39 protein-coding genes are annotated in these 42,548 nt (G+C 60.0%); 9 read left to right on the top strand and 30 right to left on the bottom strand.

What is annotated here, in order from left to right:
* Nucleotides 1-171: 171 nt before the first annotated feature.
* From DDD64_RS05960 to DDD64_RS05950, 3 genes are read right to left on the bottom strand one after another with little or no spacing between them, the layout of a single operon-like run.
* A complete protein-coding gene (locus DDD64_RS05960) occupies nucleotides 172-1,266 on the bottom strand; it encodes a phosphotriesterase family protein (protein WP_126135482.1) in 1,095 nt (364 codons plus the stop codon).
* A gap of 24 nt (nucleotides 1,267-1,290) precedes the next feature.
* On the bottom strand, nucleotides 1,291-2,376 hold the full coding sequence (locus tag DDD64_RS05955; protein WP_241227461.1) for a DMT family transporter: 1,086 nt from the start codon (nucleotides 2,374-2,376) through the stop codon (nucleotides 1,291-1,293).
* Nucleotides 2,377-2,379: 3 nt separating this feature from the next.
* Entirely contained in the window at nucleotides 2,380-3,126 is a 747-nt protein-coding gene (locus DDD64_RS05950) for a glutamine amidotransferase (protein ID WP_126135481.1), read from the bottom strand.
* A gap of 174 nt (nucleotides 3,127-3,300) precedes the next feature.
* Here DDD64_RS05950 and DDD64_RS05945 point away from each other — a divergent pair, with 174 nt between their 5' ends.
* Nucleotides 3,301-4,338, top strand: coding sequence for a LacI family DNA-binding transcriptional regulator (locus DDD64_RS05945; RefSeq protein WP_126135480.1), 1,038 nt, complete (start codon nucleotides 3,301-3,303; stop codon nucleotides 4,336-4,338).
* Between the two features lie 33 nt (nucleotides 4,339-4,371).
* Complete coding sequence (locus DDD64_RS05940; RefSeq protein ID WP_126135479.1) at nucleotides 4,372-4,710, top strand: nucleotidyltransferase family protein; 339 nt, start codon at nucleotides 4,372-4,374, stop codon at nucleotides 4,708-4,710.
* A gap of 204 nt (nucleotides 4,711-4,914) precedes the next feature.
* On the opposite strand, the gene DDD64_RS05935 is transcribed toward DDD64_RS05940, so the two are convergent.
* The 12 genes from DDD64_RS05935 to DDD64_RS05880 all read right to left on the bottom strand — a co-directional run bounded on the left by DDD64_RS05935 (nucleotide 4,915) and on the right by DDD64_RS05880 (nucleotide 17,958).
* A complete protein-coding gene (locus DDD64_RS05935; RefSeq protein WP_126135478.1) occupies nucleotides 4,915-5,658 on the bottom strand; it encodes a triose-phosphate isomerase in 744 nt (247 codons plus the stop codon).
* On the bottom strand, nucleotides 5,658-6,122 hold the full coding sequence (locus tag DDD64_RS05930) for a ribose-5-phosphate isomerase (RefSeq protein WP_126135477.1): 465 nt from the start codon (nucleotides 6,120-6,122) through the stop codon (nucleotides 5,658-5,660). Before DDD64_RS05930 ends, DDD64_RS05935 begins: the two co-directional genes overlap by 1 nt.
* A 180-nt stretch (nucleotides 6,123-6,302) precedes the next feature.
* Nucleotides 6,303-8,015 (bottom strand): dihydroxyacetone kinase family protein, encoded by a 1,713-nt coding sequence (locus DDD64_RS05925; RefSeq protein WP_126135476.1) that lies wholly within the window; start codon nucleotides 8,013-8,015, stop codon nucleotides 6,303-6,305.
* Nucleotides 8,016-8,017: 2 nt separating this feature from the next.
* Entirely contained in the window at nucleotides 8,018-9,337 is a 1,320-nt protein-coding gene (locus DDD64_RS05920) for an MFS transporter (RefSeq protein WP_126135475.1), read from the bottom strand.
* Nucleotides 9,338-10,045, bottom strand: a complete 708-nt coding sequence (locus tag DDD64_RS05915; protein WP_126135474.1) for a cyclase family protein — start codon at nucleotides 10,043-10,045, stop codon at nucleotides 9,338-9,340.
* A gap of 10 nt (nucleotides 10,046-10,055) precedes the next feature.
* Entirely contained in the window at nucleotides 10,056-11,024 is a 969-nt protein-coding gene (locus tag DDD64_RS05910) for an amidohydrolase family protein (RefSeq protein ID WP_126135473.1), read from the bottom strand.
* 95 nt (nucleotides 11,025-11,119) lie between these two features.
* Nucleotides 11,120-12,454 (bottom strand): MFS transporter, encoded by a 1,335-nt coding sequence (locus DDD64_RS05905; RefSeq protein WP_126135472.1) that lies wholly within the window; start codon nucleotides 12,452-12,454, stop codon nucleotides 11,120-11,122.
* 14 nt (nucleotides 12,455-12,468) lie between these two features.
* Complete coding sequence (locus DDD64_RS05900; RefSeq protein WP_126135471.1) at nucleotides 12,469-13,461, bottom strand: 4-hydroxythreonine-4-phosphate dehydrogenase PdxA; 993 nt, start codon at nucleotides 13,459-13,461, stop codon at nucleotides 12,469-12,471.
* Between the two features lie 74 nt (nucleotides 13,462-13,535).
* A complete protein-coding gene (locus tag DDD64_RS05895) occupies nucleotides 13,536-14,543 on the bottom strand; it encodes a sugar phosphate isomerase/epimerase family protein (protein ID WP_126135470.1) in 1,008 nt (335 codons plus the stop codon).
* 65 nt (nucleotides 14,544-14,608) lie between these two features.
* Entirely contained in the window at nucleotides 14,609-15,592 is a 984-nt protein-coding gene (locus DDD64_RS05890; protein WP_126135469.1) for a tripartite tricarboxylate transporter substrate binding protein, read from the bottom strand.
* Between the two features lie 2 nt (nucleotides 15,593-15,594).
* On the bottom strand, nucleotides 15,595-17,289 hold the full coding sequence (locus DDD64_RS05885) for a tripartite tricarboxylate transporter permease (protein ID WP_126135468.1): 1,695 nt from the start codon (nucleotides 17,287-17,289) through the stop codon (nucleotides 15,595-15,597).
* 18 nt (nucleotides 17,290-17,307) lie between these two features.
* A complete protein-coding gene (locus DDD64_RS05880; protein ID WP_126135467.1) occupies nucleotides 17,308-17,958 on the bottom strand; it encodes a tripartite tricarboxylate transporter TctB family protein in 651 nt (216 codons plus the stop codon).
* A 210-nt stretch (nucleotides 17,959-18,168) separates the two neighbouring features.
* On the opposite strand from DDD64_RS05880, the gene DDD64_RS05875 reads away from it, so the two are divergent.
* The gene (locus tag DDD64_RS05875) at nucleotides 18,169-18,408 is read left to right on the top strand and encodes a hypothetical protein (RefSeq protein WP_126135466.1); all 240 of its coding nucleotides are present in this window, start codon (nucleotides 18,169-18,171) and stop codon (nucleotides 18,406-18,408) included.
* Between the two features lie 8 nt (nucleotides 18,409-18,416).
* Here the strand turns inward: DDD64_RS05875 and DDD64_RS05870 are convergent, their stop codons facing one another.
* The 10 genes from DDD64_RS05870 to DDD64_RS05825 all read right to left on the bottom strand — a co-directional run bounded on the left by DDD64_RS05870 (nucleotide 18,417) and on the right by DDD64_RS05825 (nucleotide 30,199).
* The gene (locus tag DDD64_RS05870; RefSeq protein WP_241227459.1) at nucleotides 18,417-19,112 is read right to left on the bottom strand and encodes a GntR family transcriptional regulator; all 696 of its coding nucleotides are present in this window, start codon (nucleotides 19,110-19,112) and stop codon (nucleotides 18,417-18,419) included.
* Nucleotides 19,113-19,440: 328 nt separating this feature from the next.
* Nucleotides 19,441-20,304 carry an HAD family hydrolase gene (locus DDD64_RS05865; RefSeq protein ID WP_126135465.1) on the bottom strand — a complete coding sequence of 288 codons (864 nt, stop codon included), beginning with the start codon at nucleotides 20,302-20,304 and terminating at the stop codon, nucleotides 19,441-19,443.
* Between the two features lie 86 nt (nucleotides 20,305-20,390).
* On the bottom strand, nucleotides 20,391-20,894 hold the full coding sequence (locus DDD64_RS05860) for a hypothetical protein (RefSeq protein ID WP_126135464.1): 504 nt from the start codon (nucleotides 20,892-20,894) through the stop codon (nucleotides 20,391-20,393).
* Nucleotides 20,895-20,943: 49 nt separating this feature from the next.
* The gene (locus DDD64_RS05855; RefSeq protein WP_206435393.1) at nucleotides 20,944-22,473 is read right to left on the bottom strand and encodes a hypothetical protein; all 1,530 of its coding nucleotides are present in this window, start codon (nucleotides 22,471-22,473) and stop codon (nucleotides 20,944-20,946) included.
* Nucleotides 22,474-22,534: 61 nt separating this feature from the next.
* On the bottom strand, nucleotides 22,535-23,257 hold the full coding sequence (locus tag DDD64_RS05850) for a sugar O-acetyltransferase (RefSeq protein ID WP_206435392.1): 723 nt from the start codon (nucleotides 23,255-23,257) through the stop codon (nucleotides 22,535-22,537).
* A gap of 117 nt (nucleotides 23,258-23,374) precedes the next feature.
* Entirely contained in the window at nucleotides 23,375-24,724 is a 1,350-nt protein-coding gene (gene mmsB, locus DDD64_RS05845; protein WP_241227457.1) for a multiple monosaccharide ABC transporter permease, read from the bottom strand.
* The gene (gene mmsA / locus DDD64_RS05840; RefSeq protein ID WP_126135463.1) at nucleotides 24,721-26,274 is read right to left on the bottom strand and encodes a multiple monosaccharide ABC transporter ATP-binding protein; all 1,554 of its coding nucleotides are present in this window, start codon (nucleotides 26,272-26,274) and stop codon (nucleotides 24,721-24,723) included. The genes mmsB and mmsA overlap by 4 nt, the downstream gene beginning before the upstream one ends.
* Nucleotides 26,275-26,283: 9 nt before the next feature.
* Nucleotides 26,284-27,402, bottom strand: a complete 1,119-nt coding sequence (chvE, locus tag DDD64_RS05835) for a multiple monosaccharide ABC transporter substrate-binding protein (protein WP_241227450.1) — start codon at nucleotides 27,400-27,402, stop codon at nucleotides 26,284-26,286.
* Nucleotides 27,403-27,679: 277 nt separating this feature from the next.
* A complete protein-coding gene (gene xylA, locus DDD64_RS05830) occupies nucleotides 27,680-28,843 on the bottom strand; it encodes a xylose isomerase (protein WP_126135462.1) in 1,164 nt (387 codons plus the stop codon).
* Nucleotides 28,844-29,059: 216 nt separating this feature from the next.
* Nucleotides 29,060-30,199 (bottom strand): ROK family transcriptional regulator, encoded by a 1,140-nt coding sequence (locus DDD64_RS05825; protein ID WP_164545934.1) that lies wholly within the window; start codon nucleotides 30,197-30,199, stop codon nucleotides 29,060-29,062.
* Nucleotides 30,200-30,516: 317 nt separating this feature from the next.
* On the opposite strand from DDD64_RS05825, the gene xylB reads away from it, so the two are divergent.
* The 4 genes from xylB (at nucleotide 30,517) to DDD64_RS05805 (ending at nucleotide 34,790) form a co-directional block, all read left to right on the top strand.
* On the top strand, nucleotides 30,517-31,962 hold the full coding sequence (gene xylB, locus DDD64_RS05820) for a xylulokinase (protein WP_126135460.1): 1,446 nt from the start codon (nucleotides 30,517-30,519) through the stop codon (nucleotides 31,960-31,962).
* 56 nt (nucleotides 31,963-32,018) lie between these two features.
* Complete coding sequence (locus DDD64_RS05815; RefSeq protein WP_126135459.1) at nucleotides 32,019-33,026, top strand: aldose 1-epimerase; 1,008 nt, start codon at nucleotides 32,019-32,021, stop codon at nucleotides 33,024-33,026.
* Nucleotides 33,027-33,150: 124 nt separating this feature from the next.
* A complete protein-coding gene (locus tag DDD64_RS05810) occupies nucleotides 33,151-33,798 on the top strand; it encodes a DUF6318 family protein (protein WP_126135458.1) in 648 nt (215 codons plus the stop codon).
* Nucleotides 33,798-34,790, top strand: coding sequence for a hypothetical protein (locus tag DDD64_RS05805; RefSeq protein ID WP_206435391.1), 993 nt, complete (start codon nucleotides 33,798-33,800; stop codon nucleotides 34,788-34,790). Before DDD64_RS05810 ends, DDD64_RS05805 begins: the two co-directional genes overlap by 1 nt.
* A 116-nt stretch (nucleotides 34,791-34,906) precedes the next feature.
* On the opposite strand, the gene DDD64_RS05800 is transcribed toward DDD64_RS05805, so the two are convergent.
* From DDD64_RS05800 to DDD64_RS05780, 5 genes are all read right to left on the bottom strand, one after another.
* Entirely contained in the window at nucleotides 34,907-37,510 is a 2,604-nt protein-coding gene (locus DDD64_RS05800) for an ATP-dependent Clp protease ATP-binding subunit (protein ID WP_126135456.1), read from the bottom strand.
* A gap of 210 nt (nucleotides 37,511-37,720) precedes the next feature.
* Nucleotides 37,721-38,188, bottom strand: coding sequence for a D-aminoacyl-tRNA deacylase (gene dtd / locus DDD64_RS05795; RefSeq protein WP_126135455.1), 468 nt, complete (start codon nucleotides 38,186-38,188; stop codon nucleotides 37,721-37,723).
* A 62-nt stretch (nucleotides 38,189-38,250) separates the two neighbouring features.
* Nucleotides 38,251-38,592, bottom strand: coding sequence for a DUF2516 family protein (locus DDD64_RS05790; RefSeq protein WP_126135454.1), 342 nt, complete (start codon nucleotides 38,590-38,592; stop codon nucleotides 38,251-38,253).
* Between the two features lie 41 nt (nucleotides 38,593-38,633).
* Nucleotides 38,634-39,605, bottom strand: a complete 972-nt coding sequence (locus DDD64_RS05785; RefSeq protein WP_126135453.1) for a hypothetical protein — start codon at nucleotides 39,603-39,605, stop codon at nucleotides 38,634-38,636.
* A complete protein-coding gene (locus DDD64_RS05780; protein WP_126135452.1) occupies nucleotides 39,602-40,249 on the bottom strand; it encodes a heme-binding beta-barrel domain-containing protein in 648 nt (215 codons plus the stop codon). The genes DDD64_RS05785 and DDD64_RS05780 overlap by 4 nt, the downstream gene beginning before the upstream one ends.
* A 419-nt stretch (nucleotides 40,250-40,668) precedes the next feature.
* On the opposite strand from DDD64_RS05780, the gene DDD64_RS05775 reads away from it, so the two are divergent.
* The gene (locus tag DDD64_RS05775) at nucleotides 40,669-41,295 is read left to right on the top strand and encodes a DUF47 domain-containing protein (protein WP_016442266.1); all 627 of its coding nucleotides are present in this window, start codon (nucleotides 40,669-40,671) and stop codon (nucleotides 41,293-41,295) included.
* Between the two features lie 2 nt (nucleotides 41,296-41,297).
* Nucleotides 41,298-42,308 carry an inorganic phosphate transporter gene (locus DDD64_RS05770; protein ID WP_126135450.1) on the top strand — a complete coding sequence of 337 codons (1,011 nt, stop codon included), beginning with the start codon at nucleotides 41,298-41,300 and terminating at the stop codon, nucleotides 42,306-42,308.
* Nucleotides 42,309-42,548: the final 240 nt, after the last annotated feature.

The following is a 42,548-nucleotide window of genomic DNA, read 5'->3' as shown; positions in this document are numbered from 1 at the left end:
ATGTGGATATCCCGGTGTTTGTCAAGTATGCAAGGCTATTGAGGCCGGAAAGCTCAACGACCCGGACTTTGTGTTGGTATAGCGAGGGAAAGTCTGGGTATTAGCAACCATTTCTGTCTATTTACCCCCCCCGTCTCTATTTTCTGCGGCTATTGCCTAGCCGGTACCCGCCTAGGCGGTCAATACCTTGGCCGGATTCTCGTACAGCAACTTGTGCAGATCACTTTCACTTACACCTTCCTGGCGCAGCAGATCAATAACGACCGTGGGAACGAAAGCAAATCCATTGCCACCATTCTGGGTCCACATTTGCTTGAGGAAGAGATCGTGGCTGAGGATAATCTGATCCGCATACCCATCCGCGATGAGGTCAGCAAGAACGCTCACGGTTTCGTTAACGGACGGAGATACGCCTTCCTTCGGGAAGGTGATGTCCAGGCCGATCATGTCAAATTCGAGCCACACTCCCCTATCGAGGAGCCGCCGCTGGTAGTCCTTATCAGCGCCGGAAGGATCCGAGTGGGCGAGGGAAACTTTATGCGGCGCCACGCCCTGCGCGAAGACCAGATCGAGAACCTCATCTCCACGCCGCTGCCATCCAGGTATATGAATATTGAGGGCTACGCTCGGATTATTTGTTTGCGCGAGGGCTCCTGCTAGCAAGGATGCATGCTCCCCCTCCGTAAAGAAAGGAGATACCCCGATCTCGCCGATCATGCCAGCTTTAATCTTCGGGTCGCCAACCTCTGACTTTTCCGCTGCGCTTCCTGGAGCGGTATCAATCGCCGGAATACCCTCATTGATATCGGCATCGATTTCTTCTGCAATGGCATCAACGCCGCGCGCGGTAATGCGTTCACCTTCGAACTTTTCCAGATACGGCCCGGCGGACATAACAACGTTGAGTCCGGTTGCTTCCGCAACTTTTAGTAAGCGCGCCGGGTTGCGGCCGATGCTCACAGTTCCGGTTGCGTCAACAATGGTCTGCCCGCCAAGCTCGGCGAATTTACGGACTTCCAGAATGACATCCTGAGCCGGCTTATCCGCCATATTATCTGCGTTGCAATACGGATCTTGACGCAGACCGTACATAAGATCTGGCGTGACTTTCTTGCCGACCAGTTCCTTGGAGAACTCGTAATAGGGCTCATCCACAACGGAGGATAGGTCATTGAAAAGGTGTTCGTGGGGAAGTGTCATCCCCATATCTTGAGCCTTGATGATTCCGCGAACTGTTTGTAGTTCGCCGCTCTTGAGTTGAGACATTGCAGCTGTCCTTTCTTCGCTGCCCTAGTGAGCTTCTTCAGTTTTATGTTCGGTACCCGCCCCGAGCTTACGAGATGGAACCATGGCGATTCCGGCGGCGACCAGTGCTACCGCAGCACCCGCAACCGTAACGGCGTAAATGACGTGCCCTTCTTGCGGGAGGATGAGGTCAATAAGAATCGATCCGATGAGCTGACCTGCGGTCGAAGCGAGGGCGAGGAGCAGCAAACCGAGCTTGCGAACCAGCAGCGCCATGAGCGCGATAGAGAGCAGGCCCAAAGGACCGCCTAGGTACATCCACCACTGAGACGGAAGGTGGAAGGTGGCAGCGCCCATGGCCAATCGGATAATAAAAGCAAGAGCGAGCGCGGAGAATCCAATGATGAAATTCCAGGTGATGGACACCAGCATGGAATCCGCGAGATATCCAATCTTGGAGTTACCTGCCGGTTGCCATCCGGCAAGGAGACCGCCGCAGAACGGCAGAATTGCCAGAGCAATCATGTGGGGAGCAGTGAAATTCGGCGACACCACCAGCACGGTTGCCGCGATCGCGAGGAGAGCACCCAAAATACGGGGAATATTCAGAGCTTGCTTGAACTCAACCCCGATACCGAAACGGTCACAAATGATTCCCGAAATGACCATGCCGGCAATCAATGAGGTCTGGAAAGTAGCTACCCCGAGCGCCCCGACGGAAACTCCTTCGGAAAGAACGATAACCGCTCCGCATAGGCCCGCGAAGAAGTACGGCCACGGCAAAGTTCCACGCCGCAGATGCCCCGGAATCGAAATCAGCGCTTTCCGCAACCTGCGCTGCGGCAGCACGATAATAAACATGACGACGAGTCCGGAGAAGAATGAGATGCACGCAGCCAGATGTCCGTCATCGACCGCAACACCGAGCCGCCCGTTGACGGAACTTTGCATAGGACCGAGCATGCCCGCAAGAACGGTGAGGAAGGTGAACAGCACAATGGCGGTTCCCTGTGCGGCACTCCCGTGTGCACGCACGCGTTTTTCCGCCGCGTGATTTTCCGTTTGCTGAGAATTAGTCACTGCGCCGCCAGGTTCCACGACGCTCGAATTAGATTTTAGTGAAGACATCATTGCCTACTTTCCCGAGAGCCAGGTGACGATATTGTCGAAAAGGGTGGAATATCCGGGCCACTCCATGAACTCCTGCGGAGCCCAATGCGGGGAGATATCCGAGGCGAAAGCTACGGACCGCCCTTGCCCATATTCATGGGCAACCAAGAGTGGCTTATGTGCAGCAGTTGCCAGAATGCTCGCGTCTGCTTTCGCTACGAGATCTTGGAACCCGAGCAGGTACGGCCAGGTTGTATCGATTCCTTGAGTAATGGGATGGTTGATATCCGTGAGCTCTCCTCGGATGCCTTCGGGAGCTTCGATACGGTCGTCATAGCGGTGGATAGTTACCGGGAGCGCTTCCTCAACCGGAGTGCCCGCGTAGTTAGCCATCGCTTGGAATCCCTGGAAGCTGAGATAGCCCCCCGCCATCATCAATCCACCCCCGTTCTTCACCCAGTTACGAATGAGAGTGAGCCGATTCGGGACACGCTTTCCCTCTTCAAAAACTTGCGGAGGGAGAAGAAGAGTATTAGCTCCAACATCCGACAAGATGAGGACGTCATACTCATTGAGTTCCTCCTCCGTGAAGGGAAACTCGACCGCTACATCGTGCGATCGCATATGCGTCACTTCATGCCCAGCTTTGCGCAAGCTTTCGAGAAGCTTTGCGCAACCGATATGCACTTGAGTGTGCGGGAATTGGTCGAAGCCTTTATGGTCAACAATATCGCTGATCCAAGACTCACCCGCAAGCAGAACTTTCACCATCCCAGTCTCCTTCGACTACCAATTATGCTTCGCTCAAGGTAGCGACAGAGCCGTCGGAAACGACTTTCATCACCACACCCATCACTGTCATTGCGCAACGTTACGCAACGCTTGGTTGTTATGTTATAGGCTTGAGGTGTTTCACACAAGACCCTCGTCCATATCAGGAGTCCCATGGCAGCTTCTCTCAGCGAAATAGCGCGAATCGCTGGCGTTTCACCGTCGACGGTCTCCCGGTTCGTGCGCGGAGAACTCAATGTCCGAGGTGAAACCGCAGAGAAAATCCAAGAGGCGATGTCTCAGGTAGGTTGGCAAGCCCCTACCCTAACGAACACTTCGTTGCGCACAATCGCTCTGATCATCCCCAACCTCACCAATCCATTTTTCGCGAAGCTTGGGGCCGAAGTTATCTCCGCGGGTGATGCCGCACAGAAAACAGTGGCGGTCTTCGTTTCGGGAGGGCGAATCGATAACGAGGTAGAACTCATCGAAGAAGCTCTCACAAATCCCACAGTTGATGCGATCATTCTGGTTGGAAATAACTCTCTTGATGACGATATCAATTCCGCTAGTCTCACCAAGCCCTTCGTCATGCTTGACGAGATGGTTCTCAATGTGGACGCATCCCTCGAAAATTCAGCCTTGGGTTACACCAATATTCGCCCGAGCCCTATTCCCTACGTTGTAGCGGACAATGCCAATGGCGCCTACCAGGCAACGAATCATCTTCTTGCCTTTGGGCATCGACGCGTGGCGTTCATTGGTGGACCTGATGGACTTCTCTCCGCGCATCAGCGAGAACTCGGCTACCGGAAAGCCATAACATTCCACGGACTTGAGGTAGATGAGCGATACATTTTCCATGGCCCTTACTCCGAGGCTTTCGGAGCGTCTACACTTCCGCGGCTTTTGACAGCTCCGGATCCGGTCACTGCGGTTTTCGCAAGTTCGGATGTGGTTGCCATTGGCCTCATTCGTGCCGCGGAACAATGTGGCCTGTATATCCCCGATGATCTGTCCGTCATCGGATTCGACAATATTAGTCTGTGCGATTGGATTCATCCTGGGCTAAGCTCAGTACAGCAGCCCATTACAGATATGGCACAAGCAGCCTTGCGTGCGATTGTCGACACCGCCGCCGGTCACGCACCCAGCGGACATATTTTCCCCATGCATGTGGTGACGCGCGCGTCGGTGAAACGGGTTGGTTAACTTTGGACACAGTAATAAAAGTCGGGTGAATACATGACTACCCCCGATTCGCTTGATTTGACACAGCCTCCATCACTGGCGCAGCTTCTGGCTGCCGAAGGCGCAATTCGCGATGCGATCAAAGCACATTGCGGCACCGGTCGCTTCTGGGTCTTCGGTTCGGTAGCCCGTTGCGAGGCAACCACCGAATCCGATTACGACCTCCTGGTGGAGTTCCTGCCCGATGCCAGCTACTTCGATCTCATCGCATTAGAAATCAAATTAAGCGAACTGCTTGGGAAACCGGTTGACATCATGTCGAGCAATTCAAGGGGCTACGTTGCTGATTACGCACGTTCCGAAGCGATAGCGGTGGAGTCTCCTGAAGCGTGAAAGATACCGACGGGCCAACTATTCGAATTTTTCGAGTAGTTCGATATGAGGCACCCTGCAGCTCACGCTACCAACCCAGCACACTCAGCCAGGTGCGGCAGCTCCGCCGTCGTACTAAATACGCGGAACTGCCGCTACCTGTAGCAAAGCTCAGCCACCGGAAAACGCTCGGTCCACCGAATACCCGGCCCCGGATAAAATCCGCTACCCCCGCATCGCTTCCGCGGCGAGCTCGAGGTTGCGAATATATCCTTCCGCGGTCCACGCCGACCGCCCGATAAAGAGACCGCCCATGCCCGGGATTCCCAGAATGTCCTGGTTGTTCTCATGATTGACAGAACCACCGTAAAGAATAGCCTCCACGCGGTTCCCGTAACGCTCCGCAAGCGCGGCGAAAGTGCGGACCAAGTCCTCGCGTCGCGGCGGGCGGCCGTGTTCCCCGATCGCCCAGATCGGCTCGTAAGCGAGGAGAATCCGGGAAGTATCCTTCACTCCCTCCAGAGCTGCGTCGATCTGCGCGGTAATGAAAGGAAGGGTCTCCCCCGCCTCAAATACCTCGGCCGGTTCGCCGAAGCACACCAACGGGATAACCCCGTGGCGCAGCGCGGCTTTGATCTTGAGATTCACGGTCCGGTCCGTTTCCCCGAAGTATTCACGGCGCTCAGAATGCCCCATTTCGATTATGGTGGCACCGGCATCCATCGCCTGCGGGATTGATACTTCGCCAGTCCACGCCCCGGCGTCCTCCCAGGCCGCGTTTTGCGCACCCACCAGGATTCCGGTTCCCTCAAGCTCGCTCGCCGCCACATCGATGGCGGTAAACGAAGGGATAATAAAAGGCTGGATGTCACCGAGGCCGGCAACGTCCACACCAGCAAGGGTGCGGGCATAATCCCGCGCGAAAGCGCGAGTGCCGTTCATTTTCCAGCTGGTTCCAACCCAGAGCATTATTCCTCCAGCGAGCCGTCATATGCGCAGATCGCATCCACATTGGCCTTGGAATGCGAGCTCGGATCGAATTCATAATTGAAGAATTCTTTGGCGAGCCGGCGCGCTAGTTCCGCACCGATAACCCGCTGCCCCAGGCACAGCACCTGCGCATTATTGGAGAGCACCAGGCGTTCCACCGAGTAGGAATCGTGCGCGGTGGAGGCGCGAATCCCCTTGACCTTATTGGCGGACATCGCCACACCCATCCCGGTCCCGCATACGAAAATGCCGCGATCAGCTTCGCCGCGCGCGATCATTTCCGCGCCCGCGGTGGCGAGATTGGGATAAAGCGCGGATTCACCTTCCTTGAGGCCCAGGTCGATCACTTCGTCGATGCGCTCGTCCTTTTCCAGGTCAGCCTTGATGAGGTCCTTATATCCGTACCCGGCCGAATCACCGAGCACCACCACACGAAATCCCATGTTTTCTCCTTTGTTTTCTGTTCTAGACATGTATACGGGTTGGTACATTCTTGCGAAGCCACGCGACAGTGAAGTGGTACGCTCATCGCTATTCCACCACACAAACCGCGCAAAAAGCCATATTTTGGCGTATTTTCACCGTTTTATTTCATATTCTTGCGCGGTTCGTGCAGATTAGTCTCAGAGCGCCTCCGCCGCGGCGGCCATGAGCAGGGCGAAAGACACCGCGCCCGGATCCGGGTGCCCGAGTGACGCATCGCCGTGGGTCTTGGCCCGCCCCTTGCGTGCGGCTAGTTCCGCGGTAGCTTCGGCGGCCTGACGGGCTACTTCGGCCGCGCGCGTCCAGGCATCCTTGAGTCCCACGCCTTCGGCAAGCTCCTTTTCCAGCGCATCGGCAAAGGGTTCGGTTGCGTCCACCATCGTTTTATCTCCGACGACGGCACCACCGTCGCGCGCCACATTTCGCGCCGCATCAACGACGGCCGCGCCCAATATTTCGGCCGAAACCGCAGCGTCATCGTCAAGGTGGGTAGCGGCTTGGCAGATGGCATCTCCCCAGAGCGCGCCCGAGGTCCCGCCCGCACCTTCAGACCACGCCTTACCGGCCGCGTCTACCAGGCTGGCTGCTCCGGCTTTCGCGGAAAGCGCCCGGCGCACCGCATCACGTGCAGCTACCGAGCCGAGGGTCATACCCTGGCCGTGGTCACCATCCCCAGCGATGGAATCCAGCTTGCCCAGATCTGCTTCCGCCGCGATAGCAGCATCGGCAAAAGCGGTGAAAACGGTAGCGATGCGTTCCGCCTGCGCTGCCGATTCTGGTGCGCCGGCGCTGAGTTCCACCGCGTGTGCTTCCGCAACGGGGCGTTCCCGGCGCTGCTGGTTCTCCACATTTCCGGTACGGAAAGCGGGGGTATCCGCTCCGGCCAGCCAGAACTTCTCCAGCTCCTCATCGAGGAAAGCCACTGTGAGGGAAACCCCGGCCATGTCAAGTGAGGTCACCTGTTCGCCCACCACCGGCGCCACAATTTCCAGGCCGCGTTCGGCCAGGAGGGTGGAAACGGCGTGGTAGAGCACGAACATTTCTTCGTACTTCACTCCGCCCAGCCCGTTAACGATCACCGTCACGCGCCCGTTGTAGCCGCCTTCGCGGCGCTCGGGTTCTTCGGCAAGAACACCGTCAACCAGAAGGGTTGCCAGTTCATCCGCGGTGGCATGTTCGTGTTCGGAGATCCCGGGTTCACCGTGGATCCCGAGCCCGAGAGCGAATTTTCCATCAGGCACGGTGAAGAGCGGATCGCCCGATCCCGGGAGGGTGCAGCCGGTGAAAGCGACCCCGAGGGTGCGGGTGGAGTCATTGGCGTGCCAGCCGATGCGTTCGGCTTCGTCCAGGTTGTACCCGGCAGCGATTGCCCCGCCGGTTACTTTCACGACGAAAAGGTCACCCGCAATACCCCGGCGCTCACGGTGTTTTTCCGGGATCCCCGATGCAACGTCGTCAGAAATCTGTACTTCGCGCACGTCCAGGCCGTCTGCACGCATAATGCTGGCGGCTTTCCCAAAGTGGAGAACGTCCCCGGCGTAATTGCCGTACATGAGGAGCACACCACCGCCGTTATCAGCAGCTTGAGATACCGCGGTTACTTGGGACTGCGAGGGGGAAGCGAAAATGTTCCCACATACGCAACCGTGCGCCATGCCTGGGCCGACCCAGCCAGGGAAGGCCGGGTAGTGCCCCGAACCACCCCCAATGACCAGCGCCACTTCGCCCTCCGGGGAGGTAGTAGACCGTACGACGCCGCCGTGCACCGCCTCCACGTACCGCTCATTAGCGGCGATGAAACCCGCGAGGGCTTCAGCGGGGAATTGTTTAGGATCGTTGTAGATAAACGTCATTGTTACTCCGTTGGTTGATCTTTGAGGATTGCACTCTGGCGGGCGCGATCCTCAGCGATTTTTGCTCGTACCGCACCGGATAGGCCGAAAGCCATAATTCCGGCAACGGCGACCGATACCCCGAAGAACACCGTGGTAGCGAACATATTTCCGTTCGTGAGGTCTTGCAGCCATCCGCCGAGGTACGGGCCGAGCATGCCGCCGAGGTTCCCGATACCGTTAATGATACCGAAGCCGGCACCCACCGCCGCCGGGGGTAGCAGCAGGGAGTTGATCGTCCAGTACGGAGCGAAGAAGGAGAGCTGGCAGGCGGTTGCCGCCGCGAGGGCGATCACCACCAGCCATCGCTGGTCCGCCGTCACGAAAGAGGAAAGCGCCAGGATAATGCCGCCAAGGATGAGCGGAATGCCCACGCGGGTGCAGTAGCGCTGGTCGCGGTCCGCGCCCTTGCCGTTGAACCAGATGGCGATCCCGGCGCAGACGGGCGGGATCGCGGAAACCAATCCTACCGTGAGCGAGCCGTGGAAGGACTGCTTGAGGAGGGTGGGCAGCCAAATCTGGAGCCCGTAGAAGCCCAGCCACACAAACATCCCCAGGAAGGCCAGGTACCAGGTGAAGGGATTACGCACCGCGAGGCGCCAATCCGATTCCACCGGCTTTTCGTTGCCATCGATGATTTGCAGGGCGCGGATCTCGTCTTTTTCATCCTGGTCAATCCACCGGGCGGTATCCGGATTATCGGCCGCGAAATACCACCACAGCCCCACGCCGATGACCAGCGGCAGCGCACCCTGAATAATGAAGAGTTCGCGCCAGTTCCCGTACATGAGGATAAGGCCGGCGAAGGGGCCCGTGATGATCGTGGCGATGGGATTGTGCATGATGAACAGCGAGAAGGCCCGCCCGCGTTCCGCCTTGGAGAACCACCTCGAAATGAGAACCATGAGTGCTGGCTGCACCCCGCCCTCAAATACCCCGAGCATGAAACGAGCGATAAGTAGCTGCGTATACGAGTGGACGAAACCAGCGAGAATCGCGCAGACTCCCCACCCGATCATGAGCACAAAGACAACTTTCCGGGCACTCCACTTCTGCGCTAGGTAGCCGCCCGGGACCTGGAGTACGAGGTACCCTATGAAGAAGATTCCCGCGGCAAATCCGGCCTGGGAAGCATCCATATTGAGACTTTCTCGGATGCCTTCCATGCCGAAGCCAATATTGACACGGTCAATATACGCGATGATGTAGATCGTGATAATAACGGGAATGAGAATTTTCCAGCGGCGCCGCGCTGACGTGGGAACGTGGATCGGGGTTGTCATTTATGCCTCCTCGGCGATTGCTTCGAGCGCATAAACGCGTGCGGGACCACCATCCGCGCCTTTGATTTTCAAGGGTGCAGCAAAGAAGAGGAAGCGTTCCTGGCTCAGTTTCTCCAGCCCGGCCAAGTATTCGATTTGTAGAATCCCTTTGGGCAGCAGCACGGTATGGCAGGCCCAGTCTTCAATGGGTTCATGGTGCTCGAAATCCGTGAGGTACGGTTCGCGGATCGCGCGGTCCTGCGGGAAATCAAAAGCAATTGCCTTGGCCTCAAGCTCGAGGAGGTATTCCGCACCGGACTTCGTGATCCACGGGGACCTGGTCCAGAATTCTGGCACGGTTGTGGGGTGGCGCAGTGCCTGGTTGCTGCGGATAAGTACGACGTCGCCGGCGCGTACCGCGCCCGCCCGCGCCTCAAGAACTTCACGGGAAAGTGCAGCGTTATCACCCAAATCTGCGACGTCAATAAGACTTGCTTCCCCGCAGAAACGCTCGATGGGGAGCATCTCGATGGTTTCGAGGGCTCGATCAACGTGCTGTGGCGCATCGCAATGGGAGAAATTATGGGCACCGTAATCTTTAAGAACAGTGGAACGGAAGGTAAATTCCGGTTTCGGGAGTTCCTTGAAAGCGAACTCCGGAGCAAAACGCCAATGCGGCTCAATAAGCATCGACAGGTCGACGACGCGGTAGTGATCGAAAAATCCCATAGTAGTTGTCCTATTTTTCGGCGTGCGCGGCCATGCGCACGGCTTCCGATGTTGTGTTGAGCAGGTCCTGCGGGAGGCGGTAGATCCGCACCGCGTTCTCTGCGTAGGCGGCTCGTTGTTCCGCCTGGGACCATCCGCTCGTGATCTCGCGGAAGCCATTCCAGATGTCTGCGAAGCTTCCGGCAACGGAATCGACCGGGAAATTCGAGGCGAACATAATGCGTTCGGTTCCGAAAATCTCGGTGATTCTTTCCACGATGGGACGGTTATTTTCCACGGTCCAGGGCTGGTCTTTCAACCCGATCCCGGAAATCTTGATGGAGACCTGCGGATATTGCGCCATGAAATCCAGTGCGCGCGCCCAGCCGGCGATCATATCCGGGTGGCGATCCGCGGGCAGCCCGGAGTGGTTAATGATGAGGGGAATATCCGGGTTCTGCTCCAGAACGGTTTTCGCCTCGGTCATATGCCACCAGGCCACCTGCAGGTCGAAACTAAATCCGACGGCGCGCAACGCTGCGTAACCCTTCTGCCACTGCGGATCGGTGAGCAGGCTCGGGTTGCTTTCTGCACTAACCGGAGAATCTGACTGCCCGGGCTTATTACGAACCCCGCGCACAATAGGAATCTCAGCTAGTTCTTCAAGGGTTCCCTGCACCTGCGGATCTTTGAGAATCGCATGCCCTACCCCGGCGTTGGGGAGGCCGAAGCGATCCGCGATATTTTGGGTGTAGCGCATTTCGCCAACCGGATCATCGAGTTCCCATTCGGTTTCCATCGTTACCGAACCGACGAGGTTGAGATTAATACTCGCGGCTAAATCGGTGAGATCCGCCGGCAAGAAATCAACTTTGATTGGATCGTAATTTCCGTAGCGGAAGGGGATATGCGCATCGGGGCGCAACCAGGGCTGGTAACCCAGATGCGGCTCCCAAAAGTGATGATGCGCGTCAATAACTGGACCTGTGTATAACTCCATTGTTTCCTCCTTGGTCCGGGTGCGGTGGTGCCATTGCGGTGGCACATGCCGCAATGGCACCACCGCACCCAAAAATTCGTCGCTACGAGACGCGCTTAGGCGATAAGCCGCCGCTGCGCCAAGGGACGATTGAAATTAATGAGGGCGGAACCGATCATGTACAGTCCTGCCGCGCAGGCGAGGAATACGAACGCTCCAGTAAAGGATCCCCCGGCTGCCTTGATCGCGTAGCCCATGATGATGGGAGCAAGCGCACCGCCCAGGGATGAGGCCATGTTCATGACAGAACCAACCGTTCCCACCTGACTCTTCGGGGCGAGCCAAGCCGGAATAGCCCAGTACAGCCCACCGAAGTTCGTGAAGAACACCGCGCCAGAGAGCAGGAAAAGTGCGCTCATTCCGGATGGTGCGAAGGGAATTGCCGCCACGCATACCGCCATGCCGAGGGCGGAACCGACCAGTAATGCCTTCATGACCTTGTTGTAATCATTGAAGGTGCGCCGGCCCCAGTCCGCGAGCCACCCGGCTACCAGCTGGCCCACCACGCCCATCATGAACATGAAGAAGGTGCCCCGGCCTAGGCCGGCTAAATCGAAATCGCGGGCACGCGAGAGATAGGACGGGGTCCAGGAAATGAGGCCCCACCATACTGTGGCCCAGCCAAGACGCCCGAACCAGAAGGCCCACCAGGAGGTGGAACGTGCATAGTCAACGATGCGCGGGAGCTTGGCCTTTTCTTCTGCGGTGAGTTCGGCACCTTCCTGACCTACCTCACCTTCGCGGATGTGTTCGAGTTCTTCCGCGCTCACCCGTGGGTGTTCTTCCGGAGTGTCACGCACCCAGATGTAGTAGATAATCGCAACGATCACCGTGATCCCGCCGGTGATATAGAAGGCCCACCGCCAAGATCCGAAGAATCCAATTATCGCGGTGACCATAATGCCACCCACGGCAGAGCCGAAGGCCCCGGCCATATCCACGAACGTGGCACCGCGGGCACGTTCCCCGGAAGGCAACCAAGAAGAGTTGAGCTTGGAACCCGAGGGCGCACACGGCGCTTCCAATGCACCGAGGAGCAAACGGGACACCCCGAAACCCAAGCCGGTGTGGATGAAACCGATAACCATCTGAGTTCCGCCCCAAAGGGCTCCGGCCGCACCGATAACGCGGCGTGGCCCAAATTTATCGAGGAGCCAGCCACCGGGAACCTGGAAGATGAGGTAGGTCCAGAAGAAGGTGGAGAGAATCCATCCCTGCATATCCTCATCGATGCCCAGTTCCTTATCGATAAAGGGCAGGGCGATGGACAGGGTGGTGCGGTCAATGTAGTTGAGCAGAATAATGAGCCACAAAATCATGAAGACTTCGATGCGAATCTTCGATTTTTTACCCTTCTTCGGGTGGCGCACTGCGTGCTTATTAACGGACATGGTGAACCGGCTTTCTATGCCTGGGCCGCTTCTGCGGTCTTGACCCCGAGGGAAGTAGCAATATCGAAGGCTCGCTGGGAGGGACCGATGGAGGCAATACCCTGGCCCACGATTTCGTAGGCGGTGCCGTGGGCCGGGGTGGCCAACGGAACGGGCAAACCTCCCTGAACCGTCACACCCTTATCGAAGCCAATGGTCTTGAGCGCAATCTGGCCCTGATCGTGGTACATCGTGACAACGCCGTCGAAATTCCCCTTCTGGGCACGCATGAAGGTAGTGTCCGGCGGGAAGGGACCCTGCACATTAACACCATCAAACTGGGCGAGTTCCACACCCGGGGCGATATGGTCAATTTCTTCCCGGCCGAACTGCCCGGATTCTCCACCGTGCGGGTTGAGCGCGCATACCGCGATACGCGGTTCTTCTACCCCGATGCCCTTAATAACATCGTTGAGAAGGTTAATGGCATCGCGAACCGCTCGGGCGTTAATACGGGCGGCTACTTGCGAGATTCCACAATGGGACGTGACGCGCGAGGTAGTGAGCCCGGGAATGAAATTGAGTTCGGAAGTGAAGCCGTCGTAATTGAGTTCCTTGGCGAACCAACGCAGCTCGTCCTCTTCATGCATGCCGGCTTCGTGGAGCGCGGCTTTGTTGAGGGGGAGGAAAATAATCGCATCCGCTTTGCCGTCCTTGTACATGCCGATAGCCTTGAGGAGATCGGATTTCACACGCCGACCGCCTTCCACGGAATGCTCCCCGCGTTTAACGGGCTGATCTTGGAGCTCGGATCCCACGATCTGCACTTCACCGGGCTTCGCTTCTTCCGAATAGGGGAAACTCAGAGAAAGCTCCGCGCAGTATTTCTCTACTTCGGAAGCCGATGCAAGCAGCTTAATATTGGCCTTCTGACGGTTCTCCTCATCGGCGCATAACTTCATCGCCAATTCGGGGCCGATGCCTGATGGATCACCGATAGTCATAGCAAGATTGGGAACGATAGTCATTGTTTTCTCCTTTGTAGCTGTGGTCGCTCGTGCGGCCAGTGACGGACGGATAACTGGGTAAATAGGTTCGGGGATTAGTACGACGGCGCGGGGGCCGACTCACGAGTAATCTGTCCAATGGCATCCTGGCCCGTGGCGGAAAGATTCGCGTTGAAAGGATCAATGGTGCGCAGTGCGGAGCGCAGTACCTGGCGGATATAGCGGGCATTTGTTGCTCCCACTCCCAGCCAGTCCGAGCCGTAGTGTTCCACCATGAATGCTCCGGTAAAGCCACCCCGCAAAGCTTGCCGAATCACGGCGCGGTAGTTAATAAGTCCGCTTTCCAGGGGAACCGGCGCGGACATATAGGTGCCAGTTTCCGGGTCCTCATCGCGAATATAGTTCTTGATATGCCAGTAATTGGCGTAGGGAAGAACCGCATCGAACATGTCCTGGTAGCTGGGCATGGGCCGGTGCAGGCGAATGAGGTTGCCAATATCCGGATTGAGCCCCACGTTGTCACGGTCAATATCACGCACGAAACTCACCGCGCCGTCGTGGGTTCCCACGTAGGTGTCTTCGTACATTTCCAGGCTGATGTGCATTCCGAGCTGGCCGGCGTGCCGGGCTAGTTCCCTCACCCGTTCCACCGCGAGCGGACGCAATTGCGGATCGCATACGTGCCCGGGTGCTAACCAGAACCACAGCGCTTTTTTCTGCGCCGGGGTGAGGGCCTCCATAAAGCCGATATTGATGACCTGTGCCCCGAGCTCATGCCCGCGATCAATGAGGTCATGTACGAAGGCAAGATTAGTATCTCCGTTGCGAACATCGACGACGGAACGCCTACCTACGGAAATAGCGGGAATGCTGAGGTCGAGATCGCGGCACATATCCCGGAAAGACGCGAAGCGTTCCTCGGATATCTCAACAAGGGGAACCCAATCATCCATCGGATCAATGGCACCGAAACCAAGCTCCTTGACTTGGAGAAGCTGGTCTTCCCATACGCTTACCGGTGCGGTTCCTATATCCTCCCCTGTTTCTGTGCGGGATCCGAAATTCATCTTGGCCGCAATTGGCCAGTTATCCGCCGTATACACCTCATCACTCCTTTCGCCGGCCCCGGTTCCGGGGCCGGCGCTTATCTGCCTATTGCTAGCGAGCCTTAGCTCTGCCCGAGTCCCTTCTTGAGATCTGCTTCGTACCCTTCGAGGTACTTGACGAAATCATCGCCGAAGAGAGGATCGATCTGCATGAAATTGGTTTCCATGTAATTGGTGAAGTCCTTGCTTTCGCTGTACTTCTTTGCTGCATCGATCCAGTACTCGCGGGCTTCTTCGCTGATCCCACCTGTCGCGATAAGGCCGCGGAACTGGGAGAAGGTCACGTTAATGCCTTCCTCCACGGTGGTGGGGATATCCTTGAGCGCATCGTAGCTATAGCGATCTTCGGAGATCACGCACAGGGGAACAAGATCGCCGGCTTCCAGCTGGCCCATCACTTCGCTGGGATTACCCAGGGCGACATCAACGTGTCCGCCGAGCAACGCAGTCACGGCTTCACCGCCGGATTCGTAGGGCACACGTTGGAACTGCACACCCTGATCCTTTTCGATGAGTCCGAATTGGATAGCGTCGTTACCGGTAACACCACCGGAGATGGAGACCTTAACAGGGCCCGCCTTCGCCGCATCCACCACAGCACGGCAGGAATTGTAAGGAGAGCCCTTCTTTACAACCATGATCGTCGAGTCCTGACCCACCTTCATGATCGGGGTGAAACTACGCCACGTGAAGGGCACATTTTCGGTGAGAGGAAGGTTTATGAGGGCGGTTTCGGTGGCGAGGAGCTTGGAACTATCACCTTCTTCGCCCAGGAACGCAGCATAGCCGACGGCGCCGCCGGCACCCTGGCGATTCTCCACCGAGATGGACTTACCTGTGACGTTCTCCAGGCCGGAGGCGATGGCACGGCCTGACATATCGGAACCACCACCGGGGGCCATAGGTACCACCATGGTGATACGGGCGCCGGGATCGAAATCGCTTCCTCCCGCGGAGGAACCCCCGCCCTTATCCTGACAGCCGGAGAGGGCAAGGAGCGCGCAGCTAACAGCGGCGATACCGCTCATGAGTCGTGATATTTTCATTGTTATTCCTTAGAGTTGATCGTCGTTGATCCGGATTGGGGGATGTTACCGCCTAGCGCAAGACCCGGCGGTGGGGTGGTTGTCGTGTCGAGAGCGCGGGTTCCGCGCGCGGCAGAGCCGGCGCACTCCCCCACGGCAGCAGGTTGCGCAGCATCCACGGACGGCACAGGCTCAATCGCGGAAGTCGCTTCTGCGGGATCTTCGGCCGCCGCGGATTTGCGGCTGGATTTACGTGAAAAACGCTTGAGGAGGCCCGGGACCACCATGATGGCAAGGGTGATGCCAAGGATGGTCAAGGCCAGGGGCTGACGGAATACGATGGTGAGATCGCCCTGACTGAAAGCAGAGGTCTGCACCAGATAACGTTCCACCATGGGCCCAAGCACCATGCCCAAGATGAGCGGCGCCGTCGGATAGTTATATTTCTTGATGAAGAAGCCGGCCAAACCAGCAACGAAAAGAACTGTGAGTGCAAAAACACCATTCTCTACCGCAAATGCCCCAAACATCGAGAAGAAGATAATGAGGGGATAGAGATAGGAGTAAGGCAGGCGCAGAACTTGGGCAAAGACGGGTGCCATGGGCAGGTTGAGGACGAGTAGGATAACGTTCCCGATGAAGAAGGACGTTAGTAAACCCCACACCAACGTAGGTTGGTTCTCAAAGAGGAGGGGCCCCGGCTGGATCCCGTACATGACGAATGCGCCGAGAAGAACTGCCGTCGTCGTACCACCGGGAACGCCCAACGCGAGAGTCGGAACGAAATTCGCATTGGCCGCGGCGTTATTCGCGGATTCGGAGGCTGCTACGCCTTCAATAGCGCCCTTACCGAAATTGCGGGAGTTCTTGGAGACCTGCTTTTCCGCGCCGTAGGCGACCAGGGAGGCGAGGGTGGATCCCGCACCGGGCAGGCAGCCGAGTACAAATCCAAGTCCGGTACCACGAGTAATGGCCGGGAAAGCCTGCTTAATATCGGAGGGCTTAATGACCATGTCACGCATGCGGGCACGAATCGGTTTCGCGGTGCCCGCACCGATCTGGGACACCACTTCACCGATGGCGAATACTCCGATCATAACGACGACGAAATCAATTCCGCCCAGCAAACTCACGCTTCCAAAGGTGAAGCGCGAAGCCGCGAAGGCCGAGGACATTCCCACGGTGGAGAGCACTAAACCGATACCGGCCATCATGAGGCCCTTGGCAAGGTTATCGCCGGAGAAGGAGATAATAGTGAGCAGGCCCATGATCATAATGGCGAGCATTTCAGCCGGGCCGAAACGCAGTGCAAATTGAGCGATAGGAGCTGCCACCAAGCAGAGCAGAATGAGGGAAACGATGGCGGCGAAGAAGGAGCCGATGGCAGCAATCGCGAGCGCCTTACCAGCTTTTCCTTTTCGAGCCAGAGAGTAGCCGTCTATAACTGTTGCGACGGCGCTCGCATCTCCCGGAGTGGCAATGAGGACCGCGGCAATCGTGCCGCCGTACTGGCACCCGTAGTAAATACCCGCGAGCATAATGAGCGCGGTGACCGGCTCCATCGTGAGGGTAAGAGGCAGCAGAATTGCCACGCCCGTGGTGGCCCCCAGTCCGGGGAGCATCCCGATAACGGTACCGAGAAGTACCCCGATGAAACACCAGAGCAGGTTGTCTGGAGTGAGAGATGTTTGGAAACCGAGTAGAAGATTCTCAATCATGATATGTTCGTTCCTCCCTTACACCAGGTCAAGCATCCCGGTAGGAAGCGGCACTTGGAGAAGCACAGAGAAAACCACGTAGCCGAAGAGGAAGGTGAGAATAGCAGCGAGGAGCCCCTGCCACCATTTGCGCCGTTCCACGAAAACAACGAGGACAAAGACCATGAGCGTGACGGAAAACAGCAGGCCGATCACGCGGGTGAGGATAATTGCGCCAAGCATTGCGAGGAAGACGTAGACTACCGCGAGCTGACGCTGGCGTTCGGTGCGTTCACCTTCCGCGGGCGTTTCTTCTGCCGCGTACTGTTCCATCAGCTGGACGGATTCGTCATCTTCTGAGTCAGTTTCCGGCGCGGGCTTCGTGATGTTGGAGCGAATGAGATCCCAAATCGAGGCGAGGACAATAACGCAACCGGCGACGAAAGGCATGAGCCCGGCACCAACTTCGCCATTGGTTTCTGATAGTCCGTAATTCCATCCCGACACGATGACGTAGATGCCGATACCTAAAATAACGAGGCGGAAAGCCAGTGCGCCGATATCCCGATTTCCGCCCTGGCGTTGGGCTTGTGCCGGCGCGCTTGTGGTGGCACCCGTGGTGTTCGGAGAAACCGCGCCGGGTGGGTGCATCCCAGGGTCTCCATCGGTCTTCACCGTTGTACTCCTCATCGAGCAACCTTTCCTTCTGGTAGTGCACTTCTGTGGTAGGGATGACGTTTCTGCTTTGAAATCGACATCGACAGTGACGCGCGCTACTAAGTTTCCAATATCCTATATCGTATAGGATTCTGTGACAAGGGTCGCGCGGTACTATGACATGCCGAAGCTACACAAAAACGAAACGTTCTCAGCCGTCACACCGATGCCGAAGGAGGAGCGATGGGGCAGATTCTCATCACGGTCGGGGTTGTTATCTACCTAGGTGTCGCGGTGCTCTGGGCTATTAACTTGGTCCGCGGATTGCGCCGCACAGCAAAGGATCCCCACTCGCAGCTGGATCGGGGCGCACGGCGAACCACCTACTTCGCCTTAGCTACTTGCTGGGCTTGGCCTGCGTGGATCTTTATCAGCCTCGCGCTTGCCGCGCGGCGCATTCGCCAAGCCGGCCGTGGATGCTAATAAACGATTTATTCCGCGTCAGAAATTGATCGGCGCAGCACCCCGTTGAGATGGGCTTCCATCGCAGCTAGTGCATCCTCGCGCGCACCCGAGGCAAAAGCCTCCAAAATAGCATGATGCTCCGCAGTGGCCTGCGCACCGTCAGAACTCCCTTCCCCAACGGTTTGGCGAATGCGGTGAGCCTGGAAAGCGAGGTTATCCACCGCCGATTCCAGGTATGAATTATCGGCGTAGCGAATAATAACGCGATGGAAGTTCCAATCGGCATCGAAATAGTGGCGGATATGGGCAAGGTCAAGGTGCCCTTTTTCGTGTTCAAGATTCTGCCACGCATCTTCGTGTTCGGCGTGGGCCCGGCGCAATTCTGGAAGAAGTCGCTTGGCATGCGGATAAGCCCAGTCAACCGCCTGAAGTTCCAGAAGCTTACGGACATCAATGAGTTTGCGAATTTGCTCCGTAGAGATAGGGGGCGCCACCCGGTAGCCGCGCCGAGCTAGACGCTCCACCAAGCCAGTATGCTCCATTTCCACCATGGCTTCGCGTACCGGGGTAGGAGAGACATCGAGATCACGAGCCAGGCCGTCAATGCTCAAAGATTCTTCCGGCTGGAACACGCCGCCCAGCAGCATATCGAGTATGGTGGAATACACATCGTCACGCAAAGCAGCACGACGACGCTTAAGCAGAGAACCGGTGACGGCCACGGCGACTCCTCGAAATCCAATGAACACACTCTTCGCCCACCGTCTCGCGCCGTTAGCACGCAAAGAATCGCGTCACAGAGGCGGGGGTATGGGCATAGTATACCGAGGGCGCTGGGCCAGCTCCGGGACTTGAGTCAAGGTCACTTAAACAAAGGAACGCCGCTGCGATTACCGCGGGCGGCTTGAGTGCACTCATCAAGCCGCCCGCACTTTATTAGCTTTTTCGGGAGGTCCGTAGGCTTGCTGATCAGCGCCCCTCCGTGCCTTTCGCGCGCCTCCCGCAGCGAACCTCGCGCGTACCTCCGTTAGCGCGACTCCCGCGCCTCCGTCAGCGCACCTCCCGCGCCTCCGCGATCCGATTGCACAGCGCAGCCACGGCATCCTCGTCATTGGAGCCGATCTCATAGGCGGAAATGTCCTTGACCGCCGCTACCGAATTCGACGGGCAGATCGCCACACCCACTTCGCGCAGCCAGGGCAAGTCATTCGCGGAATCGCCGATGCCGGCGGTGCGAGCAACCGGGGCGCCGAGCCCCTCGAGGATGGTGCGCAGCGCCACCCATTTATCGGTCGCCGGGCTGGTCACCTCAATGGTGCCGTCATAGGAGCGCGCCGCGTTGGGGAATTCCGCCGCAAGATCAGCGCGGATACGCTCGTACTCGGCGTCGTTGGCAAAAAGCGCGGCCTTGAGGCGGTCTTCGCGCGGCAGCTCCTCCAGATCCGCCACGATGGGCTGCTCGCCTTCGTTGCGTTCGGCGAGCACCCGCACCGCTTCGCCGTCCTCCTTGGCGAAAAGGTGGTCGCGTCCAAAAATAACCAGCTGGAGGGCATGCTTGCGGCAAAAGTCGAGGATGCGCGCGTAGAGTTCATCATCCATAGGTTCGTACGACGCCGCGCCTACCTCACCATGCGCATAATCCCGCACGGAGGCCACCGCCATAGCGCCACTAGCCGCGATCAGCGGGCCGTCAATATTGGCACGCTCGTAAATCCCCACGGTAGCCGGGTATACCCGGCCGGTCGCTACGATAATCGCGACGCCGGTGGCATGCAGCCGGGCCAGTGCCGTGATCGTGGCATCGGAAACGTGTTTGTCATTGCGCGCCAGGGTGCCGTCCAAATCAAGGGCCAGCGCGTCAATGGCGAGAAGGTCTGCGGGAAGCTCTGCTTCCAGGTCCAGATGAATAGCCATATCTCCACGGTACGCTACTCGCGCGCGCTCCGGGTGGGCCGCGCGGCCGGCATCACCGCAGCCACACCCGCCGCCGACACCGCCCGCTACCGGTGGCTCACCGTTTCTTTCCCGTGAATTTCCACCAGCTGCGCGGTGGCGGACTGGCCATCCTTGGCGATCTCCGTGATATCAATCGTCAGGGCCAGCTCACCCCAGGCCGGATCCGGGCTGGCCGGCTTGGGAGTTTCACCCGGGCGCGTCACCACCGCCGGATCCACGGTTTGCAAGCCGAGCCGCTGGGGCGAATAGCTTTCCAGGCCGGCGATAGTCACCCGCGCTCCCCCACATTGGGGCGGGTAGCTCAACATAAACACCTCACACATGGTGGCCACCCCGCCGCTAATAATCACCCCGCCGCGCACTTTCACTTCCCCGGTCCCGTGCGCAATAGCCGCAGCGGGGCCGGATTCGGTATCCCCGGGGCCGCCGGGGAGGGGCGTGGCCGGTGGCGGCGTCGTCGTATCACCACTGCAGCCGCCCAGGCCCGCCACGCCGCAAAGCGCAGCCACCACGCCCGCGGCAACCGCCATCATGTTCTTGCTCCGCATGTCACGCCTTTCGTTTCCGGACCCGTGCCCCGCGCGGATTCGACCGCGCTTACTGGTAGCTCACAAAAGCCGGGGTCGGCTCCACCTGGGTGTAGGTTTCCTCCGGCGTGAGCATGGGGGTGTCCTCATCGTAAAAGTTCTTCCAGCCCCACGCCACACCCGCGGGCGCGTAGCTGTGCAGGGTGCGCCAGGTGTCCTGCTTGGCGGCCTGGCTACCCTGGCCGTCGGCGTGGATCACCAGCGCAACTTCGGCGCGGGACCGGTCGAGCTGATCTACGTCGCGCAGCATCTGCACCTGGAACTGGTGCAGAATCACGACTTTCTGGGGTAGCTGATTCTCCCGCACAAAATCAGCGAGCCAATTAATGGTTTCGTTGACTTCGCTGATCTCCACGTGGCCGATGCGCTCGAGCGGGAAATCATCCGGGCCCAGGCGCCATTCCGGATCCAAGGCGATACCCACATTCGGGTAGCGCAACAGCTTCTCGTAGCGTTTGACCTGCTCCGGGAAGCTGGAACGCCCGGGCTGGAAATCGAGGACCACGTACTGGCCGTGCCGCGCGGCCTGCTCAATATAGGGGATGAAAATATCCGGATCCCATTCGTGCGAATAATTACCATCGTCACCGGCCTGTCCGGCTGCCACCGTCACGATGAGTTCCAACGCGGGAATAACGGCGTCCTCCGTGAGTGCGCGATAGGGCTGGGCATGCGCTGCGGCCCGCGCCACGGTTTCCTCTACACCCTGCTCGCCGAGCACCCCCAGCGCGGCCGTGACCGGCGAACCGTAAAGCGCCACGTAGCGCTTGCCGTCCAGCACCAACTGCCCGCCGCCGGGCAGTTCCGTTCCGGTGCGCGCCGCCGCTAATTGCCAAGAAAGATTCGGAAGGTCGACGCCGAAGCTGGCCACCGCCGCCTCGCTTCCCGCGAGCGCGCGGATAGTTGCACTGCTTGCGCGCGGATCGGGCCCAGATTCGACGACGGCGCCACCTGCCGCGCGCACCGTGGCCAGAGTAGCGGAATTCGCACCGTCGGTAATGACGGGGAATGGCGCGGTGGTGGTGGCCGGCAGGTAGTGAAAATCGGCCGGGGTGAGCGGGTACCGATACTCCTCGACCGTGCCGCTAAACCAGGCCGGGGCCGCGGTTCCAACCAGGAGAGTATGCGTGACTCCGAGCCGCTCAAATTCCGCGGCGAGGGCGCTCTCGGCAATCGGGGCTTCGGGCTGCGCCCCTCCTTGAGGCGCGAGAGGCGCGACGTGCGCTTGCGCATTCCCCACCGAGAAAACCGGCACCCCGAGAGATTCGGCCAGCTCACCGGCCTGTTCCACGGAGTCCGGGCCGCTCACTACCGCGAGCCGGGCGCTGGCAAAAAGCGCGGCGGAGGCGGCAAGGGCACCTTCCCTATCCGCGACGGGGAGCACCAGATCCGCCGTTGGAGCGCGGTGCACGGCAATGGGACCGCGTTCTTGGGCGCTCGGGGCACTGCTGCATGAGCTGAGACCGAGAGCTAGAAAGAGGGCCAGGACGGCGAGCAGGGTGAGCGATGCCAGGTGCGGTCGACGGTGACGATGCGGCACAAAACTTCCTTCCTTCGGCGCCTTTCCAGGGTAGCGATAATGCGCCGCCCGCGCATCTTGGCTACTGCGAAAGAGGCTCCTCGCTTACGTCCGCTTGGTAGTCAGCGAGGAGTGCTGCCGCGAAGGCGGCGTCGTCGGAATTAATGGAACGGAGCACGCGGGCCGGAACTCCACCCACAACGCTCCCCGGCGGGACGTCGCGCAGCACCACGGCGCCGGCGCCCACCACGGAATTTTCACCGATGGTCACGCCGCCCGCGATGGAGGCACCCATGCCGATCCAAACGTTATTTTCGATGGTGATGGGGCGACCGTATTCGAGGCGGGTGGCGCGCAGAGCCGGGTCGATGGGGTGCGAGGCGCAGGACATGGTGACGTGCGGGGCAATGAGGACCCCGGCGCCGATGCGCACCGGGCACAGGTCGAGGATCACCGCTCCGGTATTAATGAAGGAACCCTCCCCCAAGCTGATATTCACGCCGTAATCGCAGGTGAAGGGGCGCACAATCTGGGAGCCGGCCCCGATTTCACCGAGTAGTTCGCCCAGGATTTCGGTGGCACGCGGGCTACCCCAAGCGGCCTCGGCGTTGAATTCTTCCAGCAGCGCGATGGCGCGTTCGCGCACCCGGGCTTGCGTTGGCCCCCAGCGGTAGAGCCGGCCTTCCACCATGCGCCGCCACTGCACGTCCGCGGGTTCACCCGGAATCGGACAGCGGCTGCGTTCGGGCAGCTCACCAACGTGCGGGCGGGCCACACGGCGCGGGTCGAGAGGCTTTTCAGGCATTTTTCTTCCTTAGGTTGAGGGGCGGGGCAAGATGGAAAGGCGGTACGACGACGCCCGTGCGGGGCGAGTAGTGACCTACCCGCCCCGCACGACCCCGGAGGAGTGCAATTCCGGAGATTATTTCTTGCGATTAGCAACCATATCGAAAGCGACGGCAAGAATAACCACGAGGCCCTTAATGGACTGCTGCCAGGCGGAATCGACGTTGAGGATCGACAGGCCCATATTGAGCACGCCCATAATAAAGGCACCGATAATAGCTCCGGAGAGCCGCCCGCGCCCACCGGTTACCGCTACCCCACCGATGAAGGCCGCGGCGATAGCATCCAGTTCGTAGCCGTTTCCGGCCGTTGCCACGGCCGCACCCGCGCGCGACGTCGTCACAATGCCCGCGAGCGCGGAAAGCACGCCCATATTGACGAAGACGAGGAAGTCCACCCGCTTGGTGTTGACACCGGAGAGCTTCGCGGCTTCCAGGTTGCCGCCCACGGCGTAGACGTGCCGGCCGAAAACGGTGCGGTTCATGACGAAGGCGTAGATCATGACGAGTACACCGATAATGACGAGCACAATCGGGGTGCCGCCGGCCGATAGCGAGAGCACGTAAGACACCGCCATAATGCCGACCGCGAGGATGACGTTGCGGATCCAGAAGCTCGCCGCGGATTCGAGTAGCGCTCCGCCGCGGGCCCGGGCCCGACGCTTGCGCAGCGCGCTGACCAGCATGCCCACCACGGCCAGCAGGCCGATGAGGAGGGTGAGCACGTCGCAATCGCGGAGGAAGGACGGGGTGAAGAAACCGAGCCAATTGGGGAGCGATCCGTTAGCAATGGAAACGAAGCCACCGGGCAGGCCGGAAATAGTACGTTCCACTAGCACAATGGCCAGGCCGCGGAAAATAAGCATGCCGCCCAGCGTCACGATGAAAGCGGGAATACCCACGTATGCGACCCAGAAGCCCTGCCAGCAGCCGATAAGCGCGCCGATGATAAGTCCGGCCACCACCGCGACCGGCCAGGACCAACCCATGGAATCCATCATGAGTGCCACAACGCCGCCCACGAAAGCCACCACCGAGCCGACCGAGAGGTCGATATGCCGGGCAATAATGACGATCGTCATGCCGATAGTCAAAATAAGCACGTAGGCGTTCTGCTGGATTAGGGAAGCTACGTTATTCGGGGCGAGGAGCAGGCCCTTCGTGAGGACCTGGAAAAGCAGAATAATAATGACGAGGGCCAGCAAAATTCCGTACTGGCGCAGGTTAATGCCGCCCAGTTTCATGCTGCCGCGATGCGCGGTGGCCGGGTCCTCGGATTTCTTGGGGGCGCGTACCGCGGGAACAGCGCGTGCCGCGGTGCTTTCGGTGCTGGCGGCAGTTTCGGTGCCGGCGGCAGTTTCGGTGCCGGCGGCCCGCGTGCCGCTTGCACCGGCCGCGCCCGTGGTTACCTCAGGTTTCTCGCTCATGCTGCCTGTCCTTCCATACGATCACCGGCCATGTAGCTCATGAGCTTTTCCTGACTCGCGTCTTCGCGCGCGAAGCAGCCCGTGACTTTTCCGGCGTTGAGTGTGTAAATGCGGTCGCAGATTCCCAGCAATTCGGGAAGCTCGGAGGAAATCACCAGAACACCCTTGCCCTGGTCCGCTAGTTCGTTAATGATTTGGTAGATTTCGTATTTCGCACCGACGTCAATACCGCGCGTCGGTTCGTCCAAAATGAGGAGCTCCGGATCGGTGTACATCCACTTGGAGAGCACCACCTTCTGCTGGTTTCCACCCGAAAGTGAGGAGACCAGCGCCCGGTTCGAGGAGGTTTTAATCCGCATCGATTTTCGGTAGCCATCCACCACCCGGCTCTCTTCATGCTCATCGATCACGCCGCCCCGCACGAGTTTGCGCAGCGCAGCGGAGGTGACATTGAGCTGCACATCCTGGATGAGGTTGAGCCCTAAGCTCTTGCGGTCTTCGGGAACGTAGGCGATGCCCGCCTTGATTGCCCTGCCCACGGTGGAGGTGTCAACTTCCTGGCCGTGCATGCGCACAGTACCGGAGATCTTGGTTCCGTAGGAATGCCCGAAGAGGCTCATAGCTAGTTCGGTGCGCCCGGCTCCCATGAGCCCGGCAATGCCCACAATCTCCCCGGCCCGCACGTTAATCGCGGCGCCGTCCACCACTTTCCGCCCGGTGTCGAGAGGGTGGTAGGCGGTCCAGTCCTCCACTTCCAGAAGCATCTCCCCCACGTTCGGGGTGTGCTCCGGATAGCGGTTGGTCAGCTCGCGGCCCACCATATGGCGAATAATATCCGCTTCGCTAATAGCGCCCTCGCCCTTCATGGGCCAGGTGCCCACCGCGTGCCCGTCGCGAATAATCGTGACGTTATCGGCAATGTCCGCGATCTCGTTGAGCTTATGGGAAATGATGATCTGGGAAACGCCCTGCGCTTGGAGCTGGCGCATGAGGTTGAGCAGGTGTTCGGAATCGTCATCATTGAGAGCCGCGGTGGGCTCGTCAAGGATGAGCAGCTTGACGTTCTTCGACAGCGCTTTAGCGATTTCGACCAGCTGTTGTTTACCTACGCCCAGGTCCACCACTTCGGTAGTGGGGTCGACGTCGAGGCCCACTTTGGCCAGCAGGATCGCGGCGCGATCATTCGTCTTATTCCAGTCAATGGCCCCGAAACGGGTAATTTCGGAACCGAGGAAAATATTTTCCGCCACCGAGAGGAAGGGCGATAGCGCCAGCTCCTGGTGGATAATCACGATTCCGGAACGCTCCGAATCCTTAATGGTGGAGAACTTGACCGGCTCGTGATCGTAAATAATCTCCCCCTCGTAGGTGCCGTGCGGCCACACACCGGAGAGTACCTTCATGAGGGTGGATTTCCCCGCGCCGTTCTCCCCGCAAATCGCGTGGATTTCCCCGCGTTTCACGTTGAGTGTTACGTCGTCGAGAGCGCGCACACCGGAAAAATCCTTGACGATCCCGCGCATCTCCAAAATATTCTCGTCTGAATACATGGCGTCCTCCTACTCGAGGCCGATCTCGGCAGCCGAGTAGTATCCGGAATCCACCAGTTTCTCACGGGCGTTCTCCGCGTTAATAACCACCGGTTCGAGCAGGAAGGTGGGAACAACCATCATGCCGTTCTCATAGGTTTCGGTGTCATTAACTGTCACCTCTTCACCCTTGACGATCTGATCCACCATGAGGGCTGCCTGGTCGGCGAGCTTGCGGGTATCCTTCCACACCGTCATGGACTGGCGGCCCTTGACGATATTGGTGACATTGGCCTGATCCGCGTCCTGCCCGGTAAGGACCGGCCAGGTATCCTGCGTATAACCATCCGCGTCGAGGGCCTGGGTGATACCCAGCGCCAGTGCATCATTGGGGGCAAGCACCGCATCCACCCGCGTGCCGCCACGGTAGAAGGAGTTAAGGCGCGTTTCCATTTCGGCCTGTGCGGTGGGCGCCATCCACGCCTGAATACCGATGGACTGCCAATCGGCTACATTCGCGGGTGCTTTACCCGAGGGTACCTTGAGCTGCCCCTTATCCAGGTAAGGCTTGAGCTGGTCCCAGGCGCCTTCGAAGAAGTAACGCGCGTTATTATCGTCCGGGGAACCGGAGAAAGGCTCGAAATTGAAGGGGCCTTTGCCCTGATCCAAGCCGAGTTCCTTGACGATATATTCGCCCTGCATCTGCCCCACGCGGTAATTATCGAAAGTCACGTAGTAGGAAACCGCATCGGTATCACGGATGAGGCGGTCATACGCGATGACCTTAATACCAGCCTGCTTTGCCTGGGCAAGCACCGGAGCGAGGGCCGAACCGTCAATCGAAGCCACAATAATGACCGCGGGGCCTTCGTTAATCATATTTTGGATCTGGGAGATCTGCTGTTCCACCTTGTTATCGGCGTACTGCATCGAGGTTTTGTATCCCATATCCTGCAATTGCTTCTGGAGGTAGTCACCGTCACGCGACCAGCGTTCCAGGGATTTGGAGGGCATGGAAATGCCGATGGTGCCACCACCACTGCGACCGTAGTACTCATCGCTTCGCGTGGCGGAGCACCCGGCCGCGGTGGCAAGCACGAGGAACATCCCCGTGATCATCGCAGCTATTTTCTTCAGGGAAATCTTCACCGGAGCCTCCTTGCTCTGTGTGAGAAGTAGTGGGGAACGACGGCGCAGCTCGCGCTATCGTCAATGCGGCGCGCCTGTATATATGTCCGCGGTGGATTCAGGCGCGGGCGGCGTGCGAGCCCGGCAGGGCATGGCACGCCGGGGTAGCGTGGTCAATCTGCGCGGTGAGCCCGGCGCGCGGTGGGGGTGAGGTGCGGCTGCATCTCACCCCCACCAACCGGGGCACAGTGATAGCCAGGGGTAGGCCGGTATAGGGCCGACCTACTCCCCGCGGTTCTTAGCCAATAAGGTGGCGCATGGCCTGCTGGTAGAGCTCAACGTAGTGGTATTCGCGCGCGGCCAGCGCGGCGACGTCGAACTTCTCCGCCCGCACATCGTCCAGGTTCTCACCTTCCGCCACGGTCGGTTCGGTCAGTTCGGGAATCGAGGCAGCTTCCATGATTTCCTGGGTGCGCGGGTCGGCGCGGAAGGCCTTCGCCTTCTCCGCGAGCATGAGGTACATTTCCATATTCGCGGCCGCGGATTCCCACACACCTTCCATACCTTCGGTGCGCGAGGGCTTGTAATCGAAGTGGATGGGGCCTTCGTAGCGCGGACCGCCGTTGGAGAAGCCGTTGACCAGCAGATCCACCGTGAAGAAAGCAGAGGCGAGATCGCCGTGGCCGAAGCACTTGTCCTGGTCGTAGCGGGGGCCGGCCTGACCGTTGAGGTCGATATGGAAGAGCTTGCCGGCATTGAGTGCCTGGGCCAGCCCGTGGGTGTAATTAAGACCGGCCATCTGCTCGTGCCCGGTTTCCGGGTTGAGGCCCACGATATCTCCATTATCTAGTTCGGCAATAATGCCCAGAGCGTGACCGATGGTGGGCAGGAAGATATCACCGCGCGGTTCGTTCGGCTTGGGTTCCAGGCCGATCTTGAGATCGTAGCCCTTCTCCTTGATGTAGCCGGCTACCGTGTCCAGGCCTTCCTTGTAGCGTTCGAAAGCGGCATTGAGATCCTTGGAGGAATCGTATTCGGTTCCTTCGCGCCCGCCCCACATCACGAAGGTGGTGGCGCCGACTTCTGCGGCTAGATCCACATTGCGCAGAATTTTCTGGAGGCCGAAGCGCCGGATCGAGCGGTCGTTATTGGTGAAGCCACCGTCCTTGAAGATGGGATGGGAGAAGGTGTTCGTGGTGACCATTTCGATGGTCAAGCCGTTGGCATCGGCTGCTTCCTTGACTTTGCCCACCCGCTCGGCACGCTCAGCATCGCTGGCGTCAAAAGCGAAAACGTCATTGTCGTGGAAAGTAATGCCCCAGGCACCCAGCTCGGCAAGCTTTTCCGTGTAGACCCACGGATCGAGGGCCGGGCGGGAATCTCCGCCGAAGGGATCGGTTCCGGTCCACCCCACAGTCCACAGACCGAAGGAGAACTTATCTTCTTTTGTAGGCTTTCTCATCGTATGCACTCCTTTATGCTGATGAACAACTACTTTGTTCATTTACAAAACTAAGTCGAGAAGTGCACGCTGTCAATACCTATAAGGTAAATCTCACCCAGAAGTTTTTATTGCGCGTTTTATTGCCCGGTTTGTTTTAGGCACAAACAAACCGGCGTACCCTGCCGCGAAGGAGCTCTTGCGGCGAGCACGGCCCCTCAGGTAGGCGCGGAATCTTTAGGCGAGAACCGGATCCAGCCACGAATTGGGATCACCGAGGAAGATGTCAAAATGCTGAAGGCAGACCCCGATAGCCGCGGCGGTATTCCCGCGTTCATCAACGAGCAATTCAATATCCTTCCAGCGCGATGCCAGCACCCGGTATTTAAGTTCGGAGCGCAGGATCATCTCCAGGCGAGGGTAGAGAAGAGCGAAGTTACCTCCGAAGACCACCGTGTCTAGGTCGAGAAGATTGAGGGCGTTCGCGAGGGCCGATCCAAGGGATACCGCAGCCAGATCAACAGCATCTCTCACGCCAGTATCCCCGGCGTCGAACCTTTCTATAAGTCCATTCACGCCCACCTCCCGCGGCAATCCGGCATTCCGCAAGAGCGCGTCTTGACCCACGTACTGTTCCAAGCATCCGTTAGAGCCGCATCCGCAGCGCGGCCCGGAGCGTTCCACGCACATATGGCCAAATTCCCCGGCCCACCCATGCGTCCCTTCAAATACCGCTCCCCCGGCAATAACGGCGGCGCCGATGCCTACCTCACCGGAAACGTAAATAAAATCTCGGGTGGCGGAAAGGGCTCCGGGACGCTGGTAGAGCACCCCGTGCGCGGCAGCATCCGCTTCGTTGACAACGATCACCCGGCCGAGATCTCCGATTGCGGCGCTCAGCTGAGTCGCCATATCAACATCCGCCCAGCCAAGATTCGGGGCGGTCACCACAATTCCGCGGCTGCGGTCCACCAAGCCAGGAACGCACAAGCCCGTGCCCAGAACGGTGGTGCTACGCGGGCGAGCCCAGCGCCCCAGCATCTCGCCAAGCATCTCGCAGATCAGCTGCGGGGATGCCTGGCGGGAATCGCGCTGATCCACCGCGGTAAAAAGGATATTGCCAGCCAGATCCATGACCACCACGGAAAGATAGGCGAGGTTCACCTCCATACCGATCATCACCATGGTCTGCCCCTTCGCAACCAGGGGATTAGCGGGCCGCCCCACGTGGGGACGTACCGGAGGCAACTCCTCAATGAGATTGGCCTCCAGGAGGTAATCGACCAGGCGGGAGACGGTGGCGCGGGTGAGGCCAGTGCGGGTGGCGAGCTGAGCGCGCGAGGGCGGTTCCGGACTGTCCAAAACTGACGCCAGCACCGTTTTGGTGTTCTCCGCCCTCAAGCTCTGCGGTGTTTTCCCGGTTTTGGCCACGCTCTCGACCTCTCTACCTGCTCGACCTCTGTTTGCTCGCCCCTCGCGCATCTCAATTATCATAATGGAGCCACGCCGCTGATTGCGGGCCAGAGCATAGCGGGAACCCTTGACACTCCCCCACTCCCACATTAGTTTTATTTAAGAACAAATACACGGAGTGGTGCACGCCGGGAAGGTTATTCGGCGCTATCTCACCCCTTTCCTCCGTGCCGGCCCGCGGCGCGACACCGCTGTCACGCCGCTCACTACTAGGAGAGAATATGCCACTCGTTGCCGGAGTCGATAGCTCCACCCAATCCACCAAGGTCCTCATTATCGATACCGAGACCACGCAGATCGTACGGCAGGGCAAGGCCCCTCACCCGAACGGAACCGAGGTTGACCCACATGCCTGGCTTGACGCGCTGCGCAGCGCGATCAGCTCGGCTGGCGGGCTCGATGATATTTCCGGCATCGCCGTGGGCGGCCAGCAGCACGGCCTGGTAGCCCTTGACGAGCACGGGGAGGTCATCCGTCCTGCGCTGTTATGGAACGACACCAAGTCCGCTCCCGCAGCCGCAGCGCTCACCGCCGAATTCGGGCGGGAATTTTGGGCGCGGGCAACGGGATCCGTCCCGGTTGCCTCCCTCACCGTCACAAAATTGCGTTATCTGGCCGACGCGGAACCCGAGAATGCCGCGCGGATTCGAGCTATCTGCCTCCCTCACGATTGGCTCACGTGGAAGCTTTCCGGCTCCACCGATCTGCGCGATCTTGCCACTGATCGTTCGGATGCCTCGGGCACCGGGTACGTGGATTGCACCACCGACGAATACCGTTACGACATCCTCGCCGCGGCATTGCGAATCCCCGAATCCGCCGCGCGGGAGATTATTCTGCCGCGCATCGGAGCACCTTTCGAGGCGGTGGGGAATCTTGATGCGCGGTGGCTGAGCGAGGCGAGCCCTGCCCGCCAGATTCCCATCGGTCCCGGCGCCGGCGATAATGCGGGTGCCGCGCTCGGCCTGGGCCTGCGCGGCGGGCAGGCATCGCTCTCCATCGGGACCTCCGGGGTGATTGCCACGGTATCCGACCATCCGGTTCAAGATGCCAGCTCGGGCGTCACCGGCTTTTCCGACGCAAACGGGCAATGGCTCCCGCTGGCTTGCACTCTCAACGGTTCCCTCATCCAGGACTATTTCCGCAGCATTCTTGATGTTTCTTTCGAGGAGCTCGGCGAGCTGGCCGCATCCGCCGCACCGGGCGCGGGCGGAATTACTCTTATTCCCTATTTCCTGGGTGAACGCACCCCGAATCTGCCCGGCGCCCGCGCGCATCTGGGCGGTTTGACAGCAGCGAATTTCACCCGCGCGAATCTGGCCCGCGCGGCCTACGAAGGCTTGGCCTGCCTCATGCGCGGCGCGCTCGAAGCGCTGCGGGCCGGGGGCATCACCATCGATAACGCCATGCTCATCGGCGGTGGTGCACAATCGCGAGTGCTCGTGCAGATTCTCGCGGACGTGCTCGAGATTCCCCTCGCGCTGCCCGAACCGGGCGAATACGTGGCTAAGGGTGCGGCCTACCAGGCCGCACGGGTGGCGAACTGCGACTGCCCGGCCGAAGCCTGGGCCCCGCGCATCACCGCCCGTTTCACGCCGCGCCCCGGCAACCCGGCCTGGCCCGCCTACCGGGCCTTGGCGGGTACCCTGGAGAACGTGGGAAGCTAAAGGAGGCGTCCGCGGCTGCGGCGCCGTCGTACCTGGGACTACGAGGAAGAAGGACCATGATCGTCACCACTGAACGCGAGTGCGCGGGCCGAACCGTTACACTACGCGCGGCCACCCGCGGCGCCACCCTGCTTAACTACCGCCTCGGCGATACCGAGATTATCGACGGCTACCGCGACCCCGCTGAGCTGCGCGAACTCAACGGTTTCCGCAGCGCTGTGCTGGTGCCGTGGTCCAATCGTATCCGCGAGGGGCGCTACCCGGCCGCGCTCTACCACGGCGAAAACCCGGCCGTGCAGGCTCAACTCCACGCCGATATTCCGGTAAGCGGCGTTCACAGCGTGCCGGCACCAATTCCCGAGGCTGAAGCCGGCCTGCACGGCCTGGTCACTACCCAAGAATTCAAGGTGATACGCGCGGAGAACGGCGTTCTCGAATTCGGTACCCGGCTAGACGCAAACACTGTTTACCCCTTCGAGCTGTCTGTAAACATTGTTTACAGTATTGGGGCCGAGGGGTCCTTACACGTACGCTTACGCGCCGAGAACCTCAGCGAGGTAGCTGCGCCGGTCGCTCTCGGCTGGCATCCGTATTTCCGACTCGCCGGCCCGCTGGCGGAGGCGCGCCTGAACCTGGACTGCCGCGCGCGTATCGCCACCGATACCACTCTTATTCCGCACGACGGCGCCGGCGCTTTCGCGCCGTGCGAGCCGCTTGCCGACTCCCCCATCGACCCGGCCACGGATTGGGCCTACGCACAGCTTGCCGATTGCGCCGGGCCGGATGCGGACGATGCCGGAGCTAGCTGGAATGTGGCGCGCCTGCGCACCGGAACTCGCGAAGTGGCCCTGTGGGCGCGCCTGGGTAGTTGGCCTTCCAAGAACTTCCATATTTTCGCGGGCTCCGAACTCGCGCGTGATGCTGGGCGAGCGGTGGCCATGGAGCCGTGCCAGGCGCTGCCCAATACTTTCAACCGAGCCGAAGGCCGCGACATGTTGCTGGAGCCGGGCGCATGCCGCGAGCTCGAAGCGCGGGTTGTGGTGACGGAAGCGGCTACTGCGTAGGCGCGCCGGCGCATAAGTGTACTGGCGCGTAGCCGAGCCGGCGCACGCTGTGGACAACACACCGATGCGGGCCTTCCTGTGGATAAACCCGGGGTGGGTGAGGCGGGGCTGTTAACGTGGCGCCATGAACGTACTCATGACCGGGCGCCGTGCCGGAATTCTTGCCGTCCTTTGTTTCCTTCTCAGCAGCTGCGGGGCCGGGGCAGGTGCGCCTCCCCCGGGGCTCTCCCCCGGTGGAGTTTCCGGAATGCCAGCCCCCAGCCCTGCTTCGCAGACGGCTAGTTCTGCGTCACCCGCAGATTCTCCATCTGCTCCGCCCACCTGGCCGGTGCAGATTCCGGTGCCCTCCCCACCCGCCCAGATGGCCGAGGATTCCGTGGAAGGAGCCATCGCTGCCGGGCAGCATCTTTTCACCCTCCTCGATTACGCAACGATCACCGGCGATATCGCACCTCTATCCCCGCTGGCCGGGGAACAATGCGATTGGTGCCAACACCAAATCGCGAAACGTGAAGAAACTGATTTCCGGCCCCGGCAAGCCACCGTATTTAGTTTTAGCGAGGCGCGGGGGCGCTGGAATGATCCCATCGCCGCCTATACCGTGCAGTTTTCCGTCTCGCATCCGCCCAATCCGGTGGTGAACCGCAAGGGCGCCGAAAAGGTAGATCGTGCCGAAGAATTCTTTGTGACCATGCGGATCGTCCGCTCAGGTGATAACTGGATCGTGGATGCGGTAGGGATGAACGACGACATTCTGGATGGAGGTGTGTGATGAGACGTGACACCAACCCCGCTTTGAGGCCGCGCTGGTTCCTGCGCGCCCTCATCATCGGTATAGCCACGGTGGCATTTCTTGGTTCGTGCACGGTAAGCGCTCCGGCCCTCGCCCGCGAATACGAGGATAACGAAGAGCGGGTATATACCGCTCACACCGATGGTGGCGGTGTAACCGTGGAGGGTCAGTCTCGTTACACCCGGCGTTTACCCGCTGGGGCCGCCGGCGCTCTATCGGGCTCAGACGCCACCACCGGCAGCGACGGCGGGGACAGCGGATATTCCGGCGGCGGGCCGGAAGATAGCATGACCACTACGGCAACCGGTTCGGGCACCGGCCCCGCCACCGGAGCGTATGGACTGCCGTGGTCTCGCGGTGCACTAGTAGCCGCTGTTCGGGATACGTCTCTGCCAGGCCATGTGCGCGGCGCGGCCGGAATCCTCAGTTGGATATTGGGTCATGGCACTCCTCCGGCTAGTTCTCAAGCGGCAGCACTGCCCAGCGCCGCGCAGTTGGAAACGATTATTCACACGGAGAGTATCCGAATTGCGGCAGCGAACGCTGCGGCGTGGATGGAACCGGCGCGCGGCTGGGTGGCTATCAACTACCCGGTCCACCTCCATTATTCCGCACCGGCGCAGCGGCACACGGTCACGTTGCTCGGTGCGGAGGTTGTTATTGATCTGGTTCCCGTGCGGGCAAGCTGGGAGGTTCCCGGTGCGAGAAGCGTGACCGCGGGGAAGGCTGGGAACACCACGCCCAGCGGTTCGCTACCCGGTCACTCAGCGCAGCCCATCCCAGCCCGCCAGCCCTATACGGAAGTGATCTACCACCGCGCTAACGAGGAGGTGAAAGCCACGCTCGTTGTGGAGTGGGAGGTTCGCTACACCGTTGCTGGGCAGAGCCGCACGGTGCCGCAGCTACTCACCACTCGCTCCGAAACAGCCCCGGTGATAACGCGAGAGCTCGAAGCCCACCTTATCGGTTAGCTTCGAGCTCTCGGGTATTAGTTATTCCTTGCTCGCGACCCTAGCGTCGGCACCTGAGCTTGGTGCTCCTTGTTGGGAGCCTTAAGCTCGCGCCCCTACACCGGGCTTCAGCGAATCTAGTTAGCCGCGGCTAGGCCACCCCCGGAGGTCGGTGCACCAGCCCCGGCCGCCGGCCCGCCACTCGGGCGAGTATTCACCCCGGAGGCCAGGCCTTCCATCTGCGCCGGTTCTTCCGCTTCGATCACGCCCTCCGGGAGCGGCTGATCGGGCGACTGGCCGGTAAACGTGAAGGACATGGGAATATTGTCCTTATCCACATCCACCACGATGATGTCACCCTTAGCGAATTCGCCGTAGAGCAGCTTCTCGGAAAGCACATCTTCCACGTCACGCTGGATGGCGCGGCGCAGCGGGCGCGCCCCGAGCACCGGATCGTAACCACGATCAGCAAGTAGTTCTTTCGCGTCCTTCGTCAGTGCGATGGACAGGTTCTGATCCCGCAGGCGCTTATCCAGCTTGCCAATCATAAGATCCACAATCTGGAGGATTTCCGGGCGGCCCAGCTGCGGGAAGACGATAATGTCATCCACGCGGTTGAGGAACTCGGGCCGGAAGTTGTTCTTGAGTTCTTCCGCTACCTTCGTCTTCATACGCTCGTAGGAGGACGTGGTATCGGCGTCGAACTGGAAACCAGTTTGCACGCCCTTCGCAATATCCTTCGTGCCCAAATTGGTGGTCATAATAATGATGGTGTTCTTGAAATCCACCACCCGGCCCTGGGCATCCGTGAGGCGCCCTTCTTCCAGGATCTGGAGGAGGGAATTGAAGAGATCCGCATGGGCCTTCTCAATTTCGTCGAAGAGCACCACGGAGAAAGGCTTGCGCCGCACCTTCTCGGTAAGCTGGCCACCTTCTTCATAACCCACATATCCCGGAGGGGCACCGAAAAGCCGCGACACGGTGTGCTTCTCCGAATATTCGGACATATCCAAGGTGATCAGCGCAGATTCATCCCCGAAGAGGAATTCCGCGAGCGCCTTAGCGAGCTCGGTTTTACCCACACCGGTAGGCCCGGCGAAAATAAAGGAACCACCGGGACGGTTCGGATCCTTGAGCCCCGCGCGAGTACGGCGAATCGCCTGAGAAAGTGCGGTCACGGCTTCATGCTGGCCGATAACCCGCTTATGCAGCTCATCTTCCATACGCAGCAGCTTCGCGGACTCCGCTTCGGTGAGCTTGAAGACCGGGATGCCGGTGGACATGGAGAGCACTTCGGTGATGAGATCTTCATCCACCACCGAGACGACGTCCATATCCCCGTCTTTCCAGGCCTGCTCGCGGGCATCGCGTTCTTCACCGAGCTTCTGCTCTTCATCACGCAGCCCGGCGGCCTTCTCGAAATCCTGGGCGTCAATAGCCGCTTCCTTGGCACGGCGCGTGGAGGCGATCTTATCGTCTAGCTCGCGCAGCTCCGGCGGCGCGGTCATCTTACGAATGGCCAGGCGCGCGCCCGCTTCGTCGATGAGGTCAATGGCCTTATCGGGAAGGAAACGATCATTAATGTAACGATCCGCCAGGGTGGCGGCCGCCTCGAGGGCGTCGTCGGTAATAGTCACCCGATGGTAGGACTCATACCGGTCCCGCAAACCACGCAGAATATCGATGGTTTGTTCCACGGTGGGCTGTTCCACCTGGATGGGCTGGAAGCGGCGCTCCAGCGCGGCATCTTTCTCGATGTACTTGCGGTACTCATCGAGGGTAGTTGCCCCGATGACCTGGAGTTCCCCGCGGGCCAGCATCGGCTTGAGCAGCGAGGCCGCATCCAGGGCACCTTCCGCGGCACCCGCGCCCACCAAGGTGTGGATTTCGTCGATGAAAAGAATGATATCCCCGCGGGTATTGACTTCCTTGAGGATCTTCTTCATGCGTTCCTCGAAGTCACCACGGTAGCGCGAGCCGGCCACCAGGGAACCCATATCGAGGGAATACAGCTGCTTATCCTTGAGGGTTTCCGGCACGTTACCGGCGGCAATGGACTGGGCCAAGCCCTCCACAACCGCGGTTTTACCCACGCCGGGTTCCCCAATCAGGACCGGGTTGTTCTTGGTGCGCCGCGAGAGCACCTGCATAACCCGCTCGGTTTCGGTATGCCGGCCAATCACGGGATCGAGCTTGTGGTCACGCGCGGCGGCGGTGAGGTTACGCCCGTACTGATCCAGGATCGTAGAGCCGGCCTTCGTGCCTTCACGCGGGCCTCCGCCCACCCCCACGGCTTCCTTACCTTGGAAACCGGAGATGAGTTGGCTGACCTGGTTACGCACGGTGGGCATATCCGCACCGAGCTTGATCAGCACCTGCGCGGCAACGCCATCCGCTTCGCGAGTGAGCCCGAGGAGGAGATGTTCGGTTCCAATATAGGAGTGGCCCATCTGCAGCCCCTCGCGCATCGCGAACTCAATAACCTTCTTGGCGCGCGGCGTGAAGGGAATATGACCCGAGGGCGGCTCCTGGCCTTCACCGATAATGTCGATGACCTGCGTCCGGACGGACTCAAGCGTTACCCCCAGGGCTTCCAACGCCTTTGCGGCCACCCCTTCGCCCTCGCGAATGAGGCCGAGCAAGATATGTTCGGTCCCCAGGTAGTTGTGCTTGAGGTTCCGTGCCTCTTCCTGCGCGAGCACGATGACTCGCCGGGCGCGGTCAGTGAACCTTTCGAACATAACTCTCCTTGCACTTGCAATCTTCTAAAAGAGTAACGGCCCTCAGCCCAGGAGCCGTCCCCTGTTCGCCAGTGGCATGAGTGTGTGGCTCACATTTTGCTGAGGGAAAAAGCCGAATTAGCGCGGAAAGTGCTGTTCTCGATGATATTTCTGAGCTTATTTCACTACCCCTAGGCCCTTGGGCCCACGAAAGCGAGGTTGTGCGGCGAGTTAGGCGCCGGCCGGTTCCACCTCAACGAGGAGCGTGAAGGGCCCGTCATTGACCAGCTCCACATCCATCATGGCTCCAAACTGACCGGTGGCTACTTCCAGTCCGTACGTATCCCGCAATTCGCGCACCACCGCTTCGTAGAGCGGGTCGGCAACTTCCCCGGGCGCGGCCTTGGACCACGAGGGCTTGCGCCCCTTGCGCACATCCGCGTACAGGGTGAATTGCGAAACAAGCAGCACGGGAGCCTGCGCTTCTTCCGCGCTACGCCGACTATTGGGATCATCGCTACCATCCGCGGCGCGCAGCACTTTCAGCTGTGCGATTTTCCGCGCAACTTTCTCCACTTCCGGGGCGCCATCCCCGTGGGTGACGCCCAGGAGCACGCACAGCCCCGTGCCGATCTGCGAAATCACGCTGCCGTCCACCGTGACGGATGCGCGCGTGACGCGCTGAATAACTGCTCGCATTCTTCCTCCTTCGTGGTGCGTGTAGTACGACGACGCAGCTCAGGCCCTGCGCTTACCCCGCTTTACCAGGACCCTTTCCCGCGCCCGCGTGAACTACGCCGCGGCCCCATCCGTTGTTCTTCAGGACCCAGGTAGTAGAGCGCCCCGTATGCCGCCCCGAGCATGAGGAACGGCTGGAAAGGCAGCCGAATAGGAGTGAACAACACAATCCCCGTTACGAGAGCGCAGCCCAGCAGCACCCCGCTCCAGAACTTCTTATCCTTGCGGGCATAGCGAAAATCCGCATCCGGGCGGCGCAGGCAAGCCACGAGCGCCCACACCATAAACGCGAGAATCGCCAGCTGTATCACAAAAAATATCCCGTTGCAGATATCTGTGACGAGCCGCAAGGTTGTTAGGTTCATGGTTCTCCGTCCTCGTGGTGAGCGTGGTGCTCGCACCCATTCTAGTCACGGCCTACGACACTTTTTTCGCCGCTTTCACGAATAGTCACCGCAACGGGCACGTGAGTTGGTAGTGAAATAGGTTCGACGCCGCAGCGGAATTCCCCTACCAGCACCGCGCCCAGCGCCGCTGGCTGCCTCAGCAGCGCGAGGGCAAGCGGGCCTTCTTCCCAATGCCGCACCGCCGAGGTTACCCGGCCGATAACTGCCCCATCGCCCCGCTCCGCGACTACCGGATCGCCGGGTTCGGGCAGGTCCGCCGCGTCCGGGCCTTCCAAATACAGGCAGGCAAGGCTCCGCGCGGCTCCCCCGAGCCGGGCGGTGCCCGCTACCCGGGATTCGCGAGCGCCTGCTACTCCGGGCCCGTATATCTCAGCCAGGCGCACCCCAGCGCGCGCCGCCCGGAACGGATCCGGGCGGCGCGCCGCGGCCCGATAAGCATCCCAGGCGAATAAACCTACCGGGGCCATACCTGCGGCCTGCCCGACCCGGGCGAGTTCCTCAATATTGCCAACCAGGAGGATCACCCTATCGCTATCCGGCCACCAGTCTTCCCAGAAACTAGCGGATAGCCCGGGCCGGCCGCGCATGGCCGTGCGTAGGCGCTCAGCTCCGTGCGTCGTCGTACCTATAGCAATGTAGTTGGCCGGGTACATAGTGGAATCGAGCCCGCCCGGCTCAAGCCCACCAGGCGGACTCAAGAAAACGTCGCCTGCGCCGCCCGCACAGCGCAGCAGCGCAGCGCGAATTTGGCCCTGGGCATCGCATTCCAGCACTTCACGCGCGTTATCGGCGCGCGGGAAAGCACCGGCGGCGCCGCGCCCCACCCGCCAGTGCGAAAGGTCCACGAAGCCGCGCCCGGCTTCCAGCGCTCGCTGTTCCACGTAGGGATTGGTGTAGAAAGCAGCTACCCCGGCCGCCGCACCATCTCCGGGAACCGCGCCGGGCCAGCGTAGCAACGGGCTAGGTATCACGATTCGGGGTGGGCCTCCGGTGCGCCCGGCGCACCCGCCCCACCGGTCGCGGGTTCGCCCGCTGCCGGGCAGTCGCTCAGGCGCTGGAGGCGGCCGGCCATGTAGCTGCGCATCGGCGCCCCGAAGGCAGCCATGTCGTAGGCGTAGAACAGCTCCGATTCCACATAGCCGCCCATGATTTGGCCGCCGGTGTAGCTCGCGGCGGTGGGGGTGGCGGCGATGGCGTCCGCGACGATCTGGAATTGCGGACCCTTAATGAAACCGGCCCAGGTCATGGCGTGGCCGGCGGAGGTGGCGATCATTCCTTCCAGAACGAAACGCCCCTCCGTGCCCTGGAGGTTATTCGGTGAGACACGCAGGTAGCCCTCAAAGCTGGACCACAGCTGACCTTTGGTGAGAGCCGCGTACATCCGCCCGCCGGGAACCTCGCGATCCACCGCCCCGGCCGGCTCCTGGGAAAGCCAGGTTGCCGAACGCAAACGCAGGTAGGGGCCGTGGTCATCATTATCGATGCGCAATTCGTGCAGGTAGCCGGCTGCGTCCACACCTTCGTATTCGAGAAGGCCGGCGCCGCGCCAGGTATCGACGAGCCAAGCCATCGGATAGGTTTCCGGGCTGAGATTTTCAGGGATTGCAAAGACCATAAGCTCAGGGTACCCGCCCCGACCGCATGAGGCCCACAGCGCCAAGCCTGTGAGAGCCACGGCGCCCGGCGCTAACGGACCCTCCCGGGCACAACCCATAGCCAGTATCATTTTCCCACGTCGGAGCTCAAAAGTCCGCTTTTTTCACGCTTGGCCCGAAAGCGCGAAGAAAAGTTTCCGATTGCCCGCACTCTTGTTATTCTGAAGCCACGGTGCCGGACCTTGAAAGCCCCGGGCTCCAACTAGCGCCGCTACGAGCGGCATTCGCGCCGTCAGGCGCTCTCAGGTCCGGCACCCTTTCTGTCTAGTTACTCCTTGCCCGATCTCACCGCCGCGCAATACACGTTTCGCCCCGTAATGAACTATCCTTGAAACGAGTCGTTCATCGATTGTTCATGTCCCCGAAACGAGGAATTCACGTGGGGTTATTCTCTAAATTCTCGCGTTCCACGCGGGTTTTCGACCTTATTGGCGCCCAGGCAGCGCATCTTCCCATCGCCGCCGCGGGCCTCGCGCAGCTCATGACCGCACCGGTTCACGAGCGCGGAGAGTTGCAACAGCAGCTGCACACCATCGAAAACAATGCAGATGAGTCAAATCACGCACTCCTCAAAGTGGTAAATAGGTCTTTTGTCCTCCCTTTCGACAGGGAGGATCTTTATGCCCTGACCACCGCTATCGATAATTGCGTGGACCTCATGGACGAGGTGGGGGAAAACGTGGCCTTTATGCGCCCCCTCACCCTTCCCGATAGCGCGCCAACGGTGGTGGATATTCTCAAGACCTGCGCTCGCCTCTCCTCGGATATTCTCGCGCATTTCAACCCGACGTCCCCGGATACCCGCGAATACTGGGTGGAAATTAACCAGCTGGAAAACAAGGGCGATTCCCTCTACCGTTCCACCCTCGCCTCGCTCTTCGAAAACGCCACCGACGCCATTGAACTGCTGCGTGTCAAACTGGTTGTGGACACTCTCGAGGACACCGTCGATGCTTTCGAGACGCTCGCCGCCGTGGTCGAGCGCATTGCCCTCAAGGAGTCCTGATTTTGTCCGAGTTGCTCTTTTTGGTGGGCACCGTCGTCGTCATTAGCCTCATTTTTGACTTCACTAACGGTTTTCACGACGCCGCAAATGCCATCGCCACCTCGGTAGCCACCCGCGCATTGACGCCCGGAGTGGCCCTCGCGATGGCGGCAGTCATGAACTTCCTCGGCGCGATGCTCGGCACGAAAGTGGCCGAAACAATCGGCTCCGGCATCGTTGATATTACCGAGCTGGAAAAAATAACCGGCCTGACCCTGGTACTCGGCGGGCTGGCCGGCGCGATCGGCTGGAATCTTATTACCTGGTGGCGTGGGCTGCCCTCCTCTTCTTCGCACGCGCTTATTGGCGGGCTGGCCGGCGCCGGCATCGCCTCTCTGGCCACCGTGCACTGGACGGTTATTTTCGACCGCGTGGTGGTGCCGATGGTTGTCTCCCCCGCGGTTGGTTTCCTACTGGCCTACCTCATTATGAAAGTGGTGCTGCGCCTACTGACGGAGGCTCCCTACCACACCACGATGCATCGCTTCCGTTACGCCCAAACGGTTTCCGCCGCCATGGTGGCCCTCGGGCACGGCCTCCAGGACGCCCAGAAAACCATGGGTGTGATCGTGCTGGCCCTCACGGCCGGCGGCTTCCATAATCTTGAGGACGGGATCCCCACCTGGGTGAAACTGGCTGCGGCAGCCGCTATTTCTTTGGGGACCGCGACCGGCGGCTTCCGTATTATGAAAACGCTCGGCTCAAAAATTATTGATTTGGATCCGGCCCGCGGTTTCGTTGCGGAAAGCGTGGCCGCGAGCGTTCTTTATACGACGGCGTTCGTGTGGGCCGCCCCCATTTCGACAACGCATACCATCACCTGCGCCATCATGGGTGTGGGAGCCACGAAGCGGCGCTCGGCAGTGCGCTGGTCCGTGGCCGGAAATATTGCCACCGCCTGGATCCTCACCATCCCGGCCGCCGGCGCCCTGGCAGCGGTTGCCACGTGGCTGCTGCGGTTAGTTCTCATCTAGGCCGCTTCGCGGCTTCGCCGCTAACCGAGCGCTGCGTAAAAGCGAGGCTGCGGGCCGGCGCTGCGGCGTCGTGCTTATTCCACAACACAACTGTGCCGCGCAGGATCATTCCCGGCCTATAGGACACTTGGTGTTGGTTTTATCCGGACTTTTCGGCTTGCTAGCAGGCTAAAGTCGGGTTCGAACTCGGTTTGACTCGAGTTTTTGGATGGACAGAACGTGTTGGTTTAACCCCGACTT

Origin of the sequence: Actinotignum sanguinis (assembly GCF_003957255.1) — a bacterium.
GTDB classification, from domain to species: domain Bacteria; phylum Actinomycetota; class Actinomycetes; order Actinomycetales; family Actinomycetaceae; genus Actinotignum; species Actinotignum sanguinis.
This window is presented reverse-complemented; position numbering and strand designations above follow the sequence as displayed.

Excerpts from the sequence above, each read along its gene's own strand:
- DDD64_RS05890 (WP_126135469.1), bottom strand. The coding sequence starts at position 15,592 with ATGAAAATATCACGACTCATGAGCGGTATCGCCGCTGTTAGCTGCGCG.
- DDD64_RS05790 (WP_126135454.1), bottom strand. The coding sequence starts at position 38,592 with ATGAACCTAACAACCTTGCGGCTCGTCACAGATATCTGCAACGGGATA.
- DDD64_RS05885 (WP_126135468.1), bottom strand. The coding sequence starts at position 17,289 with ATGATTGAGAATCTTCTACTCGGTTTCCAAACATCTCTCACTCCAGAC.
- mmsB (WP_241227457.1), bottom strand. The coding sequence starts at position 24,724 with ATGAGCGAGAAACCTGAGGTAACCACGGGCGCGGCCGGTGCAAGCGGC.
- DDD64_RS05960 (WP_126135482.1), bottom strand. The coding sequence starts at position 1,266 with ATGTCTCAACTCAAGAGCGGCGAACTACAAACAGTTCGCGGAATCATC.
- DDD64_RS05935 (WP_126135478.1), bottom strand. The coding sequence starts at position 5,658 with ATGCTCTGGGTTGGAACCAGCTGGAAAATGAACGGCACTCGCGCTTTC.
- mmsA (WP_126135463.1), bottom strand. The coding sequence starts at position 26,274 with ATGTATTCAGACGAGAATATTTTGGAGATGCGCGGGATCGTCAAGGAT.
- DDD64_RS05925 (WP_126135476.1), bottom strand. The coding sequence starts at position 8,015 with ATGACGTTTATCTACAACGATCCTAAACAATTCCCCGCTGAAGCCCTC.
- DDD64_RS05945 (WP_126135480.1), top strand. The coding sequence starts at position 3,301 with ATGGCAGCTTCTCTCAGCGAAATAGCGCGAATCGCTGGCGTTTCACCG.
- DDD64_RS05950 (WP_126135481.1), bottom strand. The coding sequence starts at position 3,126 with ATGGTGAAAGTTCTGCTTGCGGGTGAGTCTTGGATCAGCGATATTGTT.
- DDD64_RS05800 (WP_126135456.1), bottom strand. The coding sequence starts at position 37,510 with ATGTTCGAAAGGTTCACTGACCGCGCCCGGCGAGTCATCGTGCTCGCG.
- DDD64_RS05860 (WP_126135464.1), bottom strand. The coding sequence starts at position 20,894 with ATGCGGAGCAAGAACATGATGGCGGTTGCCGCGGGCGTGGTGGCTGCG.
- DDD64_RS05920 (WP_126135475.1), bottom strand. The coding sequence starts at position 9,337 with ATGACAACCCCGATCCACGTTCCCACGTCAGCGCGGCGCCGCTGGAAA.
- xylB (WP_126135460.1), top strand. The coding sequence starts at position 30,517 with ATGCCACTCGTTGCCGGAGTCGATAGCTCCACCCAATCCACCAAGGTC.
- DDD64_RS05930 (WP_126135477.1), bottom strand. The coding sequence starts at position 6,122 with ATGGGATTTCGTGTGGTGGTGCTCGGTGATTCGGCCGGGTACGGATAT.
- DDD64_RS05940 (WP_126135479.1), top strand. The coding sequence starts at position 4,372 with ATGACTACCCCCGATTCGCTTGATTTGACACAGCCTCCATCACTGGCG.
- DDD64_RS05905 (WP_126135472.1), bottom strand. The coding sequence starts at position 12,454 with ATGTCCGTTAATAAGCACGCAGTGCGCCACCCGAAGAAGGGTAAAAAA.
- xylA (WP_126135462.1), bottom strand. The coding sequence starts at position 28,843 with ATGAGAAAGCCTACAAAAGAAGATAAGTTCTCCTTCGGTCTGTGGACT.
- DDD64_RS05910 (WP_126135473.1), bottom strand. The coding sequence starts at position 11,024 with ATGGAGTTATACACAGGTCCAGTTATTGACGCGCATCATCACTTTTGG.
- DDD64_RS05815 (WP_126135459.1), top strand. The coding sequence starts at position 32,019 with ATGATCGTCACCACTGAACGCGAGTGCGCGGGCCGAACCGTTACACTA.
- DDD64_RS05805 (WP_206435391.1), top strand. The coding sequence starts at position 33,798 with ATGAGACGTGACACCAACCCCGCTTTGAGGCCGCGCTGGTTCCTGCGC.
- DDD64_RS05810 (WP_126135458.1), top strand. The coding sequence starts at position 33,151 with ATGAACGTACTCATGACCGGGCGCCGTGCCGGAATTCTTGCCGTCCTT.
- DDD64_RS05850 (WP_206435392.1), bottom strand. The coding sequence starts at position 23,257 with ATGCCTGAAAAGCCTCTCGACCCGCGCCGTGTGGCCCGCCCGCACGTT.
- DDD64_RS05915 (WP_126135474.1), bottom strand. The coding sequence starts at position 10,045 with ATGGGATTTTTCGATCACTACCGCGTCGTCGACCTGTCGATGCTTATT.
- DDD64_RS05880 (WP_126135467.1), bottom strand. The coding sequence starts at position 17,958 with ATGAGGAGTACAACGGTGAAGACCGATGGAGACCCTGGGATGCACCCA.
- DDD64_RS05780 (WP_126135452.1), bottom strand. The coding sequence starts at position 40,249 with ATGGTCTTTGCAATCCCTGAAAATCTCAGCCCGGAAACCTATCCGATG.
- dtd (WP_126135455.1), bottom strand. The coding sequence starts at position 38,188 with ATGCGAGCAGTTATTCAGCGCGTCACGCGCGCATCCGTCACGGTGGAC.
- DDD64_RS05955 (WP_241227461.1), bottom strand. The coding sequence starts at position 2,376 with ATGATGTCTTCACTAAAATCTAATTCGAGCGTCGTGGAACCTGGCGGC.
- DDD64_RS05875 (WP_126135466.1), top strand. The coding sequence starts at position 18,169 with ATGGGGCAGATTCTCATCACGGTCGGGGTTGTTATCTACCTAGGTGTC.
- DDD64_RS05865 (WP_126135465.1), bottom strand. The coding sequence starts at position 20,304 with ATGGCTATTCATCTGGACCTGGAAGCAGAGCTTCCCGCAGACCTTCTC.
- DDD64_RS05900 (WP_126135471.1), bottom strand. The coding sequence starts at position 13,461 with ATGACTATCGTTCCCAATCTTGCTATGACTATCGGTGATCCATCAGGC.